This window comes from Spartinivicinus ruber, assembly GCF_011009015.1.
Lineage (GTDB): Bacteria > Pseudomonadota > Gammaproteobacteria > Pseudomonadales > Zooshikellaceae > Spartinivicinus > Spartinivicinus ruber.
In genome coordinates this window covers 3,024,460-3,082,130 of sequence record NZ_CP048878.1, presented here as the reverse complement: position 1 = coordinate 3,082,130, position 57,671 = coordinate 3,024,460, and the positions used below count along the sequence as shown (strand labels likewise).

General features: G+C 41.6%; 40 protein-coding genes (2 of these 40 only partly in view). 13 read left to right on the top strand and 27 right to left on the bottom strand.

What is annotated here, in order from left to right; translation table 11 throughout:
- A protein-coding gene (aceB, locus tag G4Y78_RS14380) for a malate synthase A (protein ID WP_163833678.1) crosses the window boundary here: on the top strand, positions 1-1,230 show its 3' portion. Its footprint begins 375 nt before the window's first position; 1,230 of the gene's 1,605 nt are visible here — the last part of the coding sequence; its start codon lies beyond the left edge, outside the window; it ends in the stop codon at positions 1,228-1,230.
- Between the two features lie 190 nt (positions 1,231-1,420).
- Here the strand turns inward: aceB and G4Y78_RS14375 are convergent, their stop codons facing one another.
- On the bottom strand, positions 1,421-2,359 hold the full coding sequence (locus G4Y78_RS14375) for a LysR family transcriptional regulator (protein ID WP_163833677.1): 939 nt from the start codon (positions 2,357-2,359) through the stop codon (positions 1,421-1,423).
- A gap of 252 nt (positions 2,360-2,611) precedes the next feature.
- Between G4Y78_RS14375 and aceA the strand changes: the two genes are divergently transcribed.
- Positions 2,612-3,919: an isocitrate lyase gene (gene aceA / locus G4Y78_RS14370; RefSeq protein ID WP_163833676.1), complete on the top strand. Its 1,308-nt coding sequence runs from the start codon at positions 2,612-2,614 to the stop codon at positions 3,917-3,919.
- 167 nt (positions 3,920-4,086) lie between these two features.
- Here aceA and G4Y78_RS14365 read toward each other — a convergent pair whose 3' ends face one another.
- The 9 genes from G4Y78_RS14365 to G4Y78_RS14325 all read right to left on the bottom strand — a co-directional run bounded on the left by G4Y78_RS14365 (position 4,087) and on the right by G4Y78_RS14325 (position 13,890).
- Positions 4,087-5,028 carry a DMT family transporter gene (locus tag G4Y78_RS14365; RefSeq protein ID WP_163833675.1) on the bottom strand — a complete coding sequence of 314 codons (942 nt, stop codon included), beginning with the start codon at positions 5,026-5,028 and terminating at the stop codon, positions 4,087-4,089.
- Between the two features lie 304 nt (positions 5,029-5,332).
- Positions 5,333-6,508 carry a response regulator gene (locus G4Y78_RS14360; protein WP_163833674.1) on the bottom strand — a complete coding sequence of 392 codons (1,176 nt, stop codon included), beginning with the start codon at positions 6,506-6,508 and terminating at the stop codon, positions 5,333-5,335.
- Between the two features lie 214 nt (positions 6,509-6,722).
- A complete protein-coding gene (locus tag G4Y78_RS14355; protein ID WP_163833673.1) occupies positions 6,723-8,117 on the bottom strand; it encodes an FAD-dependent oxidoreductase in 1,395 nt (464 codons plus the stop codon).
- On the bottom strand, positions 8,110-9,441 hold the full coding sequence (gene kynU, locus G4Y78_RS14350) for a kynureninase (RefSeq protein WP_163833672.1): 1,332 nt from the start codon (positions 9,439-9,441) through the stop codon (positions 8,110-8,112). Before kynU ends, G4Y78_RS14355 begins: the two co-directional genes overlap by 8 nt.
- A gap of 130 nt (positions 9,442-9,571) precedes the next feature.
- On the bottom strand, positions 9,572-10,396 hold the full coding sequence (locus G4Y78_RS14345) for a cyclase family protein (protein WP_163833671.1): 825 nt from the start codon (positions 10,394-10,396) through the stop codon (positions 9,572-9,574).
- A complete protein-coding gene (locus G4Y78_RS14340; RefSeq protein WP_163833670.1) occupies positions 10,393-11,406 on the bottom strand; it encodes an amidohydrolase family protein in 1,014 nt (337 codons plus the stop codon). Before G4Y78_RS14340 ends, G4Y78_RS14345 begins: the two co-directional genes overlap by 4 nt.
- Positions 11,400-11,918, bottom strand: coding sequence for a 3-hydroxyanthranilate 3,4-dioxygenase (locus tag G4Y78_RS14335; protein ID WP_230425738.1), 519 nt, complete (start codon positions 11,916-11,918; stop codon positions 11,400-11,402). The genes G4Y78_RS14340 and G4Y78_RS14335 overlap by 7 nt, the downstream gene beginning before the upstream one ends.
- A 76-nt stretch (positions 11,919-11,994) precedes the next feature.
- Positions 11,995-12,411 (bottom strand): RidA family protein, encoded by a 417-nt coding sequence (locus G4Y78_RS14330; RefSeq protein WP_163833669.1) that lies wholly within the window; start codon positions 12,409-12,411, stop codon positions 11,995-11,997.
- A gap of 39 nt (positions 12,412-12,450) precedes the next feature.
- Positions 12,451-13,890 carry an aldehyde dehydrogenase gene (locus G4Y78_RS14325; RefSeq protein ID WP_163833668.1) on the bottom strand — a complete coding sequence of 480 codons (1,440 nt, stop codon included), beginning with the start codon at positions 13,888-13,890 and terminating at the stop codon, positions 12,451-12,453.
- 266 nt (positions 13,891-14,156) lie between these two features.
- On the opposite strand from G4Y78_RS14325, the gene G4Y78_RS14320 reads away from it, so the two are divergent.
- Positions 14,157-16,358 (top strand): ATP-binding protein, encoded by a 2,202-nt coding sequence (locus tag G4Y78_RS14320; protein ID WP_163833667.1) that lies wholly within the window; start codon positions 14,157-14,159, stop codon positions 16,356-16,358.
- Positions 16,351-17,679, top strand: a complete 1,329-nt coding sequence (locus G4Y78_RS14315; RefSeq protein WP_163833666.1) for a diguanylate cyclase domain-containing protein — start codon at positions 16,351-16,353, stop codon at positions 17,677-17,679. Before G4Y78_RS14320 ends, G4Y78_RS14315 begins: the two co-directional genes overlap by 8 nt.
- Positions 17,680-17,836: 157 nt before the next feature.
- On the opposite strand, the gene G4Y78_RS14310 is transcribed toward G4Y78_RS14315, so the two are convergent.
- Together G4Y78_RS14310 and G4Y78_RS14305 are read right to left on the bottom strand one after the other, a co-directional pair.
- Positions 17,837-18,358, bottom strand: a complete 522-nt coding sequence (locus G4Y78_RS14310; RefSeq protein ID WP_163833665.1) for a GNAT family N-acetyltransferase — start codon at positions 18,356-18,358, stop codon at positions 17,837-17,839.
- An 82-nt stretch (positions 18,359-18,440) separates the two neighbouring features.
- Positions 18,441-19,073, bottom strand: a complete 633-nt coding sequence (locus G4Y78_RS14305; RefSeq protein WP_163833664.1) for an acyl carrier protein phosphodiesterase — start codon at positions 19,071-19,073, stop codon at positions 18,441-18,443.
- 298 nt (positions 19,074-19,371) lie between these two features.
- On the opposite strand from G4Y78_RS14305, the gene G4Y78_RS31715 reads away from it, so the two are divergent.
- Positions 19,372-19,473: a M60 family metallopeptidase gene (locus G4Y78_RS31715; RefSeq protein ID WP_163836475.1), complete on the top strand. Its 102-nt coding sequence runs from the start codon at positions 19,372-19,374 to the stop codon at positions 19,471-19,473.
- Positions 19,474-19,490: 17 nt separating this feature from the next.
- On the opposite strand, the gene G4Y78_RS14295 is transcribed toward G4Y78_RS31715, so the two are convergent.
- On the bottom strand, positions 19,491-20,636 hold the full coding sequence (locus G4Y78_RS14295; RefSeq protein WP_163830996.1) for an IS4 family transposase: 1,146 nt from the start codon (positions 20,634-20,636) through the stop codon (positions 19,491-19,493).
- A gap of 324 nt (positions 20,637-20,960) precedes the next feature.
- Here G4Y78_RS14295 and G4Y78_RS14290 point away from each other — a divergent pair, with 324 nt between their 5' ends.
- The 3 genes from G4Y78_RS14290 to G4Y78_RS14280 all read left to right on the top strand — a co-directional run bounded on the left by G4Y78_RS14290 (position 20,961) and on the right by G4Y78_RS14280 (position 24,789).
- Positions 20,961-22,457, top strand: coding sequence for a catalase (locus G4Y78_RS14290; protein WP_163833663.1), 1,497 nt, complete (start codon positions 20,961-20,963; stop codon positions 22,455-22,457).
- Between the two features lie 114 nt (positions 22,458-22,571).
- The gene (locus tag G4Y78_RS14285) at positions 22,572-23,120 is read left to right on the top strand and encodes an ankyrin repeat domain-containing protein (protein ID WP_163833662.1); all 549 of its coding nucleotides are present in this window, start codon (positions 22,572-22,574) and stop codon (positions 23,118-23,120) included.
- A gap of 103 nt (positions 23,121-23,223) precedes the next feature.
- Positions 23,224-24,789: a TerD family protein gene (locus G4Y78_RS14280; RefSeq protein WP_163833661.1), complete on the top strand. Its 1,566-nt coding sequence runs from the start codon at positions 23,224-23,226 to the stop codon at positions 24,787-24,789.
- A 129-nt stretch (positions 24,790-24,918) separates the two neighbouring features.
- Here the strand turns inward: G4Y78_RS14280 and G4Y78_RS14275 are convergent, their stop codons facing one another.
- The 3 genes from G4Y78_RS14275 to G4Y78_RS14265 form a co-directional block, all read right to left on the bottom strand.
- Entirely contained in the window at positions 24,919-28,560 is a 3,642-nt protein-coding gene (locus tag G4Y78_RS14275; protein WP_163833660.1) for a pilus assembly protein, read from the bottom strand.
- Positions 28,561-28,982: 422 nt separating this feature from the next.
- Positions 28,983-38,855 (bottom strand): hypothetical protein, encoded by a 9,873-nt coding sequence (locus tag G4Y78_RS14270; RefSeq protein ID WP_163833659.1) that lies wholly within the window; start codon positions 38,853-38,855, stop codon positions 28,983-28,985.
- 703 nt (positions 38,856-39,558) lie between these two features.
- Positions 39,559-39,792 (bottom strand): hypothetical protein, encoded by a 234-nt coding sequence (locus G4Y78_RS14265; protein ID WP_163833658.1) that lies wholly within the window; start codon positions 39,790-39,792, stop codon positions 39,559-39,561.
- Between the two features lie 202 nt (positions 39,793-39,994).
- Between G4Y78_RS14265 and G4Y78_RS14260 the strand changes: the two genes are divergently transcribed.
- Positions 39,995-40,132 (top strand): hypothetical protein, encoded by a 138-nt coding sequence (locus G4Y78_RS14260; RefSeq protein ID WP_163833657.1) that lies wholly within the window; start codon positions 39,995-39,997, stop codon positions 40,130-40,132.
- A gap of 5 nt (positions 40,133-40,137) precedes the next feature.
- Here the strand turns inward: G4Y78_RS14260 and galU are convergent, their stop codons facing one another.
- Positions 40,138-40,968 carry a UTP--glucose-1-phosphate uridylyltransferase GalU gene (galU, locus tag G4Y78_RS14255; RefSeq protein WP_163833656.1) on the bottom strand — a complete coding sequence of 277 codons (831 nt, stop codon included), beginning with the start codon at positions 40,966-40,968 and terminating at the stop codon, positions 40,138-40,140.
- A 56-nt stretch (positions 40,969-41,024) separates the two neighbouring features.
- A complete protein-coding gene (locus tag G4Y78_RS14250) occupies positions 41,025-42,443 on the bottom strand; it encodes a mannose-1-phosphate guanylyltransferase/mannose-6-phosphate isomerase (RefSeq protein WP_163833655.1) in 1,419 nt (472 codons plus the stop codon).
- A gap of 314 nt (positions 42,444-42,757) precedes the next feature.
- On the opposite strand from G4Y78_RS14250, the gene G4Y78_RS14245 reads away from it, so the two are divergent.
- On the top strand, positions 42,758-42,964 hold the full coding sequence (locus G4Y78_RS14245; protein ID WP_163833654.1) for a hypothetical protein: 207 nt from the start codon (positions 42,758-42,760) through the stop codon (positions 42,962-42,964).
- A 220-nt stretch (positions 42,965-43,184) separates the two neighbouring features.
- Positions 43,185-43,811, top strand: coding sequence for an SMI1/KNR4 family protein (locus G4Y78_RS14240; RefSeq protein WP_163833653.1), 627 nt, complete (start codon positions 43,185-43,187; stop codon positions 43,809-43,811).
- Between the two features lie 64 nt (positions 43,812-43,875).
- Here the strand turns inward: G4Y78_RS14240 and G4Y78_RS14235 are convergent, their stop codons facing one another.
- The 7 genes from G4Y78_RS14235 to G4Y78_RS14205 form a co-directional block, all read right to left on the bottom strand.
- Positions 43,876-44,352, bottom strand: a complete 477-nt coding sequence (locus tag G4Y78_RS14235; RefSeq protein ID WP_163833652.1) for a thioredoxin family protein — start codon at positions 44,350-44,352, stop codon at positions 43,876-43,878.
- 76 nt (positions 44,353-44,428) lie between these two features.
- Complete coding sequence (locus tag G4Y78_RS14230) at positions 44,429-44,950, bottom strand: DUF6586 family protein (RefSeq protein ID WP_163833651.1); 522 nt, start codon at positions 44,948-44,950, stop codon at positions 44,429-44,431.
- 2 nt (positions 44,951-44,952) lie between these two features.
- Entirely contained in the window at positions 44,953-47,628 is a 2,676-nt protein-coding gene (topA, locus tag G4Y78_RS14225) for a type I DNA topoisomerase (RefSeq protein ID WP_163833650.1), read from the bottom strand.
- Between the two features lie 165 nt (positions 47,629-47,793).
- Positions 47,794-48,015 (bottom strand): DUF1653 domain-containing protein, encoded by a 222-nt coding sequence (locus G4Y78_RS14220; RefSeq protein ID WP_163833649.1) that lies wholly within the window; start codon positions 48,013-48,015, stop codon positions 47,794-47,796.
- A gap of 160 nt (positions 48,016-48,175) precedes the next feature.
- The gene (fadA, locus tag G4Y78_RS14215; RefSeq protein WP_163833648.1) at positions 48,176-49,351 is read right to left on the bottom strand and encodes an acetyl-CoA C-acyltransferase FadA; all 1,176 of its coding nucleotides are present in this window, start codon (positions 49,349-49,351) and stop codon (positions 48,176-48,178) included.
- A 108-nt stretch (positions 49,352-49,459) separates the two neighbouring features.
- The gene (gene fadB / locus G4Y78_RS14210) at positions 49,460-51,610 is read right to left on the bottom strand and encodes a fatty acid oxidation complex subunit alpha FadB (RefSeq protein ID WP_163833647.1); all 2,151 of its coding nucleotides are present in this window, start codon (positions 51,608-51,610) and stop codon (positions 49,460-49,462) included.
- Positions 51,611-52,077: 467 nt separating this feature from the next.
- Positions 52,078-52,560: a hypothetical protein gene (locus tag G4Y78_RS14205; RefSeq protein ID WP_163833646.1), complete on the bottom strand. Its 483-nt coding sequence runs from the start codon at positions 52,558-52,560 to the stop codon at positions 52,078-52,080.
- 131 nt (positions 52,561-52,691) lie between these two features.
- Here G4Y78_RS14205 and G4Y78_RS14200 point away from each other — a divergent pair, with 131 nt between their 5' ends.
- A complete protein-coding gene (locus G4Y78_RS14200) occupies positions 52,692-53,129 on the top strand; it encodes a universal stress protein (RefSeq protein ID WP_163833645.1) in 438 nt (145 codons plus the stop codon).
- Between the two features lie 6 nt (positions 53,130-53,135).
- On the opposite strand, the gene uup is transcribed toward G4Y78_RS14200, so the two are convergent.
- A complete protein-coding gene (gene uup / locus G4Y78_RS14195; protein ID WP_163833644.1) occupies positions 53,136-55,064 on the bottom strand; it encodes an ATP-binding cassette ATPase Uup in 1,929 nt (642 codons plus the stop codon).
- Between the two features lie 384 nt (positions 55,065-55,448).
- Between uup and G4Y78_RS14190 the strand changes: the two genes are divergently transcribed.
- Complete coding sequence (locus G4Y78_RS14190; RefSeq protein ID WP_163833643.1) at positions 55,449-57,425, top strand: transglycosylase SLT domain-containing protein; 1,977 nt, start codon at positions 55,449-55,451, stop codon at positions 57,423-57,425.
- Positions 57,426-57,481: 56 nt separating this feature from the next.
- Here the strand turns inward: G4Y78_RS14190 and G4Y78_RS14185 are convergent, their stop codons facing one another.
- A protein-coding gene (locus tag G4Y78_RS14185; RefSeq protein WP_163833642.1) for an EamA family transporter crosses the window boundary here: on the bottom strand, positions 57,482-57,671 show its 3' end. 734 nt of this gene lie beyond the right edge of the window; only the last 190 of its 924 coding nucleotides appear in the window; its start codon lies off the right edge, out of view — the gene reads right to left on this strand; it ends in the stop codon at positions 57,482-57,484.

The window sequence follows — 57,671 nt, the reverse complement described above, 5'->3', positions numbered from 1 at the left end:
GATGGTATTGCTCAAGGCCAGGTTAATTTGCGCGATGCCAATGTTGGCACCATTGAATATACCCACCCTACGACAGGTAAAGAGTACCGATTAAAGGATGATCCTGCGGTATTAATTTGCCGGGTCCGCGGCTTACATTTACCAGAAAAGCATATTACCTATGACAATACACCAATTCCTGGCTGTTTATTGGATTTTGGTTTGTATTTTTACCACAATTTCAAAACCCGTTTAGCCAAAGGCTCTGGGGTCTATTATTACCTTCCCAAATTACAAAGCCATCAGGAAGCTGCTTGGTGGTCACAAGTTTTTAAATTTACTGAGCAAAAATTTAAGTTGGATTCAGGCACTATCAAGGCTACAGTATTGATCGAAACGCTGCCTGCGGTATTTGAAATGGATGAAATTTTATATGCAATGAAAGAGCATATTGTTGGATTAAACTGTGGCCGCTGGGATTATATTTTTAGTTATATTAAAACCCTGAAAAATCACCCAGACAGAGTTTTACCTGATCGTCAACAAGTAACAATGAATCAGCCTTTCCTCAGTGCTTATTCCCGTTTGTTAATTAAAACCTGCCACAAGCGTGGCGCGATGGCCATGGGGGGGATGGCGGCTTTTATTCCCAGTAAAGACCCAGCTGTTAATGAACAGGTGATGGAAAAGGTAACATCTGATAAAACCCTGGAAGCAAGCAATGGGCATGATGGTACCTGGGTAGCACATCCTGGCCTAGCAGATACAGCTCTTGCAGTATTTGATCAATACATACCGGCAGATAAACCCAACCAGTTACATGTGCTTCGTGAAGAAGACCCAACCATTACAACAACAGATTTATTAGCCCCTTGCCCTGGGGAAAGGACGGAGCAGGGAATGCGTAATAATATTCGTGTCTCTTTGCAATATATCGAAGCTTGGATTAACGGCAATGGCTGTGTACCCATTTATGGATTAATGGAAGATGCTGCCACAGCGGAAATCTCACGTACCTCTATTTGGCAGTGGATTAAACATCAAAAGGATCTGGATAATGGCCAGGTGATAACCAAAGCCTTATTTAGAGAAATGCTTGACCAAGAAGCAACGGTTGTACAACAAGAAGTGGGTAAAGAACGTTGGAAACAAGGCCGTTTTGAAGAGGCGAAAAAAATATTGGATGATATTACTACTCGAGATGAGTTGGTCGAGTTCTTAACCCTACCAGCTTATGGGTATTTACCTTAACAAGACAATACGCCTATTCCTGCGGGACAGACAAACGATATAGAACCTTGTGAGGCATGGATGCTGATTAGAGCATCCGGGGAAGGTTGTGACCATAATGGATCATGGGAATACAGTTTATGCAACAAGGAACATTCAACTGCCTGCATGTTCTGGACTGTTTATCTGTCCCTATCAGCAAATTAAATATTTATTTCACCTTCCCCGCCACCTCTACAATTAACCGCCGTAACCATTGGTGTGCTGAGTTATGTTGTAATAGTGGGCTCCAGGCCATTTTTAATTCAAAGGGTGGGATTTCAAACGGTGGTTGTTTAATCACTAACTGATTGTTTTTTTGTTGTAATAATGCTGCACGGGTTGGCAGGGTTGCCACTAAATCTTTTTCCTGGGCTAATAAAGTAGCCACTTGATAATGCCGGGTAAACACACTGATATTGCGTTTTTTCCCTAGTTTAGCTAAGGCTTCATCAACCCAACCCAGTCGTTGTACATCTTGTGGCGTAATCCCCACACCAACACCCATCCCCGTTTTACTCACCCAGATATGTTGTGCCTGCAAATAATTCGCTAAGTTAAAATCTGCTAAAATAGGGTTTTCCACGCTGATTAAACAGGAAAATGTATCCTGCCAAATAGTGGTTTGATGGAAAGACTGAGGCATTTCATCAAACCGGTTTATCGCCATATCCACCCTCCCCTGTTCAACATCTAAAAAACTGACATCGCTGGGGGTGAGTACATCCAAAATCACTGTTGGCGCTTCATGGCGAAGCCTTTTTAATACTGCAGGAATCAGCGTAGATTCTGCATAGTCGCTGGCCATAATGCGGAAAACCCGTTGACTATGCCGAGCATCGAACGCTTTTTGCGGTTGTAAAGCTTGCTCAACCTTGGCTAATACATCGCGAATGACGGGTTGTAAGTCCTGGGCTCGTTCTGTTGCGGCCATCCCTTCACTGGTGCGAATCAACAGCGGGTCATCAAACAGCTCCCGTAACCGCCGCAGCCCATTACTCATGGCCGGCTGGGTAATCCCTAAATGGGCAGCCGCTTTTGTCACATTACGTTCTCTAAGTAGCACATCCAGGTAAACTAATAAGTTTAAATCCACTCTCGCTATATTCATTTTAAAAATACCGAAGATAAAAAGTATAAACTTCCTAAATCATCTCACAGTTTCTACTATTTGTCCTGGCCCAAAGATTTCATCGAATACCAAAGATTCTGGGCTATAGTTTACCCAACGCACGACTAAGGGCCCCTACCAATTAATATGTATAAAGGGGCAGGCTAATCCAACGTAATTAACCACAAGCCAATAATGACAATGATATTTGGCGTAGCAACAGCATCCTAACAGTCCACAGGAGTCATGGTAATGGCCAGCTACAACCGTACTGATGAAATCATCCGCATCGAGCAAGATTGGCAAAATAATCCCCGTTGGCAGCATGTTAAACGCGATTACTCAGCAGCTGATGTGGTGCGTTTAAGAGGCTCAATTAAAATAGATTATACCTTCGCCAAACAAGGGGCTGAAAAATTATGGCAATTAATTCATGATCAATCAGGTAAAGGTTTTGTCAACAGTTTAGGTGCATTGACGGGTGGCCAGGCAGTTCAACAAGTGAAAGCTGGGGTAAAAGCGATTTATTTATCCGGTTGGCAGGTAGCCGCCGATAATAATACGGCACTGACCATGTATCCCGACCAGTCATTATACCCGGTAAATTCTGTCCCTTATGTCGTAGAAAGAATTAATAACGCTTTTTCACGGGCTGATCAAATTCAATGGCAAAAAAATATCGGCCCAAATGATCCCAATTATATTGATTATTTTGCGCCGATTGTGGCTGACGCTGAAGCTGGTTTTGGTGGTGTATTAAATGCTTATGAATTAATGATGGCGATGATCAAAGCTGGTGCCTCCGGTGTCCATTTTGAAGATCAACTGGCTGCAGTAAAAAAATGTGGTCATATGGGAGGCAAGGTATTAGTACCTACCCGAGAAGCTATCCAAAAATTAGTGAGTGCCCGATTAGCTGCTGATGTTGCAGATACCGCTACCTTGGTTATTGCTCGTACTGATGCGAATGCGGCCAACCTTATCACCTCCAATATTGACGAATATGATACCCCCTTTATTACCAATGAGCGCACCAAAGAAGGCTTCTACCAAACCAATGCTGGAATTGAGCAGGCAATAGCGAGGGGGATTGCCTATGCCCCTTATGCCGATTTATTGTGGTGTGAAACAGCCACACCTGACTTACAAGAAGCCAAGCAGTTTGCTGAAGCGATTAGAGATAAATATCCCGAGCAATTACTCGCCTACAATTGCTCGCCTAGTTTTAATTGGAAAAAACATTTAGATGACGCCACTATTGCAAAATTCCAACGGGAATTATCAGCCATGGGCTATAAATTCCAATTTATCACCTTAGCAGGTATCCACTCTATGTGGCATGGCATGTTTGATCTCGCCTATGATTATGCCCGTAATGATATGGCAGCTTATGTTAAATTGCAGGAAAAAGAGTTTTCAGATGCAGAGCGAGGTTACAGTTTTGTAGCTCATCAACAAGAAGTCGGCACAGGCTATTTTGATGATATGACTAATGTGATTCAAGGTGGAGAATCTTCAGTGACCGCACTAACGGGATCAACTGAAGAGGAACAATTTTAATCACTATTTTCAATCCTGTGATGTATTGCACCTGTATAACCGGTAAGAAAGTTATGAGAAATAATTAAATAATAATATTTTTATTAAGATGCGTGATGCCTATTGAACTAATTCTCTAGTTAAATAGGCATTTTTTTATCAGAAAATAACTGAATTAATATTTTTAGTTACTCTTTTTTTACACTTAACCACACCATTCCTCCAATAACTAATGCCATGCCAACAAAGTGATAAAGTGTGAAAGCCTCATTTAGCACCACAATGGCTAATACAGTAGTAATAACAGGCCCTAACGTAGCAATTAGTGAAGTTTGTTCCGAACCAAGCCGAGCAATTGCTTCACTCACCATAAATGAGGGGAGCACTGTGCTAACAATGGCAATCATTGCCGCAATAATAATAACTGGCATGCTCACCCTAAGGTCCATCAATTGATGGGTTAATAAAAAGTGGATAATGATAGCCAAACTAGCAGATCCCATTGCAATACAAGTAAATAGCCTGCTTCCTACTTTTACTACCCGCTTTTTGCTAAATAAAATATAACAAGCAAAGGCAACTGCACTGGCAAATATATACATACCTCCTACTAATGTATAATGGTTTGATACTTTAAAGTCATGAGTAAAAATTAACATTACCCCTAAATAAGTAGTAAAGAGTACCCCTGTAGTCTTTTGAGTAATAGGTGTTTTGTATACTATACGGCTAATAACTACCACTAGTGTGGGGAAGATGAACAAAATCAGTCGCTCTAATTGAGCCGATACCATGGTTAAACCAACTAAATCCAGATAGCTTGCCAGATAATAACCCAACAAACCAACAGCGACACAAGGCCAAAACTCTATTTGCAATGTGGCTAAGGAAGTTGATTTGCTAAACAGTAACCAAATGCCAATTACTAGGTAAAAAGGTAGAGAAAATAACATTCTTAATGTCATTAGAACAACACTATCAACACCATACTGATAAGCCAGTTTGACAAAAACAGGTTTAATAGAAAATAGAATGGTAGCTAAAATAGCTAACCCAAACCCAACTGATTGGTTGCTGATAATTAAAGAACTAGCGGATTTTGCTTGATCAGCCTGTTTAACACCACTCACCTACTTCCCCCATATCAAGGTTTTAGGCTGCGGTGTATATCTGGCTGAGAGTCTATTTATGAGAGTAAAAAATAGAAAGGCCGCGATAAACCGCAGCCAATATAAAAAATGATTTAACAATTAAGCAATTTTTGGCTGCATGGAAGAACCAAGTCGCCAGAGCACTTGTTGCAAATGCACAATACTGTTTAAAGTAAATGTTGATTTATTGCTTTGATACATGAAACGCTATATTTCTAAATTAATAAGCTAAAAAATATGTCTACCAATATAATAAGGGTAATATGAAAAATCAATTACTAAATTATGTTATTGCAAACACGATGGCTGCTGCCGCAATACCAATACCTGCCGCCAAGCCAAATAATATATACAATCGACTAGATAAAGATTGTGTACTGGCATTGATTGCTTCAGTGACTTCTTCCCGTTGGGTTTGCTGATCAACAGAGCGGTTATCCAGGACTTGTTGTGCGGCTTGAGTAGCTTGTTCTTTTGCAAGCTTTTCGATTGCACTACTGGCTTCTTTTGCTACTTTGCTTGCTTCTTGAGACGCTTCATGCTTTACGGTGTGTTTAATGTCTTTTAACTGCTCTGCACTTAATTCTGCTGGTGCAGCCATTGCTAGTTTTTCCTTGAGGTGCTCTAGTTGCTCGGTAACAGAAGAGACCAACTGCTGAAATTTTGCATCAACCTGACTTTCCACTTCATTATTGAGCATTTCTTGTAAGCTCGCCTGGGTCTTTGTTTGCACCTCTGCAATCATTTCTGGACGAGCGGCTGTCAGTGACTTGTCAACTAACTGCTGACTGGTTGACTCAGTTTTTTCTAATGTTGTATTTAATAGCTCAGTTGTAGCACGACTAATTTGATCCGGTAGCTGCTGCTCTAATTGAGCCTGTAGTTGAGATTCTACTCGTGATTCGATTTGCTCATTGCGCTCATTGATTAAAGGTGTTATTTGGGTTTGAATCGCTTCTGCTACTGCAGCTTGAACTGCTTTTTGAACTAACTGTTGTATCTGGGCTTCAATGTCAGCTGTTGAGACTGCCACTTCGGCAGCAGCAGGCTGTTCTACTACTTCTGGCGTAGGCTCAGGTATTAAAGCCGCAAGTTGTTCTAAAGAGTCGAGCATCTCTGCAATTTGTTTTAATGTTGCTGGTTTTGGCAAAACGGCTACAGCGCCATGAGACTTTGCTTCCGCGGCATACTCATCACCATCTTTAGATGTGCACATTACAACAGGTATGTTTGCCCATTGTGGATTATTTTTAATCGCTTGGGTTGCTTCTAAACCATCCATGCCTGGCATCATGTGGTCCATAAAGATTACATCAGGCTGACTGTCACCTAATGACTCAAGAGCTTGCTCGCCAGACTCTGCAAATGCAACAGATACATCCATTTTTTCTAACATTTTGCGCAGCGAATATCGAGCAGACTTGGAATCATCGACAACAAGAGCACTTGATATGGCCATGTATTTCCCCCTGGTGTTGAGGCCTCCGCCCTAAGTGCTGACTAAGCACAACAGTATCTGTTGTATACCATTAAATAGCATAAACAGCCCCACTTTAGCGGTACCCTTAATAAACGGTAATTCTAGTTTATCGGCATTGATTGGGCCATTAAGATATATAATAGGCGGAAAAGTGTCATTAAAAATCCTATTTTGTTAACCACTGCTAAATAATTTACTCATTTGTTGTATCTCTTGACTCACTGTCTATCTCTTCAAGCTGGCTACGCACGAGTTTGTCAGCTAATTGCCAATCCAGCTCATCAACGTGGCTGATCCCCCGCACTAACTGCTTAAGAATAGCCTCACTAATGTGTCCTCGCCGCTGAGCTTCCTGGTAAGGGATGCGATGAAACATCACCATGGAGTAACGGGGTATAAAACGCTTGGGGTATTCCTGCTCCAAACGAAAGCCTATGGCTTTTTTAAATAAAAAATCTGGGTTTAGCACCGAGTCACGCATTTCAACATAGTTATCAATTGCCATGTCAGCAATGGCATTGCCATTTAAAAACCGTTGTTTGTTATATTCCGCAAAACGGTCTCCCCAAAGTGTAAACTGACTAACACACTTATCAAGTGCAATACAATCTTCAAAGCCACAATTCATCCCTTGCCCATGAAAAGGTACAATCGCATGGGCTGCGTCACCGATTAGCACCCCTTTATCCGCAAAGTGCCAAGGTGCACAACGTACAGTACCTAAATGCCCTGTTGGGTTAGCCAAAAAGTCTTCACATAAAGTCGGCATTAAGGGCAACGCATCAGAAAACTGCTGAGCAAAAAACTGCTGTATTTTGTCTGGGTTATTTAATGTTGAAAAACTATTGGGACCTTCATTGGGTAAAAATAATGTTGCAGTAAAACTACCATCCTGATTGGGTAAGGCAATCAGCATATACCCTCCCCTAGGCCAAATGTGCAATGCTTGCGCTGTTAACTGAAATTGGTGGTCAGACCCAGCGGGAATGGTCAACTCTTTGTAGCTGTGACCTAACGATTGATATTCATTGTGCCCAGTACAACGATTGATTAATGCCTGTCGTACAATAGAACCCGCCCCATCAGCACCAATTAATCGATCAAACTTGATCGTTTTGATCTCATGCGTTTGGTTATCTTGAAAAATAGCTTGGCTGTTATCCCAGTCTATTTCCTGACATTGATGATTAAACTGAATATTTACCTTACCTGTTGCTTCTGCTGCATTGAGTAATAGTCGATTCAGTTCACCACGAGAAATAGAGTAAATCACCTCATGAGGTTGTTGGCCATAGGCCTGAAACGCTGTTTTACCATTTTGATGGTGAATCATCCGCCCTGCCATCGGAATCATCAGTTTATTCACTTGTGCCATTAAACCAAGCTTTTCCAAAGCAGCTATACCCCGATTGGCAAGAGCTAGGTTAATTGATCGTCCTGCTGATATATCATGTTGGCGTAAATCGACTCGCTTTTCATAAAGTGCAACTGTGAGTCCTCGACGGGCTAAAAAGGTCGCCATCATCGCCCCAACGGGACCACCACCTACTACTGTTAACGCTGAGCTCTTGTTTGCATTATCAGCCATGATTGATAGTCCCTTTCAACACAATTGACTTTAATATTTGTACAAACTGATAAACATCATAGTAACTGTTGTATAAAGGCACTGGTGCCACTCTGATAACATTAGGTTCACGCCAATCAGTCGTAACCGCTTGCAAGTCCAGCTGTTCAAAGAGTTGCTTGCCTGTTAAATGTGGCACACAGCATTTTAAAGATAATTGGCAACCTCGCCTGACTGGATGTTTAGGTGTAATAATACTGATAGCATCAGCCAACTGGCTTAATAAAAAAACCAAGTACCCTGTTAATTTAATTGATTTTTTTCTAAGTGGCTTGATACCACCCGCTAAGGCAAACGTATCCAAAGAAGCGCGAATGGCCGCTAATGATAAAATAGGAGGATTTGAAAGTTGCCAGCCTTCAGCAGTTGGAATGGCTTGAAACTGACTCATCATCGCAAAGCGACTGGCTTTATCATGCCCCCACCAACCCGCGAAGCGTTTTAACTGGGTATTCGTCACATGCCGTTCATGGATAAAACAACCCGCGATGGAACCTGGGCCACTATTTAAGTATTTATAAGAACACCAACATGCAAAATCTACATTCCAGTCATGCAGCTGTAATTCGATATTGCCTGCAGCATGAGCCAGGTCAACCCCGACTATAATCCCTTTACGATGAGCATGTTCAGTAATGGCTTTTAAATCTAATACCTGTCCAGTGTAATATTGCACACCTGGTAACAACATTAGAGCAATACTGTCTCCTTCAGACTCAATCAGGTTAAGAATGTCCACTTCATCAAGTAACTCCTCTCCTGGTTTTGGGGTCAACAGCTGTACACCTTCTGTCGCTGAAATACCATGATAATCAAGCTGACTGGTCACCGCATAATGGTCTGAAGGAAAAGCATGGTCTTCAAGGACGATCTTATATCGCTGAGCCGTAGGTTTAAAAAAGGTCACCATCATTAAGTGTAAATTCACCGTTAGTGAATTCATCATCACCACTTCACATGGCTTAGCTCCCACCAGCGATGCCATTTGCTCAGTCAAATACTCATGATAAGGTAGCCAAGGATAATCCCCTTGGAAATGCCCTTTCACTCCCCGCTGTGACCAGTTAGTTAAAACCTCATTAATATAGTCCTGGGTACGCTTTGGTTGCAGCCCTAGTGAGTTACCACAGAAGTAATATTCTTCTTTTCCCTCTGCTGTAGAGGGTATGTAAAATTCACTACGTAATGCTTTTAAGGGATCTTGCTGATCTAACTGATAAGCAAATGCTTCACCTAACTGAAACTGTTGTGGCTGAATCTCACCCACTTGATCCTCCGTAATCATTTTTATTTTATCCTTCACTTCACCAATTTGAAGCTACCACCAAAGCAAATGGACATGGGGGAACAGGATATTCTGTTATTCCATATCGGACACTGGGCTTATTTTCTTCTTACTCAAGCAAGACGTTGTTTTACCCTATTGACTCTAATGGTATTAATATTGGCCGGCTGGGCGCTGCATCTGATAAAAAAGCCGGCACCTGAAGATTCAATAAATAAAAGCCATCTACTACTTCGTCTGGCACAAAAACTAACTCACTAATACTGTGGTGCAAATGACTGACAGAAGTAGCTTCATGCTTGCCTTCCGGCACTTGCCAAAAAATATGGTGGCAAGTGAGTTTGCCGTCATCATACGTTTTATCAACACTAGGAAAATCAACCAGCAAGTGTTGTATCCGGCGCTTTACCAAGTACTCCATGGCATCAAGTGAAAAAAACACAGGTTGATTACTTTTTTCATAAACCTGTGTCTGTTTTTCCAATGAGTTAGGTAAGGTACGAATAACCAAGCCAACTAACTGCTCATCAGGAATACCAGCCAACCTGTCAACCAAACTAGCTTGGTCAATAATGTAATCTGTGTTAACCAGCGTGGGACGGTAACGATCAGGGCATTGATCAGCTTTTTTAGGTGTTAATGAAATGATCACTGATGGAATAAAGCAATCTGTCACTGTGTTGGTTACAGATATTCTCTGATCAAGAATATGCCCTATACACTCCGTATGCGTGCCATTACAGTGGGGGGTGAAGCTCAGCTGTTCAACGTTACAACTGCCACCACGACGGGTGTCGCCTATAAAACCTTGGCTTTCAACTACCTGGCTGGTTGCTAGTGGCGCATTAAAATGGTTGGGCTGAGGGCTGTTAAATGCTAAAGGAATAGCTATACTCACTGCTTGATCATACAACAGTTGATAGGTTTTGCCAGCCAGCATCAAGGTCAGCTTCATCCCGTAAATCTCTCTGCTGATAAGTTTAGCCACTCTAGTGCAGTACCATGCAGTAATCTCGCCTGAGTAGCAGCAGGCAAATCCATTTGTTTTATTAACTGGCCAGGTTCCAATTCGCCTAATGGAAAGGGATAATCAGAACCTAAAGCAATTTGGTCTGCGCCCATGAGTTTTAACAAATACTCGAACATCATTGGATCATGCACTAATGAATCCACATAAATTTTATCCAGATACTGGCGTGGATTAACAGAATTATCGACAGCACATAAATCAGGACGAACTTTAAACCCATGCTCAATTCGTCCAATAGTGGCAGGAAAAGCACCACCACCATGAGCAAATGCAACCCGTAATTTGGGATAACGCTCGAAGACGCCACCCATAATCATGGAACAAATGGCCAATGAAGTTTCCGCTGGCATCCCTACCAACCAAGGCAGCCAATAATCAGGCATTTTTTCTTTGCCCACCATATCCCAAGGGTGAACAAAAATTGCTGCACCTAATGCTTCAGCGGTTTCCCAAACAGGGTCAAGCTGACGTTCATTAAGATTCCAGTCATTAATATGTGAGCCTATCTGCACACCTTCCAGCCCTAACTGATTTATCACTCGCTCAAGCTCTTTTGCAGCCAGATCCGGTGCTTGCATGGGAAGAGTAGCTAAGCCAACAAAACGCTGGGGATAATCAGCTACAACTGAGGCTAGATGGTCATTGAGTAACATGGATAAATCCAATGTATTCTGAGGTTTTGCCCAATAACTAAACATCACGGGTACAGTAGATAATACTTGAACATGAATGCCGTAACGATCACATTCATCCTGTCGTATAACTGGATCCCAACAATTACTGGTGACTTCCCGAAAACATTTATCTCCCTGCATCATCCGTGCACAACCACATTTGTAGTGGTCTAAATGAATAAACCCCCCATAGCCATAGCGGGCTTTTAAGTCAGGCCAGTTTTTTGGTAAAATATGAGTATGAATATCAATAGTTAGCATGATACTGGCATTACCTCACCACACTGACTACAAGTTCGGTGTTGTATCGAGCCAAAAAACCGGTCAAACACAGGTGGAAAGTCTTCTTCGATATTATTTAAAATAAAAAACTCTTCATACAACAGGTGATTACAATGATCACAATACCATTGCAATCCATCCTTTTCTTCTTGATTTCGCCGTCGCTCAATGACTAGGCCAACCGTATTAGCAAATCGGTGAGGTGAATGGGGGATTTTAGGGGGTAATAAAAAAATTTCACCTTGTTTAATTGGAATATCAACGACTTTTCCTGCCTGAATAGTCTTTAGCAACATATCCCCTTCAAGCTGATAAAAAAATTCTGGCCCCTCATCAACATGGTAATCTTTACGATTATTAGGCCCTCCCACCACCATAATAAAGAAACCTTGTTCTTCAAATACTAACTTGTTACAAACTGGCGGCTGTAGATAATCTCGGTGGTTTTCAATCCATTGTTGTAAATTAATAGGAGGTGTTAGCAGGCTCACAGTTCCTTCCTTTGTTTTTTCTTGATTTATTTTATTTTTTATCGAGTGTTCATTTATTTCAATCATTAATGTTTGATTATGCTATAGTCGCAATACATTTTAACTCAATCGCTATCGGAGTTGGTAAACAGTTGACTTCACATGTAGTACGGCAAGGTTGGTTACTTTTAAAGTATTCCGCATAAAGTTGGTTGAAAATAGCAAAGTCACTTTTCATATTGGTTAAGTATACCGTGACATCGACCAACTGTTCCCAACTTGAACCGGCAGACTCCAAAATAGCACGTACATTTGCAAACACGCTATGGCATTGCGCCTCAATATCATAACTGACTATATTGTGTTGCTCATCCAGAATAACCCCAGGAATGGTTTGACTACCTCTCTTTCGAGGACCAACACCTGATAAAAATAATAACTGCCCCACTCGCCTTGCATGGGGATAAAGTCCTACCGGTTCAGGTGCTTGATCAGCATTAATCATAATTGACATATTTTGTTACCAATGAAACCCTTGTTTTCTAATATTTTTCTAATAGGGAATACAAATATTTTTGGGTTCAGTAAAAAAACGTAGTGCTTCCCAACCACCTTCCCGCCCTATTCCCGAGTTTTTCATCCCACCCAGTGGGGTTCTTAAGTCACGCAACATCCAGCTGTTTGCCCAGACAATACCACAGGTTAGCTGTTTAGCCAGTCGATGAAGTCGCGTTAGATTTTCAGTCCAAATTGTAGCGGCCAAACCATACTCGGTTCCATTTGCTAACGCTAAGGCTTCTGCTTCTGAAGTAAAAGGCTGAATAGTCACAACTGGACCAAAAATTTCCTCTTGATTAACTCTGGCGCTAATGTCCAATCCTTCAATTATTGTGGGCGTAATAAAAAAGCCACCTTCACAACGACCCACTGGCGCCAGTCGTTGCCCCCCACATAAGATTGTGCCACCTTCTTGTTTAGCCAGTTGAATATAATTTAATACTTTTTCCTGATGGGATTTAGAAATTAATGCGCCTAAGTTGACATCAGTCAGTGGGTCTCCAATAGATAGCGTTTTGGCCTTTTCAATTAAGGCCTCTTTAAAACACTGATAAATAGGCTGTTCAACATAGAGCCTGGAGCTACACATGCAAACTTGTCCTTGGTTAGTAAAGCTTGCACGAATAATACCTTCTACTGTTTTCTCAAAGTTACAGTCAGCAAAGATTAATGCAGGGTTTTTCCCTCCTAACTCCAAGGATAGTTTTTTAAACTGTGGTGCGGCTGAAGCTGCAATTTCACTCCCCGTTTTGGTTCCACCAGTAAATGAAATCGCTTTTATTTTAGAATGTTGTGTTATTGCTCTACCTATTTGACTACCCCGTCCATGCAAAATGTTTAAAACCCCTTTAGGCAAATCAATATCAATACACAATTGACTCAATAAATAGGCCGTTTTAGGAGCCAGCTCAGATGGTTTTGCAATCACACAGTTACCCGCTGCTAATGCAGGTGCTATTTTCCAAGTTAATAAGTAAAGTGGTAGATTCCAGGGGGAAATACATCCTACCACGCCAAGTGGATCTCTCAGCGTGTAGTTAATGGCTTGGTTGTCCATATTATGAGATTCAGATGCAAACTGAGACACTGCTTGAGCAAAGAATCGAAAGTTGCTGGCTGCTCGAGGAATATCCAATGTTTTTGCTAAAGCTATTGGTTTACCTGTATCTTCAGATTCTGCTGCAGCTAATAGGTCAAGGTTGCTTTCTATTTTATCAGCCAGACGATTCAAGTAATCACCTCGGCCAGCAACACCTATCGCTTCCCAACTGGGCTGAATTTTTTCTGCTGCTCTAATAGCTTCTTCCAGTTCATGGGAGCTACTATCAGGTAACAAACTGTAGACTTCACCTGTTGCAGGGTTAGCATTTTCTAAATAGCTGTCCGTTTTTTTACTTACTAGTTGACCATTAATATAGTTAGCAAACGTTTCCATTCTCCACCAATCCTAGCCTGAGATATTTTATCTGGTAACAAAAAACCGTTATTAAGCTCGCTATTTAATCTCTTAATTATTGGTTTACAACAGTTTTAGCATAAAAATCTTTTGAATGGCAGTATCTGGTTATTTAGCTTTAAATGTTAGGATGGTCTAAATTTGTTATTAGCCTTTAGCCTAGTGGTCGTTAGCCTGCCAGGTAATAATTGCCACATTAGACTATTATGTAAGCTAATGTAGTCAATAACTTCGGCTATTTGGGCATGTCTAGCTCTGCAAATGAGTCACCTTATTATTATGCTTGGTCGCAGTTAAAAAACTGGCGCTTTGTCTTTACACTTATTTTTTCTTTTAGTTGTTTAGCATTATTAATCAGCTGGTATATTTTTCACTTACAGTCTCAACTGGTTAAATCCTCTGCCATTAGTAGCGCATCACTATATTCACAGGCTTTAAAAGAGTTCCGTTCTCTTTATACTTCAGAAGTAGTTACCATTGCCCAACAAAGAGGCCTTATCGTCACTCACAATTATAAAGTTGTGCAGCATGCCATTCCATTACCTGCTACTTTAAGCATTTTACTGGGAGAACGAATTGGCATGCATGAGAATGGTGCCAAAGTAAGGCTTTACAGCCCCTACCCTTTTCCCTGGCGAATTAAAAAAGCTTTTGTTTCTGATGATTACAGTCAACAAGCTTGGCAATATTTGCGCCAATTTCCAAACCAGCCTTTCTATCGTTTTGAGCAACTAAACAAGCAAGAAGTCATTCGATACGCCACAGCTGATATTATGCAAGCAGGGTGCATCAATTGCCATAATACTCACCCTAGCTCCCCCAAAACTGACTGGCAAACAGGGGATGTTAGAGGTGTTCTGGAGATTATTTTACCAATGGAGAAAGCCATTTCCACCGCAAATAAAAATCTTCAGGGTATCACTTTATTGCTCACTACGATTGGTATTTTGGCTGCGCTAGCTATCACCATTGTGATTAATAAACTTAGAAGTAATTCATTACATTTAAAACAGCTAGTGGATGACAGAACACAGGAACTAGCCAATGCCCGAGACCAAGCATTAGAAGCCAGTAAGGCTAAAAGCCTATTTTTAGCCAATATGTCTCATGAAATCAGGACTCCAATGAATGCGGTGCTTGGCTATGCCCAAATTCTAGATCAAGAACCACAACTAGCCAAAGAGCATCATGATGCGGTTACCTGTATTTTAAAGGCTGGCAACCATTTAATGGAAATTATTAATGATATTTTGGATTTATCTAAAATAGAAGCTAATGCGATTAAACTAAACACGCATTCCTTTCTATTCGATGACTTACTGAAAAACCTTGCCATGATGTTTAAGATGAGATGTCAAAATAAAGGTATTCACTGGCAATTAGATTACCTAGGAGAGGACGACTTAGCCGTAATGGGTGATGAGGGGAAAATACGTCAAGTATTAATTAATTTAATTGGTAACGCTGTAAAATTTACTGACCAAGGAGCAGTCACCCTAAAAGTAGTATGCCAGGAAAATGATGAGATTTACTTTGAAGTCAGTGATACGGGACCAGGAATAACCAATAACCAAGAAGATATTTTTAGCTCCTTTCAACAAGGCACTGCTGGGTACAATAAAGGGGGAACAGGTCTGGGACTGACGATTGCGAAAAAACAAGTGGGAATTATGGGGGGAAGCCTTGAATATACCTCTATACCTAATCAATTAACGCGTTTCTTTTTTTCCTTAACACTTCCTAAAGCCACTAATTACCAAGTGGTTCAAACCTCTACCCGACAAATAAAACATTTAAAAGCTGGGTACTCTGTTAATGCAATGATAGTGGATGATGTAGCTGATAACCGTATGGTGCTGGTTAAACTATTAATGAACATTGGCGTCCAAACCCTAGAAGCCACCAATGGCTTGGAAACCCTGTCAGCATTGCAACACCACCATCCTGACATTATTTTTTTAGATATTAATATGCCTGTGATGAATGGCATTGAAACCCTTAACCAAATTCAAACAACAGAGTCCTTACAAGATATCAAGGTCGTTGCGGTGTCTGCAGCTAGTCTTCATCATGATCCTGCTTTTTACCTTGGGAAGGGTTTTCATCAGTATATTGCCAAGCCTTACAAGGTATCGGAAATATACAACTGCTTAAGTGAATTATTAAACGTAAAATTTGAATACTCAGCTAATAACCAGCCACCCACTGACACTTTAGAGCAACCTGTGAATATTGATTCATTAAACGTGACACTACCTGCTTCAGTTTATCAACGTTTATTGAAAGCCGCTGAGTTATATCGTATTTCAGAAGTTAAATTGTGTTTAGAAGAAATAGCCAAACTAGATGAAAGCTATCAACCATTGGTTTCCGAAATCAATCATTATGTTAGCCAATATGATATGACAGGGCTTATTCAATTAATACAGAGTGTTCATCATGATTGATCAAGCTGGAATCGACCTGACTCAAGCAGAAATCCTGATAGTGGATGACACACCTGCTAATCTTGATTTACTCTACAATATTTTAACCAACGAAGGTTATCAAGTTGCAGCTGCCCCTAGCGGTACTGTTGCTTTAAATATTGCACCACAAGTGCAACCCGACTTGATTTTACTGGATGTTATGATGCCTGATATCGATGGTTTTACCACTTGCCAAAAGCTTAAGGCAAACCAAGCAACTAAAGATATCCCAGTTATTTTTATCACAGCTAAAAATGAAACAACCGATGTTGTACAAGGTTTTAATGTTGGGGCGATTGACTATATTAGTAAGCCCATAAAAAAAGAAGAAGTCTGTGCACGTATTAAAACTCATATTACTAACCAGCTACTCGCAAAACAACGAGTTGAAATGCTAATGATGCTTCACGATTATGAAAGTCGTAATCGTTGCATTATTAATGAAGTTTCTGACCCCATTATCACTATTTTTCAAAATGGTGTTATTGAATCAGTAAACCCCGCCGCTTTACATTTATTTCGTTATACAATAAATGAACTTATTGGTCATTTACTGACTGAAATATTATTTCCTGAAAGTACCGGCTTGATTAATCAGTTTCTTGCCAACCAAGAAAGCCAGTCAAGTTTGCAATTGGAAGTGGTTGGTATACGTCATGATAAGTCTACTATTCCTCTTGACCTTTCAATAAAGCGCTTGAGTGTCACCCAATCACTTTATGTTTGTCTAATGCATGATTTATCAATGCAAAAAAATATTATTCAGGAATTGCAACGGGTATCCAACTTAGACCGTTTAACCAATATTGCCAACCGTCGCCGATTTGATGTAGTTTACCAGCGAGAGTGGTTACAAGCTAGGCAAGATCAGTCTCCTATTTCATTGATCATGATTGATATTGACTATTTCAAGCGCTATAACGATAGCCAAGGCCATCAAATGGGCGATACTTGTTTACAAGAAGTTGCACGGGCCATTGAGCAATCGGTTACTCATCCATGTGACCTGGCTGCTCGTTACGGTGGTGAAGAGTTCATTGTTATTCTCGCCAATACCGACGCTACTGGAGCAAAGTCTGTTGCTAACCATATCTATCATAATATCCAACGATTGGCGATTAGTCATCCTGATTCCCCTTGCAGCAAACAGGTGACTTTGAGCATGGGGGTTACCTCTACAACACCAACAAAACAGTTGATTCCTGACCAATTAATTAAAGCAGCTGATCAAGCACTTTATGCAGCCAAACAAGCGGGTCGAAATAACATCCAATTTCAGCCATTAACTACCAAGGACTAATAGCTAAAAACCAATTATTTTTTTGATTCTCTGCCATTCAACTCACCAAAATTCAACTGTTCTTCTTAGTTATTAAAATTAAACACTTTTGGAATATACATACTGAGTCCAAGCTAATACTATACTTACTTATTGAACAAATAATACGCATCAAATGTTAGGATGGTCTAATTTTTAGGTAATCTTCTCGTTTTATCGAAAAGCCTGCCACCGCCTCACCATACACATCAAAATGGGGGGCAGATGTCATACCAAGTTTTGTTAATATTGCAATAGAAGCTTTATTTTCAGGTACTGCAGCACCATAAATTTCAGTCAGCTGCAATGTGTCAAACCCATATGCCACACAGGTAGATGCAGCCTCAACTGCCAGTCCTTGCCCCCAAGTGTGCCTGGTTAACCCATAGCGAATGTCAATAAAATCGGAGTCCAACACATGTTCCAACCCGCAGTAACCAATTGTCTTTCCTGTTTCAACCAAGCTTAAGATAAAAGTACCAAAGCCATGTTGCTGCCAATGGCTCAGCCGATTACTAAGGTAGGCCTTCACCTTGTTTTTTGGGTAAGGTTCACCTAACGGTAAATAACGGGTCTGTTCTTCATCAGAAAGATGTGTAAATAAAAAGTCAAAATCGGCAGCAGTAATTGGACGAAAGGTTATTCTAGCAGTTTTTAACATTATTAATGACTTCTTCAGCAATACGACACTTTTTACTTTATGGTTTGAACTTTCGTTATACGATACCTTTTAGCTTATCTGCTCAGTTTACCTTAGAGGTTATTGGGATTTCTAGAGACTCAATGGCTAACTCATTTATTTCCTTTATTAATAGGGGGAAAAAGTGCAGAAATCCTTGTTCTAGCTCATCATAATTTTTTATCAATTGGCCTTTAGTCTCAGCCAATGGGTTCTCAAAGCGTATTCGCTTCGACATACGCGCCAGCGCAAACCCTACTCCATCCAGAGATTGATAAGATTGCAACCAGTTTTGCTCTATCATCCGCCCTACTATTCCTTGCATTTGCACTGGCATCCACTGCCGATGTGCCCAAAGCTCAACATAAGCATGTTCAATAAAATTAGTGAGTGGTATTTGCGAAAAAACAGACCAATGCTTAATTAAAAAATAATCAAATGCGACGTCGGTAATAATACCCGCAAAACGCCTAAACCGTTGTTCAAACAACCTTTTTAAGTCCCGAATAATAGGATGGTTATCAGTGATCTGGTCTACTGCACGATGGTTTTTAATCCCCCGTTGAATAGGGACTGGCAACTGTGTTAACACGACTCCTTTACAAAAGTCTCCCATCAGGTTGCCTAGCAGTGAGAACCCCTGGTCAGGCTGGGCAAGATATAAATGAGCAAGATAGTTCATTGAGTTCACACTCATGGCTTGTTTACTGCCCATCATAACCTGAAAAGTTAGTATTTATTAGGCCTTAATAGTAATAGGTAACACAGTGCAATGCTTAACCGTTAAGCATTGCACTGTCAACAATGGCAGTGTCGTTGGCTTAGCCAGTTGCAAAAACATGGAGACACAGCTCTGGCAACAACCAATGGGGCTATTCCACACCGTGCTCCAAGCTTACCCAATCGCTACCATGTATACTTAACCATTAGTGCTGGTTGGATGCAGGCTACCCCATCATGGCTTACAAACTACAAACGTTAAGTCATGTTAAAAGCTGGGGCCTTACCACGAAGTTGGACATAACTATCAACAACACGACTGGATGTTTGACACAATTGAAGTGACAAATAATTATGGCAATATGGTTTATAAATAATCACTGCTGTCCCACATTTACAGCATCCTCATTTGCTTATGATCATCTGTATTATTCGGTGGTGAGGGTGTAAATAATGCTTTAAGCTCTCTACGCTCAAACAAAGTGAGTTGCATGAGTCGAGCTATTTGAGTGATCGATAGTGTTATTCCATGAGAAAATTTTAGATAAGCGACGAGCAAATAAGCACACATGGCTACCCATATCTGGGTTAACACGGCATTTTTAGAGGTACCGACAAACGATTTTATCTTTAGGTTTTGCTTTATCCACTTAAAAAATAGCTCTATTTTCCAGCGTTCTTTGTAAATAGCTGCAATGGTGCTGGCTGCGAGCTTACTATTATTAGTTAAAAAGTAATATTGGTTGCCAGTCTCTGGGCATTTAAAACCGATACGACGTAAATGACCTTTATAAACAGCCCCTTGTTGGCTAGTCAACTGAATGTGCTGATCAGAAGTGACTGTACTGCTATTGTCGGTAGGCTGGCGCTTTAGTACACGGTATTTGGCTTGCTTTTTTAGTCGGGTTACAAAGAAGATTCCTTGCTCATTTAAAGTATTAAACCAGCGATAATCAGTGTAGCCACGGTCTACAGCAAGAATACTCCCCTTGGGGAGATCAAGGCTGCGTGCTATCTGTATTTCATGACATTTCCCTTCAGTAATACTCATAAATGCAGGCAAGTAGCCATTATGATCAAACCCAACATGTAACTTGATAGCACCTTTACTTTTTCGAAAATCTGCCCAAGGAAACATGGATAAACACAAGTCGATCACTGATGCATCAAGAGAATACAATGGATTTTTAAAACGAAACTTATGCCCTGGCCGATGATGATGACATTTATTTAATAGCTTATAAAACAAGGCTTCATAAAGCGTAGCGGGTTGCTGTTCATTGACACGGGCCAAACTACTTCTGGTGATATTTCCAATACCATGGTGATAGCGTTTATGCTGCTGAATCGATAGGTGATCAATGATGTCACGCAAACTATTGCGACCTGAGAGTTGACCAAATAATAGCGCAACAAACTGCCCCCACCGAGTCATTTTACGTAGCCGTTGACCCGTATGATGCTGATTGGCTAGTGATTCAAACTCATGTCTAGAAAGCAACTGAAGTATTTGGTGCAAGATTGTGTTACGATGAGCCAAGGCTTAAATCCTCTGGTTTTGCAGTGTTTGGTTGCACTCTCATTGTAACAACTTATGGGGACTTAAGCCTTTTTTGTTTCAATCTTATGGGACAGCAGTGATAAATAATTCATAAATTAAACGACAAAAGCCCTGAGTCATCAGGGCTTTATTATTGCAAAATAAATAGATAATAATCTTTGTCGGATAATAATAAATTTAATTAAATAGAAATAGTCTATAACTGTCATATAACCTTTCCATTTTATTCTTAAATTTTCTGCTCCTATGATCGAAAACGTCAAACCAAAAGATGTGATTAGTCATTTCAGGAGCTACTACTAAATGAAACTATTTTCAACAACATTAATCACCACAGCAGTTGGTATTGCACTAGCCTCCATGGTAAATGCTCAAATACTGACTGACGATAATGGGGCACCGATTACCGACACAAAAAACTCACTAACCGTTGGCAATAATGGGTCTGTGTTGCTACAAGATGTCCACTTAATTGAAAAACTACAACGCTTTAGTCGTGAGCGTATTCCTGAGCGGGTTATGCACCCCCGTGGTACTGGTGCTCAGGGCTATTTTGTAGCATCAAAAGATTTTTCAAAATATACGACTGCTTCACTCTTTAAGAAAGGGTTAAAAACACCTGTATTAGTTCGCTTTTCAAGTGTTATTCATTCTAAAGGCTCACCAGAAACAGCTCGAGATCCTCGGGGTTTTGCCGTTAAGTTTTATACTAAAACCGGCAATTGGGATTTAGTGGGAAACCACCTGCCTACCTTTTTTATTCGCGACGCGATTAAGTTTCCCGACTTTACTCACGCCAATAAACCTTCCCCAGTTACAAACTTACAAGACCCTGCCCGATTTTTTGACTTTTTTTCTAAAACCCCTGAAGCCACCCAAACCCTTACCTGGTTGTTTTCCGACCACGGCACACCTGCTTCCTATCGCACCATGGATGGATTTGGGGTTCATGCCTTTAAACTGATTAATAAGAATGGCGATATTAAATGGGCTAAATTTCACTGGAAGTCTCATCAGGGGATTAAAAACCTAACGAGTGAATCAGCAGAAAAAATTCAGGGTAAAGATTTTAGTCATATGACTCGAGACCTTTACCAGAACATTAAAAAAGGGAATTACCCAAAGTGGGATTTAATGGTTAAACTGGTTGATCCAAAAGATCTGAATAAATTTGACTTTAATATATTTGACGATACCAAACAATGGTTTGATGTACCTGAAGTTAAAGTGGGCACTATGGTATTAGATAAAATACCACCTAACTTCTTTCAGTTTACCGAAATGGCTGCTTATGCCCCATCGAGGATGATTCCAGGGATAGCTCCCTCACCCGACAAAATGCTGCAAGGTCGGCTATTTTCCTATGCCGACGCGCAAATGTATCGGTTAGGTGCAAACTATCAATTACTACCTGCAAACCGCCCTTTAGTTAAGACCAATAACTATAATATTGATGGTGTAATGAATGTCTCTGATCAACGAGGAGATGTGAATTATTACCCCAGCCATCATGTTAAAGACCAGGTGACTCCGAAAAAAGACAACTCTGCTTTATTAAAAGGCTACATGGTCAGAGAAGAAATCAGCCAACCGAAAAACTTTTATCAAGCTGGTATTCTTTATCGCAAGTTTAGTAAACAGGAAAGAACCAACTTGATTAACAACCTGTCAGGCGCTTTGGTTCAAGTGAATAATAAGGGTATTCAAGCCCAAATGGTCAGCTACTTCTATAAGGCAGATCATGAATATGGCAAGCGCCTAGGTGACAAGTTAGGTCTGAAGCCTAATCAGTATCAGTAATTTTTATATTTATGGACAGGATATTCAGCAGACTATCCTGTCACTCCATATCGCACACTAATAATATTGATACTTCAATGCCCTTTCACATCTATTATTAAGGAGAACCTCAACATGCGTATGCGTCAGTTGACTTATTACTTAGTGATTTTGTTAGCCTCCCTATTAGCCTCATGCAGCCAACCCAATCCAAGCCAAAAAAACAACACGACCGCACAGGTTAAACTAAAAGAAGGTGTTAGGATAAAAGATACGCCTGAGCTATCAGCAGTACAGGAAGTGGAGCTAGCCTTCTTTCACGCCGCTCGCACTGGCGATACCCAACTAATGAAACTTTTTATTGAGTCTGGCGTTAATCTAAACTATCAAAATAATCAAGGGTATACTGGTTTAATGGTAGCGGCATTTAGAGGACAAGCCGACATTGTTGGTCAATTACTGACTGCCGGCGCATCTGCTTGTTTAGTGGATGAGCGGGGAAACACAGCGCTGATGGCAGCAATTGTTTCAGGCGAGTTGTCAATATCCCGTAAATTGTTTGCGATTGATTGCGATGACGAGCAATTAGCTAACCGCAGCTTGGAATTCGCCACACAATTTGGCCAACAAGAAATTGCCAGCCTGTTAAAGCAACGACAAACTAAATCACAGCCTACAAAATAGCCCGGCTAGAGTTAGCTCATGCAAAAAACTAATAGGTTTGCGACTCCCTCATAAGCCAAGTAAACTCTGAGTGTGTTGGTTTACTAGGTATGTGAAAAGCGCTATGGAGTTAATCAGGGGTCAGAATATTTCGTTAGATTCCAAAAAGCCATTAAGAATTGATATTGGCTGGCGTAGTTTAACCGCAGACATAGGCTTAGAAGCCTATGGATTAGCAGTTAATGCAAATAAACAGGTGGTCAACCAGGACCATTTTCTTTGGGAGGCTAACCCCACCATTCCAGACTTGGTTACTCGTCACCCTCATGGGAAATTATTTGAACTCACTCTGCCCGTGTTAACCACTCCCTACGAGCGATTCTATATTGTTTTAGCATTTCCAGTTGATAGCCGCCATAATTTTTCTCAGGTAAAAAATATTCAAGTCAGGGTAAACAGTGGCCAGGCTGCTCGCATAAATATGCCAAGTTGTGCCCCGGAAACCCAATCACTCACCTTAATAGAAGTATACCGCCATAAAGGCCAATGGAAACTACGCTTTATTGGCTTCGAGTCACCAGGGGATTTAAGCTTAGTGGCAGAGCAATTTCAGTTTACACTGCCCCAGCCCCTCCAAAAAGACGATGGAATTTCCCTGGATGAAGGGGCTGAATTATCACCTGGTGAAAATTTATCCCTTTCTGAACATTTCTCCCACTGTAAAAACCTGTTATGGCAAGCACGAAGCGTACCCGCGCTAAACGACATTGAGTTAAATGTGGTGGCAGTTAATGCCGAAGGCCAAGTAAAAAATATTAAAGATTTTCTTTATTCTGAGAATCCCAGGCTGCGGGGAGAAGGGATAGTCCTGAGTAAAACCAAAGGGGATATTTATCTCGAACAAATCCCTGCAGATATCGCCAAACTCGAACTACTGGTCACACGTAGTCCAGAAACCAAACGTTTTTCCAGTGTGGATTACGTTGAAACCCGCTTAATCAGTGCTGTAACAGGCCAACCTGTGTGCAAATTTATCTTTGAAACTGCCGCCAAAAACTATAATAGCGCCATTTTGTTTGAAATTTACCGTCATCGAGGTGAATGGCGAGTAAGAGGCATGGGACAAGGATACGCTGAAGGCATTAAGAAAATTGGTGAAAAGTATGGTTTTGCTGCTCCGAAACAAAGGCATACAACAACTGTTTCCCAACAGGCTATTCCAAGCAGTCAGTCCATATCTCAACCCAGTCATATTAATCCGACCACTGCCTCCCCAAGCAGCACTCCCACTCCTAGCCCAAAACATCCCTATTTAGGCTATGGCGTTGCTTCAATGGGAGGGTTAGTTTCCTTACTCGGCTACACCAGTATTCCAATGCTCCTAGTAGGTGGCGGTATGATTGCTGGTGGTGCGTTATTTAGTTGGAAAACCCACACACAAACGAAGGCGGCCCAACAAGAACATAATGAACGGGTCATTCTGAATATGATCAAAGCACGCAATTACCGAGTTACGGCCTTTGAGCTAGCTTCCAGCCATACTATGACAATCGATGAAGTGACGGAAATACTACAGTATTTGTGTGCTAAAGGGGCTGGCCAGATTGAAATAGATGAACATGGTAAAGAAATTTATGTATTTGATAAAATGCGCAGTGATGATAGTCAAAGTAAGACTAATGACTGGTGACTACGACTGATAAATAATCTGTTGCCTCTCTGATAGTGACAAAGGGTACCAATTAGTACCCTTTTATCTAATTTTCTTCTTCACCAATTCTCGCTATCCAAACGTCTTTCTGACATCCCCTATTAATCGTTAATTACCCTGCAACTGTCGCCAGGACATTCTACCTGTTTGCATCCCTTTCAGATTAGTATTAAAGCCAGACACATTACCATTATGCTCTTGAATGACTATACGATTACCAATAAAAGCAGGATCAGTAGGAATACCAGCTAACCTAATGCCTGCCACAGGAGTACCATTTGATAGCTTATCTTTTTCATCAAACTCACCATCACCATTTAAATCGAATAGAGGACTGGTTTTCGCTTCCCCTCCAGTTAGAGGATCAAGCCCAATCAAAAAACCGCCAGGTAATGTCGAACAAGCTAACGCAGGGTTTGGGATTACCGTAGTAGTTAACAAGTTATCACCAAATAAAAATAATTTTCTAACAGCTCTCTCACCCGGAAATTCAATTTGATTTCCTTGAGCTTCAACAGCATCAAAATCTAAACGCCATCCCATTACATTATCATCTTTTGAGTAATTCACAGGCTTATTGCTAAGCGTCCTTATTGTGTAACTATTAAATTTACTTTTCACATTGGTGAAGTATTGTTCGACCAACTCACTTTTACTCACTGGATAGCCCTGACTTGATAAGTCATCCCAGATCCCATACATGCTTTGAATATCTTGAGAGGCAATATCATCTTTAGTAATCCACGTACCAGTACCAACCACAACGACAATCCCTCCAGAAGTTTTATTCCTAACCACAATAGGTTGGTTAACAATAGGTTGCGGATTACCCTGATCATCAGTCGCCGTAAAAATAATTGTTTTCTTCCAGGAACCAGTACTACTGCCACTTATGTCAAAACGCCAGAGATTACCTTGCAAATCCCCCGCATACACATAGTCAACAGTACCATTGCCATCGAAATCTACCGCCCTGGGTAAACCAATGCCATTTGGCGTATTTTTATCTACACTCGCTGCTTTGCCTTTACCGGTATCAATTTTATAATAATCAGTACCTAAGTTCCAAGAACCATCTACACCATGCCCTGTTAACTTATTCAGAAACAAGACAGCATTCCCCTTGGCACTGGTACTATTGTAGCCATTTCCTGAAATGGCTAACCACACCTGCTCTCCCCCCTCCTGAAGGTTAGTCATGGTGATAATCGGACGACTATAGGTATAACCCAACTCATCATCATCACTGGCAGTGAACTCCCAAAGTACGTTATTCGCTGCACCTACTTCGGTATCAAAATCGGTAGGTTGAGTGACGTCCAATGCAAAGTAGCCTCTGCCCCCTGCGCCTAAGGAACCAATTAAAATAGTATGCCAAGCACCGTTATAATAGGCATCATTAATACTGGCTTTTTCATCCACATACATTTGATGTACATAATCGGGATCCGTTAATTTATGTAACTCAGCAAATAACACATTAGGCACATAAGCAAATACCTCTTCCCCAGTATCTGCATTAAACCCATGTAACATCCCGTCATTCGCTCCTACATACAACATAGGCCGCCTGCTAGTATTATTTTTAACGAAGCTTGAGTAAAGATTGGTTGTCGGATAGGGAGAGTTATCTCGACCAGCAAAACCAGGTGGTCCTACATAGGTAGGAGTGGAATGAATAATATCACCTAACCGCCCTTCTGCAGATAGACGCTCACGAAACTTACCTATATCATAGTTAGTACCCTCATGAGTTTGATCGCCTCTTAAGTAAAATAATCGTTCATCTCCTATTGTACTATCGTTATCACCATAGTTAGCGGGTAATGCAAAGGGTACTGGGTTATCTAAACTGGTTTTCTGTGTTTGGTTTAGGTTATTATCGTAATTAAAAGGAATTCCTTGTTTAGTGCCATCTGCATTTATTCGGTAAGTAATAATATTTCGATTATTGACATTATTACCTGCCAATTTTTCATCCAGCTTTTTCGCAGCTGACCATTTAACAACCGACGTATCGACTGCTCCTGTTGTTGAATCTATGGGGTGAGCTAATACATCACCATTACTTAATTTAGGATTAAATAAAGCCCTAAATGCTAACGAAGTGGTTTTGATACTTTGGGTATTAAACGCAACAGCACTTGCAGCACCAGAATCTGTTTTGATTCGCCGAAAAATTTCCTGTAAGCCTTGCACTAATCGCTCAGGATCCTCAGCACTTAAATATTCACCACGCCCGTTATAGGCTGCATGTAATAAATCATCGACTTTAGCTAACTCTTTATTGTTAATAAGCACCTGAGGGTCAGGCCAATTAAAGGCAACTTTGGGATCTGTAGGAAAACCAGTAATTGACCCTTTCAAACCAAACCCAACGGTAAAGGTAGCCATATGCTGGTGTAATGTATCTTCATCGCTTAATATGGTTAGAGAGCGTTGCTTATCATATTTAGTAATGGGGACGCTGTTCTGTAGTTGTTTAGATAAGTCTAGCTTATAATACTTCATTGCCACATCAGCTAAGGTTTCTGAATAACTATCAGCAAAAGCACCACCATCATAGGCATTACTCCCATCATCAGCATCCTGATTACCTACATCAGGTGATCCACCATTATAAAAACCATCAGTCATTAATAACGTATAATTCTGCTGACAGGTTCCTATGGGTGCAGGTTGAATTGGACAATCTGAACCACTGGCATCAAATCGGTTGCCTGATTCACAGGCATAATACTTACCTACATCCCGTAAGTTTTGTCTTAAAGGAGTTCCATATTGAGGAATTGGCGTACCATATATTTTATCTAATAACTCTTTTTTTGCGCCAGATAGTACAGAAGTATTTAATGACTTTACCCGGAAATTATTATCTTTCGTATTAATGGACGTAAAGCCAACTCTTGCATTGGACATACCTTCAATAACAAAGCCCAACCCCCCCTTGGCAACTAAATTCCTAGATCGATAGTACGCAAACCAGTTAGCAAAATTTTGCTGTATCTCAGGGGCTGCATTTTTAATTAAATATTCTATCTGTTCTCCATTTTCAAATACTCCATCCCCATCATCTTTCCACTGGTAATATTTAAAGCCTTGTGTTTGACTGCGAGTGGTGCTTGTTTGCTGCCACTCCCAAGAGCTTCCATTCCAGACATTCTCACCATATAAAATTTCATCATCTTGTAAAAGGTTAATATATTCTTTCGGATCATAAGGGTTATCAGGTGCTTTAGTTATGTCAATATTCGCAAACTGCTTGCCATTTTTATTTAAGCCTGGCCAAGGTTTATATGTTTTAGTAGGATCAAAATATAGTTTATTAAAGTTGCTATTTCTGAACCGCCAATTATCCGTTTCAGCAACAAAACATGTATATGGGTAATATGAATTTGTTGTAAACTGTACTCCGTAAATATAGCTAGTACCAGAGCAAGCATATTGGCCTGAATAACCTCTATATCTAATACTTTGCGGGGTAACAGTACCAGCAGCATTGTCATTCACCCCACTTGGTTGATTTGCTTTCATATAGTCAGAAGACATCAGTGCCTCCCAGGCCATACTACCGGAGTCATCAAATAAAATTACAATATTAGGCTCTGCACCAGGAGCTATTTCTAATGCATCTTGAGCCAGGTTTAATGGACCAGAATAACTAACCCAAGGAAAGGCTGTAATAGCCGCGGCCAGTAATAGGGTTGGCTGCTTTAGATATTGACAATAGTAAGGTTTCTTATGGCACATTATCCCCTCCATCAGAAACACGCATCCTTAGCTTCTCCAGCTAAATTATCCACTCAGCTGGTTCAAAGCCTGCGCTTTTTAAACAAACAAATCCGTGCAATAAATAACAGTATGGTCGTAACGAAGGGTTATTGAAAATAAAAATTTCTATTAACAATCAACTAAGCGGGTATTATTCAAATTTCTTATCAAGCAAAATTAATAGGAAAGATAGAAATCCATATAACACTTATTTTTTATTCCAGTTTTACTAACGTTGTTTCAGGTTACTAAATCTGAATGCTATATAAGTTACTCATCGCCTGATCAACGGCTGCGCGACAATCAGCGTCAGTTGGATTAGAAAAGCTGGAAGGAAGTCTATTTATGGCCAGAAAAAACCAGGTAATATACCTGGTTCTAATTGATCAGCTTAAAGTTTGCTATTGGGTAATAAGCCAATTATTAGTTATTTGCTCTTTAGCATGACTATTAAGTGTTACCAAACCTTGAGACCATTGGTTTTCAGTAAAGCCTGACAAAGCTTGCACTAATTGTTCAATGCCTGACTTATCAATCACACCATTATTAGCCACCACATTAAAGGCTTGGTTATCATTCCATTGTTGAACAATAACTTTATCAGTTGTTGAACCTTTCAAGCTGACTTGAAGTTGATTATTTTTATCCAAACTAAAGTGGATATCATAGAGATTGATATTTTTTAGTGTAAGCACATCACCGGTGGTATTACCTGATATTGTGTCTATGCCATCACCTTGGTTAAAAATAATCGTATCTTTTCCTGTTCCACTCAGGATTTTGTCATTGCCTTTACCCCCTACTAAGGTATTTTCGCCTGCAACAGCAAAAAACTGGTCTGTTTGATTACCACCAATTAAAATATTGCGTTGGCTATTACCTATCATGGCATTCTCGGCAGTCTCACTACCAACCACATGTTGTACACCTTTTAAAGTAATATTGACTTGTTTATCTGCACCTGTGGTATTTAGAGTTTGCCCATTTAAATTCACAGCAGTTCGAGCAGATAGGTGACTTAAATCCAAGGTATTACTACCCTCACCTAAGTCAATGGTTTTGATTTCACCAAAACGTTTTACTGTAACTACATCTGAATAATCGCTACCATTGAAAGTCGTATGGTCCGACTGCTCATTGTCTAGCGTCACATAGACTGGGCCTTGGTGAGCACGATAATCAGTTTTAAGCAGTTTATCATCAGCTGTTAAATGAATATTCGCTAATTGACTTCTTAGTGGTGCCAATTTAGCCATACCCGCCAAATCAATCGCGGATACTTCGTCACCATCGGCTAAAATTAACGACAAGTGTTGATATACCTCAGACAAATAAAAATTCTTAATGACAACTTCTGTTGTATCGGTTAATTCTAACTGCCCTTCGTCAGTTTTTACCAATAAGTGTAAATCCTGGCCCAACCGGGCTAATTGTAAGTTATTTAGAGAGTTAACCTGATCCAGCACTAAAATATCATCACCACTATTCGCCTGATTATCAATAATTTTCAATCCGCGACTAGTAGCAGTGACTTGATAGCTGTCGCTACCTTCACCCCCACTGGCAATATCATCACCAGCAGCAACCCATTTAATTACATCATTGCCTTGCTCACCATTTAATAAGTCATTGCCTGAATTATCAATTAAGGTGTCATCCCCTGCGCCCCCTCGAATAATGGTGCCCGCCAGCCCTGCTGTTAAATAATCACTATCTATATTCCCAATCAGCAGGGATGAATGATGATCATCACCACTCAATCGAGTTGCCACTGGTGATGTCGTATGATCAACAGTGGTAGTTGGCGCTGCAATAATACGGCTGATATTACCTAGTTCATCAACGACTAATTCTTGTTGCAACCCTTCATTAGAAACAATACTGAGATGGCGGAAAGCATCACTAACAAAGTAGTTTTCAATGACTATTTGGCGATTGATAGACTCAATATTTCCTTCTTCAGTGGCTCTTGGTAATCGTGCTTCCAAAAGTAGATCCAACCCGTCACGGCGACTGGTAATATCAGCAAACGCAGCCCCTATTACCAAGTTATCGATTTTATTATCTGTTGCCAGGTTATTAATCGTCACTTTACCCTCAAAGGCACCCACCACATAAGTGTCATGGTCATTATTCCCCTGCATGATGTCAGCACCACCGTAACCACGCAACACATTAGCTTGTTGATTGCCAATAAGGGTATCTCCATAAGCAGTTCCTTCCGCGGATAACTGGTAGCGAGTGTCGAGTTTTTTACCTTCACCCCACTGCCAATCAGAAAGTTTATAGTCTTTCTGTTTTAGCGTTCTTAAAGTATCTACCAAGAAAACGCCATTATTATTTTTACCGTGATAATGGCTTTCAGTGGCTAGAGTTTTAGAGCCACTATATTCATCCAGTGAATACTCTATACCATCACGCATCACTAACACAAAGTCCCTAAGCGTTTCTCCGCCCCTAGCAAGGGCATCATACACATGGAGTGTATCATCAATAATTTTTTCTAAGATAACTTTACGCCCATCACTCAATGAAACCACCAAACTGTAGTCCTTACGACGATAACCAGCACTGTAGGTTTCATTACGATAACGGGTTTCAATAGCCGTTATTTCTGCCGCATCATAGTCTAAGAATACCGTATTAATTACCGGTTTTTTGCGATCTTGGGCCTGTGGCTTAATAACAGTTTCCCCAACACCACGCCCAATAAAGTACTTAGAACCTGCTGGAGCATTTTGGTGGTCATCATCACCGTGTAAAACAATTAATTGGCTTTTATCCAGTTTTTCAAACTCATCCTGCTGATACACACCCCCTTGGTTATTACCATCAATCCGGTTGTCATTAAGATCAATCGTCACGCCGGTTTGTTGGTTGAAATAAGTTTTATCTCCTGCTTTCAAATAGCGGGTATGCAGCTGAATTGACTCAACCTGATCAGCAGCTAATACTTTACGCTGTGCTGGCAAGTCAGGCGTCAACATAAATCCATCATGAGACTGGAAGCTGATTTGATTATTGTTCAACACCCACTGACCGTTGTATTCACTATAAACATCATGGATGGTTACTGTACCGGCATCTTTTAATTTGATAACCATATTTTTATTGATTAATTGCCAATCAGCAATTTCATCCAATGCAAACTCTAACCGTACGACAGAAGCATCCTGACCATTTTCAGTAATATGGACATCCCGCACATCCCGTTTAACCAGGTAGATATCCTGACCCGACCCACCATCCACTTTGGCATAGTCAGATAAGGTGATTACATCATTACCACCTTTGGCAAATATTTGATCGCCTTTGTTAGCAAAAATACGGTTACTATCGTTTGTGCCGATAATATAGTCAGAACCCGAGCTAGTAGCGTCTCCATCTGAACCAGAACCCAGGGTATGTTGAATATTTTTCAATTCACCAATTTGCGGGCCTTTAGCTGCCTCCCCAGTTTTTCCAGTATTCCTTACCCATACTTTGCCCTGTTCCAAATCAATAATAAAACCTGAATAGAGTTGATCGGAATAAGCATAGTTTCGGTAGGTTTGCGCATTGATAGTTAAGGTATTATCACCACCCTGCCCATCAATTTCGAAGAATATTTTATCATTGGGATTATTTAAATTATTGAAAAAGTTTTCCATATCGGAGAAATCAACTGAAAACATAAAGTTATCATTCAGATTTCCACCCTTTAGTTTTTTTGCGCCTTTACCAAAAATAAACTCATTCTTTTTATTAGTCACCCCAAAGACTGTATCAGTGCCGCCACCAATATTAAATAAGACAGCTTTTTCCGGGTCTACATTCCCAAACACTGCATTACTTAGGCCCTGTAATCCATCTTGGGCAAAAATAACATCATCCCCCCCCTTAACTTTAGGATCTCTAACAATTTCATAACCACCTTCATAGTTGTATACTTTGACCTCTTCAATAGCCACCTCTACATCACCATAAACGATGGTGTCAACAGCATTACCTAATTCACCTTGCAGTAATTCCACTGAACGTTGACGGGTTTGCTCGATTACATCATGCTTGGTTTTATTCGCTTTATAGGCATCAGTGACCCACTCATCCATATCCTGGCCCCAAAAAGCCAACCAGCCTTGACGTAAACGATGGCGCCAGTCATCTAACTCAGGGACATACTCCCAAGCATCCTCCACCTGTCGTACTGCTGAATAAATTTGTGCACCAACAATTAATCCCACACTTATTCCCAAGCCGATGGGACCAAGGGCAGCACTACCCGTAAATAGGGCAGCAACTCCTAAGCTTAATGCAGTGACCGCACCGGCTACCGCAAAACCACCCTGTACATACAAGTCCTGTCGTTGTTTATCAGTTAATCCTTCCCCTTGTGCATCAGAAAAGGCTTTTGCTGCTGTATAAATATCAAAAGGTAAAGTAATTAATGCTGCCAACGCGCCACCACTACGACCTAACGCTTGGCCTAAACGGCTGGCAGATGATGTCGCTAACCGGCTGCTACTGCTAACAGAACGGGCAATCAACCGTTGACTTAATTTAGGTAAGCTGCGATTGAGCGCTATTTCAGCAGGAATAGATGCAACATTGGCTATCACACTACCCGTTTGAATAACGCCTTCCTGAATATCACCACTCTCAAAAGCAGCATCAGCTGCCTTTATACCTGAGTAAATCCCCCAAGCTTGTAGTCCCACCCCCGGTACCTGGGAAGCAAATCCTTTTACACTAATACGGGTATTTCCGTTTAGTTTGTTTTGCAAGCCTTGAACTTGACTATCGGTTAATACAGAAGGTGTGCTATCAATTCTATCAACTACTGTTTTTAATCTGCTTGATACTTCCCCATCAATTAATGCCACCACAGGTAGGTCTTGTTGTTGTGACAATGTTTTGAGAATTTTAGCCCCTTCAGCAAAGTCTGCTTGTGGTGCCGTACTTAAAAACTGCTGTAAAACCTCACCATTAAATTTAATACTGGCTACACCACCATCAGCTAGTCGATCAACAGCAATTGGTTGCCCATCAACTTGTGCGCCCAACAACCAGAGCTGAGTGCGGCTGATTGGCTGGCCATTGACTTTCAGTAAACCAAGCTGAAGATCTTGCGCAGACAGTCGTTCTAACTCAACCGGCAGTGATTGCTGCAACTGTTGGGTTGCCTGGATAACCCTGGCATCTTGATAAAAACCATCCGCAATAGACTGAGCTTGAAACTTATTCGGGTCAATGCCCAAGCTAAGTTGCGTAGAATGAGTAAAATAATCCGTTAAAAACCCAACTAAACTGGCTTTATTCTGAAAACCACTGATCCAACCCACTGCAGGATCATAAAAAGATAATTTACCTTTAGTATTAGATAATAAATAACGGTGGCGACCTGAGCGGAAAATCATTGACTGATCACCGCCTGTAGTGACTTTATCGGCAATAGTGGCTAACCCAAACTCACCCAGGTTTTCTCGATAGTGTTGCTTGCTTTTAACAAGCAGGGCAATTTCTATCTGTGCCTCACTGTATTGTTGATACGCAGCCGTTTCACTAACACTGTTTTTGTTTTGTTTAATTAATTCACTGATAAATCGGCTTTGGCTTTTGCTGGCTAACAATGCTTTGACATCTCCCTCTTGATGTAAAGCGGTGGCAACGGATAACACATCAGCCAGCAAAGTGTTTTGCTTTTTATTAACTGCTGGGGATAGCTCAACACTTAAGCCATGCTGCTTTCCCACGGAAAGCATCCTTTTCGACTGGTCAAAGGTATATTGAATTAACCGAGCATTATCAATATCCCGTACTTTGTGGCTGTTGGAAGCACTTTCATTAGCTTCAATGGTTTGATCTGCACTTTCCAATACTTGACTAAACTTGTCGTATTGCTGTGCGGTTGGCGAGCTACCCGTGTTTCGTAAGTCACCTAACGACGCAATAATATCAGATTGAATCAAATCACTTAATGCTGCTGGGTTTGCTCTTACCCATTCCGCCACTTGATTACGCAAGGCTTGAATACGCTCAGCCGCTGCGGGTTTAGCCACCAACTGAATTTGACCTATTAACGGTCGGTCTGGACTGATTTGATAGTCCCCCGGATTTTGCAGAAAATTAATGGCATGGAATAAACAGTCGCCATCAGCAGGCATAGAATAAACACGGCCATTGCGACCACGCACCAGGTAATGATCACTATCCGTGTTATTGCTAGGTCTTGAATGAATCAACTTACCCCGCAGATTACGGCCACCATGCAACGTATCTACAACATTTTTAGTATGTTCAAGATCAAAAGTGACACCCAGTGCTTTGGCAATCGCCAATGGTGCTACATCAGCCCCAGCATAATTCCAATGTCCTGGCTGACTGATTTGATTGGCAAATGCCTCGACATGGGCTGGAACTTTACCTGGGTTAACACCAGGGGTAACGCCACTGACAGAATCAACAAACAAAGCACCTGAACGTTTATCCAAGGAAGGTTGATGACGATGATTGTCGTATTTAAACGAAACTGTCCCTAAGGCAATGCTTTCACTAATGGTTCCCGATGATACCGCTCCTGCTAAAACAACGGCACCACCTGAAGTGCCATGACTAGCAGATTTACCCAAACTGACTGACTTAACTCGGATTAAATTTGCATGCGCACCTGGGTTAGTTAAAGAATCGTTATGAATTCGTTTTAACCACTGCTGGCCATTACCCTCTAAGTTAAACTGACGTACACCTTCTGTTGTCAGCTCATAACTAAGCGTAAGACTGCTACCTTTTTTGGCTGCTTCCAAAACGGTTTCAACTGACGTTTTTAGCTCACTATCCTGAGGATTACTATCAACCAAAGCTTTGAGTCGGGTTTTTGCTTCTTGTAATTTACCACCAGCTAAGGCACTGGGGTTTAACGTTTCTGAAACAGTAATGCTTTTCACCCGCTGTGCAGCATTGCCTAATGCAGTATCTGGCTCAAACGACAAGTTAATCGCCAAACTATCAGATAAAACAGTTAGGGTACGAATTTTCTTATAGTAAGGTTCCAGTGGTCGTACTTTACCAGCATCTTCCTGGCCAAATACCACACCAGAATAAAATGGCATAATTCCATAACCCACTGTAGCACTACGACTGCTACTATTATGCGCTCCTTCAATCCCACTGGCACCCGTGGTAGCCCCTGATGCCCAATTCCCATTAACTGCCCCTTCGGCTCTCACGGGTTTTACAGAAAAAAGAAATTGTGTTCTTCCAGGTGTGTCTTCAAGTACGGCTAGGGCTGGTGCATTAACACCCGCGTTAACATAAGCACTGGCTGACACCCCCACAACACTTTTTCTTGCAACGGTTCCCGCACTATTGGACATAGTACGGACATCAGTTAACGATAAATTGCCACTGGTTAATTTCATAATAAAATCATCTTGATTCCCGACGGTGGTACCAAAGGTAGCTGAACGCACCTGATTACCCACAATGCCTGCACCTAATACTGTAGACACAGAAACGCCGCCCGCAATCCCTGTGCCTGCAATAAATTCAGTGCCAACACCCGCTCCCGCATCACGGCTATAAGAAATAGATATCCCTAAACTGCCGTCTGCTTTTTTATTAATGGTTAAGCTAGGTGCAATTTTCCAGTGGCCTTTTGGCCCGGCGTAAAGCGTTATCGAAGCTGGGTTCAAATCTTTGCTTCCAGCCCGCTTACCCGTTAAACTGACTTCCACTCCACGGCTGCGTGACAAAGTTAAGCTTTCACCAATGGGTAAAGCCGCAATTTTATTTTTAATCGCTGCAACCAATGCTTCTTGGCCTGCCGATTTATCCACTCCTGTCACTTCTCGCCAAGCTTTGGATAATTCACTATCAGGATTTTGTAAATCGCCACTTAGGCCTTTAACCACTTTTTCCAGGTTATACATTTCCGGCAAACTACGGAAACCTTGTCCATAGGCTTTATTAATTGCACTATCAGCAACGGCTGTCGTATTGACCGTTTCACCCTGATGTAAACGACGTAAGGTATCTGCATTTTGCAATAATTTTGCTTGTAAAACGCCACCTGGTGCCGAGCGGTCAACAAATACCCCTAAGTCAAGCAGCTCATACATAAACTGACGGGTGGGTTGATCTAAAACTGGCGACTCAGATAGCTGAAAAATGAGGTTATTGGCATCAAAGCCTTCTGCTTTTCTGACTCGCTTTACTTCGCCTTTTAGCTTATTTAAAAAAGAACCATTTTCAGGTCGCATCAATTCGTCATAATTAATTAATTGTTTAATTTCAGCGACAATTTTTGCATTTTCATCAATAACAGATTTAAACCCAGCTGCCGAATTATCTAAGGTAACTTTATTACCCTGGTAATTGGCGTTATTAGCAATAATTTGTTTAATTTCCTGATAAACCTTTGCCGAGCCACCTTCCTTAAACATTGGCCCGTCAGTTTGAAAAGCATGTTGAATTTTTCGCCACAACCCTTTTGCCCCTTTTTGCACTGGGGTTTTAATATGGGCCGCCATGTATTCACGAATACTGCCGAGTATTTTACGGTTAAGTTTTTCTTTAAATAAAATAGTGGCAAATTTATCGGTTTTTCCTGATACCGTATGGCCGCCGGGCAATAAACCTAAAAAGGTTTCTGTCCACTTGCCACCGGTTACGCGCACTACCTGAGCTTTACCTGGCAAATTCGGTCTTTGCGAAGTGGCTAAGGCATTAGCCAACTCACCATTTTGTACTGTTGAACCAATAAAGTAGCCTTTACCATTGCTATCAATCAGCCGGATTAAGCCATCTTTGGCAGCGGTCGATAACTGCCTAAACTGAGGGATTTCAACACCTGAAGTTTCTCCAGCGACGGCAGAAGAAAGTACAACTTTACCAGCTTGGTCAAACTTTAACAGCCCACCTTGATCAGTAATCGCCCATAAATGACCTGAACTGTCGTAGGCGATTTGCGATAATCGACCTTCCGGATAATCGCTCGTCAACGGCTCAGCTAAACCGGCTCCGATTAAAGTCCCATCAGCCAATAAAATAGCAGCTTTGCCATCACGGGCAACCGCAACATCTAATGCCTTCGTGTTACTGGTACTGTTATAAACTGCTTGTGGTTGCACCCATTGGCCTTCAGCAACTGATGTACTATACACGTTGCCTTCACGGACAAAATAAAGAGTACCATCCATCCCTGCCCGTAAATGTTGAATCCCATCAATGGAATTGCCATCGGGAAATAGCACTGCCAGTCGCTGAGCAGGTTGATCCTGGCCATTGCCAGGGGCTTCAATATAACCCGTAAGCCTGCCGTCTTTATCCAACCCCACCCCAAGGGTGATTTGTTGGCCATTATCGGCAGTGGCTTTAAAGGTAAAGGCATCATGAAGTCGTCCATCGACCGTCTTATTACTAACCGCCGCATCCAGTCGTTTGCCCGTCACCACATCCTCTTGGATCGGTTGATTATTTTCCTGGTAAAAACCAAATACCTGACCCGATTCTGACATGGCAACACTAGTATACTGGTTAATACCTTCCGCCTGGGGAGAGACAGTTTGCCACTGCTGAGAAGTAGAGTTATGACGAGCCAGCTCACCTGACTGAAACTTCCACCAAGTGCCTTTATTGTCAACAAACAGTCGGTCGCCTGTTTGTAGTGACTGCTCCAAGGTAGGTGCAGCAACTCGGTCAATTTTGCTGTCAGCGCCAGGAACCCCTTGGCCTACCAAACCACTTTTTAAGACAAAATAAATGTTGTTATTTCGGGCAAAGGCATTAGTAATATCACCATATACGTTGGCTTTGTCCCAAGGCTTGGCAAAGCCATCTGTTGACAGTTGATATAACTTACCTTCAATTAAAACCAGTGCACCTTCATTAACCCCGGGTATTAATGCATCTACTTTGCCTTTTACTGGCCACTTACCATCAGCAAATACCTGTTGTACAGGTTTGAATTTAGCTTTTAATTTAATCAAACCAAAAGGTGTGTGCTTTTTGGCATTAGAACGCCAATATTCTAATTGGCCATTATCGTTGACTCGAAAATGAGTACGGTGTCCTTCCTGATTATAGGCGTCTAAAATGCCCGCCTTACCATAAATAGCTAGCCTGTTTAAACTTGAGGAAATTGAATTAATATTATCTAATTGAGGTGTGTTTGATATACTTCCATGTGACTTATCAGTAGATAAATCTTTGCTTTTTTCCTGACGATCAACATTCATCTGACCATCAATATTTTTAGACGAATCAACAGACGAATGACTCGAAGATGGTATTCGCATATATTTCCCCTAACGGTCACATTATTTTTTAACAACCACCTCCTTGTGTACAGTTAAATAAAACATTTATATTCTGCTTCTTTATAAAATTTGTATGGCTACCTTGCGCTGTAAGACAGTTTTCTAAAAACTATTATTTTATATATTTTAATTTTCTAATATCTACTGTTCTATTATCTATCTTATCTCTACCTTTCACATTGGCAGTAGCATGCTTTATCTATCTAAACTACAAGTGCTCTATATTTATACTTTTTGGATTAGTAAATACTTTTTCTATAAACCCTTAAAGGCTATCAGTGTTTCTAACACCACTCTTTTTTTAATTGAGTGTTAAGCCAATTATGCCGGTTATTCAACACAACAAACACTCTGTTATTTGCAAATTGTTGTGAATTATATCACAACTCATCCACCTAATTAAGTGATATTCCATTTAATTACAGTTTGCTTATTTAGATATAATGTAAGCATCACAAAAGGACACCCAAATTTAAAATAATACTAAATTAATAATTTCTAATAAGTATTCTTATATCTTTGAATTATTCTCAACAGGTAAACTAGCATTATTTATATAATTTAGAGGAAGATAAGACGGTGTTACTCAGAAAAAATGACTCAATTTAGAGTCATTAATAGGAAAAATAAAAAAGGCGAAATTAAAGAGTAAAAATTATTATGGCAATAGTAACAACCAGGTCTAATGTACAACCCGGTTGCTTTCATCTTCTTCTGTTGTTGTCTCTGCCATAATACCCACCATATGGATACCGGCACTCAACATTGCTTTGGCCACTTCAATATAATTATCCTGTAAATAGGCTTTCGCCTCTTCAGAAAATGATATTGTCACTAATGGCTTTTCATCAGCATCAGAACGCTGTAGTGCAATATTACCATCTGGCAGTTCAACTATCTCTAAATAAGAAGGCATCTACAGACTCTCACCATTATCGTTAGGGACAAGCGCTTGATTCTAACACCTCACACGCACTTGACAAAGCCATTATCAGAATAATCTATTCATGAAGCTCATCTTGTTGACAAACTATACAACACCTAATTGCTAAACTAGTCTTCATCAATTATCCTGCTATACGCTCAAAGAAAGTAACTTATCACTCACAGAAAACTTGATGACAAGTAAGAAAACCGTCACTATCAATACCAAAGAAACAACACAACAAACCGTTACTGCTTACTTTCAGGCTAGTAAAAAGCACAGCAAACAGCCAGCACTAAAAGTAAACAGAAACTGTTGTTGTATGGAATAGAGTTGTTAACTGGTTTTCCGATAAAACTGATCATAGCAATAGTTGGTAGCGGCGATATAACCATCAACACTACCGCAATCAAAACGTTTACCCTTAAACCGGTAGGCTAACACACAGCCATCTTTGGCTTGTTGTAATAACGCATCAGTAATTTGTACTTCACCATTTTTACCAGGAGGGGTATTACGAATAATGTCAAAAATATCAGGTGTTAATATATAACGACCAATAATGGCTAAGTTGGAAGGCGCATTTTCAGGTGTAGGCTTTTCCACCATATCTGTAATTCTATATAAATCTTCTCGAATCATATCCCCCGCAATAATGCCATATTTTCCGGTTTCGTCAGCTGGCACTTCCTGAATGGCAACAATACTACAGCGAAATTGCTTGAATAATCGTACCATTTGAGACAATACACCATCACCTGAGTTAATACATAAGTCATCCGCCAGTACGACTGCAAAGGGCTCATCACCAATTAACGTCTGCCCAGTGAGAATAGCATGTCCTAACCCTTTCATTTCCCGTTGTCGGGTATAGGAAAAGCTACATTCATCAATTAAACGACGAATATCGTTTAACATCGGCTCTTTATCAGTGCCTTTGATTTGATGTTCAAGCTCATAATTAGTATCGAAATGATCTGCAAGTGCTCGCTTTCCTCGGCCAGTTACAATACTTATCTCATTTAAGCCAGCTTCCAAAGCCTCCTCTACCCCATACTCAATCAGTGGCTTATTTACCACTGGCATCATTTCTTTTGGCATTGACTTGGTTGCAGGTAAAAAGCGGGTTCCATAACCCGCCGCAGGAAAAAGACACTTTTTGATCATTCGATTATTGCTTACTAGTCGGCTATTATTGGTTCAGTAAAGCGAAACCTAGAAACCTATTTACGGGTTCGCCCATATACATCATCAAACCTAACTATATCATCTTCTCCCAAATAGCTACCAGATTGCACCTCAATTAATTCCAGAGGAATTTTTCCAGGGTTTTCTAGACGGTGTTGTTCACCCAGAGGTATATAAGTTGACTCATTTTCAGCTATCAAGTATTCCTTGTCACCACAAGTCACCTGTGCAGTACCCTTTACTACTACCCAGTGCTCTGCCCTGTGATGATGCATCTGTAACGATAAGCTCGCACCGGGTTTGACAGTAATCCGCTTAACCTGAAAACGTTCCGCCTCATCAATACCTTCATAACTTCCCCAAGGGCGATACACTTTTTTATGAAGTAAATATTCAGAGCGATGCTGGCTTTTTAGCTCCTCAACGATTTTCTTCACATCCTGCACTTTATCTTTGTGGGCAACCAACACAGCATCATCGGTTTCAACCACCACCAGATCTTTTACACCAACCGCAGCCAATAGCCGTTTTTCACTGCGTAAATAACAGTTTTGAGTATCTCTTAATACGACATCCCCTAACTGGCTATTACCATGCGCATCAGATGCATGCAACTCAGCCAGTGCTCGCCAGGAGCCCACATCACTCCAGCCGATATCTGCAGGAATCACTACCCCCTTACTGGTTTTTTCCATCACCGCATAATCAATAGAGTCTTCAGGACAAGCTGTAAAGCTGGCCTTATCCAAGCGTAAAAAGTCCAAATCAGCCTCAGCTCCCTCAAATGCCTGCTTCGCTGCATTATAAATATCCACGGCATAAGCCTTAAGCTCTTCCAAGTAAGTTGCCGCTTTAAACATAAACATACCACTATTCCAAAAATAGCTGCCCTCTGCCACATAACCAGCTGCCGTTGCCTGATCAGGCTTCTCTACAAAGCAGTCAATACTATGGCCAGAAAACCCAAGCGACTCACTTGCTTTGATATAACCATAACCCGTTTCAGGGTGGTCGGGAACAATTCCAAAAGTAACCAGCCTATCCTGTTGCGCATGTTGTTGACCATAGAGAATTGCTTTATAGAAAGCTTCTATTTTTTGAATCGCATGATCGGCAGGTAAGACTAATAAAACAGCCTCACTGCTTAATTGCATTGCTTTCAGTGCCGCCACAGCAATAGCTGGGGCTGTATTTCTCCCGACGGGTTCCAGCACAATACTTTCTGCCGGTTGTGCAATTTGCCTGAGTTGTTCAGCCACCATAAAGCGATGCTCTTCATTACACACCACTATCGGCGCCCCTACTTCTTTAAATCCAACCAAGCGCTCTACTGTTTCTTGTAACAAGCTGGTATTTGGGTTAACCAGATTGAGCAACTGTTTAGGGTAAAGCTCACGGGATAATGGCCAGAGTCGAGAGCCTGTTCCCCCAGAGAGAATCACCGGAATAATCATGAAATATCCTTAAATCAATGTAATGATAATTATGTACAGGTCCTTTGATTATAAACATTGATAATCTATAGCAATAATGAACTGATAACGTTATGACAAAATAGCTTTAATTAATTCATCACCTAAAAATGGTATTACTAGTTAAGACTTTCTATAGTGTAGAATATCCCTACCAGCAAATAGCAAGTACATCCCGCCTCACCTATTACAATTGAATTTAACTTGCATCGACTCATTGCTCACCTATATTTAAACCTAACCTGATAAAAATCACTCACTCCTGCTTAGCCCTTCAGCCAGTTCAGAGTTCAGTTATGTATCACTATAAAATCACCTGTGATAGTGAAGAAAGCTACGATATTGTCTTAACCACTGACCCGATTGATGAACTTGATGTTTTCCCAAACTTTAAGTCTGCCCAACGCGCATTGGCATTTCGTCTTAATGATCGAATGAGAAGCCTAAAGTCACAACTGATTATGGTAAGCCGGATGAAACACGCACGCGAAGTGATTCAATAAAATAAGCCAATAATCCAGACTACCACCCAAATTTCTGCAACTTTCAATAATTAATTGATTTTTAAAAAATTTTAAAAACAAGCTCTGATTTTTCCAACTTGTTATTTATAAGTTTGCAATAAAATTGTGAACCATAAAAAACTAATGAATAGCCCTACAACTAGCTAATTGCTAACTAAAACGTAATAATTAGGATTAACAAAGGCAATAGTAGCAGATTATGGCGGACCTAATTTTACGTTATTGGCAACAAATCCTTAGGTGGTTTAAAGTAAACCAGCCCGCCTTTTTAGATGCACTAAATACCGGTGCCTCACAACAACAAGTTGAACAGCTTGAAGCTGAGCTAGATGCCAATCTACCCAATGATCTTCGAGCATTTTTATTAGCAATCAGTGGTGAAAAAACAGATAATTTCTTCCATCATCTTTGTACTTGCGGCATCTTACCTTTCCATGGCGATTTATTTTCCATCCCAGAAATACTCAAACAACGCCAGCATCATTTAGAACATGATGTTGCACTTAACTACAGCAAAGACTTCCAAAAAATGGCAGCGGTTTATCAGAGTCATTGCCCTGAAGTAAAGCCTGTGAGTTATGACCCATTATGGATTCCCATTGGCGGTGATCCTGGCTTCAATATCATCTTTATTGATCTTAATCCTACCAGCCAAGGAGTTAGAGGCCAGGTCTTTGAGCATTGTTACGAAATTGCTCAACGAGAGCTATTAGCTTCTTCTCTCACCCATTACCTCAAACAATATGCCGATGGGTTGAGTAAAGGACGTTTTTATGTCGAAGAAGACAACCACATGCTGGTTGTTTATGATGACCATACAATGTAAAAGGATATTAAATGCAATATCCTTTTACCCTTGATTTAATCCTATGCTAAACAATGACAGTCAATTATGGGATTGCCTGAGTTTTCAATTTACTCAATGAATTGAAAAAACTGTAAAAATTCTCATCCCCCATATTACGTGCTGATGCCAGCTGCCCACCCTTTGTTGCAAATAACACTTTATTATCAGTCGAGACTACCACAATAGAAGGAATCCCCTTTTTAACAGGATTGCCATATTGCTGCACAATATCCATATTATTATCCCAACGACCAATATCAATTTTTAACGTAATAAAATGAGTTTTAATAAGCTCTGCCAACTGGCCTTTATTAACAGCTTTATCTAAAGCCACACAATCAGGACACCAATTAGCCCCAAACGCAATGAGTAACAATTTGTCTTGTTGTTTAGCAACCGACAGTGCCTGAGCTATTTGTTGCTTAGCATTGGCTGCCGGATTATAAGGTAGCTCTTTCGCCATCAGTGAGTTTACCGTGCTGAAACATAACAATACGAAAAAAGTTAATACGCGGATCATAGGTTTGGCCTCCATTCCAGTCAAAGTGATACTACTACAAACCATACGACAGTAGTAGAAACATATAAGTGAAACGTTAGTACTCAACTAATTGGCCACGCCAATGTTGAATAAAATCGGTTAATGCTTGATAAGATTCAGATAAGTTTTGAAAAGGGGAGGTTTGACTGGTTGAGATAAATGTCTGTGCTTCAGAGAGTTGGCTTGGTTGGCTCAAGTCAACCGGCTGAAAAGCCACAATACGACAATAGTAGCTATTCAGCCAAGTTAACCAGCTACCCTGTTGCTGTAATAACTGTTGCAGCCTAAGCAACCCTGGGGCAGCTTGCAACTGCTCATTAGTTAGCTCAGCAAACGACCAATACTGCACAGGCAGAGACAACTGATACTCTGCCGCTAGCTCATGGCTAAAGGCATCCACAGTCGTGACCAAATGCCAGGCCACAGACTGTAGCAAGCCTTCCTGATCACCCGGCAATGGGTCTTGTAGCTGCTGATATTGCCGCAATAAAGCAGCGGCAAAATACAGCTTCTGTTTCACCAATACTTGCAAGGTGTCTTTTTCTGGGGTTAGCTTTTTATCCGCAGCTTTTATCACGCTTAACTGGCAGCCTGTGCTTTGGTTTTTGTCTTGGACTTACTTTTAGCCTTAGCCGCTTGCTCCTCCCAACGCCCATCTTTAAAGAAAGCCCGCCAGCCCGTGGCCTTACCATCCACTTCTGTCATCACGTACTGTTCTTTGGTTTTACGACTAAACCGTACAATGGTTGGGTTACCATCAGGGTCTTGCTGAGGTGCTTCCAACAGATAATGGTATTTAGGGTCAATTTCATCACGATGAGGAATTAACTCACTCACAAGGGGGGCCCGGGTTTCCCGATTTTTAGGAAACTGGCTTGCTGCTAGAAAGAGCCCAGACGCACCATCCCGTAAGATATAGGTATCATCTACTTTTAAACAACGCAGTTCAGGCATTGGCACTGGATCCATTTTGGGTGGTGCAGGCTCGCCACTTTTCAGTAATTTGCGGGTGTTACTACAACTGTCATTAGTACAGTCAAAATATTTACCGAACCGACCAGTTTTGAGTTGCATTTCTGCACTACACTTGTCGCACTCTAGAACTGGCCCTTCATAGCCTTTCAATTTAAATTGGCCAAACTCTATCTCATAACCAGCACAATCCGGGTTATTGCCACAAATGTGCAGCTTGCGCTTTTCATCAATTAGGTAAGAGTCCATTGCGGTACCGCACTTTTGACAACGGTGCTTGGCCCGTAATGCTTTCACTTCCCCTTCTTCATCATCAGCGTGAATAGCTTCATCACCCGGTACCAGATTGATAGTGGTTTTACAGCGTTCTTTGGGGGGCAGTGCATAGCCAGAGCAGCCTAAAAACACACCGGTACTCGCTGTGCGAATTTGCATTTTGCGCTCACAGGTTGGGCAGTCGATATCAGTCATGGTCGGCTCATTAGCCCGCATACCACCGGTACTGGCATCAGATTCAGCCAGAGCAAGCTTTTTAGTGAAGTCAGCATAAAAGTTATCTAACAACTGGTGCCACTCCAGCTTGCCCTCAGCAATATGATCCAAGTCTCCTTCCATATTGGCAGTAAAACTGTAGTCCATTAAATTATGGAAACTTTCCACTAGCCGTTCAGTGACAATATCGCCCATTTTTTCTGCATAAAACCGACGCCCTTCCAGCTTGACATAGCCCCGGTCTTGAATGGTCGAAATAATCGATGCATAGGTAGAAGGCCTGCCAATCCCCCGCTTTTCCAGCTCTTTAACCAGTGCAGCCTCAGAGAATCTAGCAGGTGGTTTGGTGTAGTGCTGTTTCGGATCCAGCTTTAATAGATCCAGTATTTCCTTAGCATTAATCACCGGTAAAGTGGCTTCCTCACCCTTTTTACTGACTGGGGGAAGTACCTTAGTAAAACCATCGAACTTTAATACCCGGCCACGGGTTCTTAGCTCAAACTCAGCAGCAGCTACTACTACACTGGTGCTAAGGTACTCTGCAGGCGGCATCTGACAGGCAACAAATTGACGCCAGATCAGCTCATATAATCGCTCGGCATCACGCTCCATCCCTTTAACTGAGCCAGGTTTAGCGTTAACATCAGACGGCCTGATTGCCTCATGGGCTTCTTGCGCTCCTTCTTTACTGCTATAGGAGTTGGCCTGCTCAGGTAAATACCTCTTACCATAGTTATCAGCAATATAATCCCGACAAGCTGTCACAGCATCAGCACTCAAATTGGTACTATCCGTACGCATATAAGTGATATAACCTGCTTCATAAAGCCGCTGAGCCATCATCATGGTTTTCTTAACACTAAAGCCCAACCGGGTACTGGCTGCCTGTTGTAAAGTAGAGGTTATAAACGGTGCATTGGGTTTAGTACTGGAGGGTTTAGTATCAACACTAGCAACCTGATAAGTGGCTTGCTGTAATGTCGCCAGTGCTTGATCAGCTTGAGTTTTATTAGTGGGGCGGAAGCTTTTCCCTGCCTGCTTGGTAACTTGAAAACGGACTGACTCTTTCCGAGGGGTATTCAAATCCGCATGCACTTCCCAAAACTCTTCAGGAACAAACTGGCGAATCTCGTTTTCACGCTCAACAATCAGTCGTACAGCCACCGATTGCACTCGTCCTGCTGACAAACCTCTAGCTATTTTGCTCCACAGCAAGGGTGAAACCATATAACCCACAACCCTATCCAAAAAACGACGGGCTTGCTGGGCTTGAACCCTGCTCATGTTAAGCTGACCAGGGTTGTCAAATGCTTCTTTAATAGCATTTTTGGTGATTTCGTTAAAGACTACCCGTCGATAGCGCTCGTTATCCCCACCAATCGCTTCCCGCAGGTGCCAGGCGATGGCTTCCCCCTCTCGGTCAAGATCCGTTGCTAGGTAAATGTTGTCAGCCGTTTTAGCAAGTCGTTTCAACTCTTCAACAACTTTTTCCTTACCAGGTAGTATCTCGTAACTGGCTTGCCAGTTATTTTCTGGGTCAACCCCCATGCGCGTAACCAGTTGCTCGCGGGCTTTGCGCTTTTTATATGCAGCCTTCTCATCAGGTGACAACTTACGCGTTTCAGCTGCGGCCTTGGCCCGTGCTTTTGCATCAACTGGCTTCTTGCTCCCACTGGTAGGGAGGTCCCGAATATGCCCAACAGATGACTTAACAACAAAGTCACTACCCAAATACTTGTTAATCGTTTTGGCTTTTGCTGGTGACTCAACAATAACTAGTGATTTACCCATGGTGACCTGTTATATCCAAAACGTACAAAACTTATCCATAAAAGATAATTCAATTACAAAAATTTGCGCCTTTATAAGACGTATTCTGTCTTTCTGCAAGTAAATTAGACTGAAAGACAATTGCAGTGTGTTACTAGTAACAATAATTTCAACATAGCAGCATTCTTATTCACCGCCTAAATATTCAAACCGGGGAATTTGCTCACCATCAACCACAACTGAAGAAAAAAACAGCGTCAATGGCCTCACCCATAAGCCTTGTTTACCATACAACGCCTTATATAAAACCAACTTTTCTTCTGTTTCACTATGAGTGACCACACCAATCACTTGATAACATTGGCCTTTAAAATGGCGGTAACGACCGGCTTTTACCTCTGTTTTCACAGTACCTAACTCAACTCCATTAAAAAAGCCGGAGTATCACTCCGGCTTTGCAGAACAAGGCATTGCTGTTAACCATAATCAAAACTGCTAACAGCTACTTTGTGCATTAACAGCAATATATTAGTCAACACTTATCGTTTGTTAACAATCATCATCGCTGTTACACACGCTCAAAAATCGTCGTAATACCTTGCCCCAGCCCGATACACATTGTTGCTATACCCAATGTGCCACCTTTCTGTTTCATTACATTTAACAATGTACCAGAGATTCGGGCACCGGAACAACCAAATGGGTGGCCCAATGCAATAGCACCTCCATTGAGATTAACTTTATCATGCATTTTGTCCAGTATTTTTAAATCTTTTAACACAGGCAGTGCTTGAGCAGCAAAAGCCTCATTCAGTTCCAGTTGATCAATATCATCAATGGTGAGGCCAGCTTTTTTCAAAGCTTTTTTGGTAGCAGGTACTGGACCATAGCCCATAATGGCAGGATCAACTCCAGCAATGGCCATGGCACGAATTTTCGCCATTGGCTTGAGCCCAAGAGCTTGAGCCCGCTCCGCCGACATGACAATCATACAAGAGGCACCATCAGTGATCTGGGAAGAAGTACCTGCTGTCACTGTACCATTTTTGGGATCAAAAACAGGCCTTAATTCAGCCAGCTTTTCAGCCGTCGTATCAGGACGAATGGTTTCATCTTCACTAAAGATTTTCACATTACCATTTTCATCATGCCCTTCCATCGGCATAATTTCGTCTTTAAAACGGCCTTCAACTGTTGCCTGATGGGCCAGCTGATGAGAGCGAGCACCAAACTCGTCCTGTTGTTTACGACCAATGCCGTGTAGTTTACCTAGCATTTCAGCGGTTAGCCCCATCATGCCAGAGGCTTTTGCCGCATACAGACTCAACTGTGGGTTAGGATCAACTCCATGCATCATCCCCACATGGCCCATATGTTCAACTCCACCCACAACGAATACATCACCATTATTAGTCATAATAGCTTGAGCCGCCGTATGCAGTGCTGACATAGATGAACCACATAACCGGCTGACTGTTTGAGCACTGGATGTATGTGGAATTGGCGTCATCAGCGATGCCATCCGGGCAATATTCCAGCCCTGCTCCAAAGTTTGGTTAACACAACCCCAGATCACATCCTCGACTTCAGCTGGGTCAACACCTGGGTTACGGGCTAATAATCCAGTAATTAAATTGGCAGATAAGGTCTCAGCTCGCACATGGCGATACATACCATTTTTAGAGCGACCCATAGGGGTCCGGGCATAATCAATAATTACTACATCTCTAGGATTTAAACTCATAATAATGGGTTCTCATCAATATCGAGTGCATCGCTATCTGTAAAAGTCAATCTATCTAGCGGTGCACTCATGGGTGACAGTTAAAAAGTAATAGTTAATTAAAACGTGTTACTCGGTTAAGAATCGTGCACCAGATTTAGCCATTTCAATTAGCTTGACAGTGGGCTTATACAATGGCCCCAGCTCAGCAAATTTTTCGGTCAGTGCTACAAATTCTGCCACCCCCATATCATCAATATATTTCAAGGCCCCACCCCGGAATGGGGGAAAACCAATACCATAAACCAGCCCCATATCTGCTTCTGCTGGGCTTTCCACAATACCATCTTCTAAACAACGAACGGTTTCCAAGCACATAGGGATCATCATCCGGGCAATAATATCTTCGTCACTAAATGATTGACTGGCTTGGCAAACCGGTTTAATCATGTCGTATACTGTTTCATCCAAGACTTTTTTCGGCTTACCCTTTTTGTCTTGCTTATATTGATAAAATCCAGCATTAGTCTTCTGTCCATAGCGCTTAGCTTCATAAAGCACATCCAGCGCTGTTTTAAAGTCTCGTTTCATCCGATCAGGGAAACCTTCAGCCATTACGCCTTCTGCATGCAGCCCTGTGTCTAGACCAACCACATCCATTAAGTAGGCAGGACCCATCGGCCAGCCGAAGCGCTCCATTACTTTATCCACTTGGGCAAAATCAGCACCATCTCTCAGCAACAGAGAGAACGCGCCAAAGTAAGGGAATAAAATCCGGTTAACTAAAAATCCTGGGCAATCATTAACAACAATAGGCGTTTTGCCAATTGCTTTGGAATAGGCCACCACCGTAGCAACGGTTTCTTCGCTGGTCTGCTTGCCTTTAATCACCTCTACCAAAGGCATCATATGTACAGGATTAAAAAAGTGCATCCCACAGAATTTCTCAGGCCTTTTTACCGCCTCTGCCAGTTTATTAATGGATATTGTAGAAGTATTAGTCGTAAGTACAGCTTCTGGCTTAATCTGTCCTTCCACCTCAGCCAGCACTTTCTTTTTAACATCAATATTTTCAACCACCGCCTCAACCACAACATCAACCGTATTAAAATCACCATACGACAGTGTTGGAACTATTCGATTGAGTACTTCTGCCATGGTGGCAGGTTCCATTCGCTTTCGATCAACCCGTTTTACCAACAGCTTGGCAGCTTCGTTTAATCCAAGATCAATCCCTTCCTGATTGATATCCTTCATTAAAATCGGCACTTTTTTATAGGCTGATTGATAAGCAATACCACCGCCCATAATACCTGCACCTAAAACCGCAGCCTTGTTAGCTGGCAAGGCGAGTTCTTCATAATGTTTGGCCTTTTTCTTCAACAGCTGGTCTTTGAGAAACAACCCAATTAAATTCTCCGCCACTGGCGTTTTCGCCATTTTCACAAAGCCTTTTGCTTCTATTTTTAATGCCTCCTCCCGACCTTTAGTGGCTGCTTTTTGGATGGTTTTTATCGCTTCTACTGGCGCTGGATAATGAGGACCAGCTTGGCTAGCGACATACCCTTTAGCTGTTTCAAACACCATCATGCTTTCAATATTATTCAGCTTCAGTTTTTCCAGCTTTGGCTGACGTCGTGCCTGATAGTCAAGCTCACCGACTGCCGCACGCTTAGCCAAGGTAATAGCGGTGTCTTTTAATTGTTCCTGCGACACTACGACATCAACGGCTTTAGCTTTTAATGCCGCTTCTGCCTTATGTTCCTTACCTGCACAAATCCACTCGATGGCATTATCGGCACCAATCAATCGCGGCAATCTCACAGTGCCACCAAAGCCAGGATAAATGCCCAATTTTACTTCTGGCAAACCAACCTTGGCAGAATCCGCCATTACTCGAAAGTCTGCAGCCAAACACATTTCAAAGCCGCCACCCAAAGCAATACCATTAATGGCCACAACAGTGGGCATAGGTAAATCTTCAAAGTCACTAAATATCTGGTTAATTTTCAAGTTAGCAGCAATTAACTCTTCTTCAGGCATTTTAAAATTAGCCAGAAATTCTCCTATATCGGCACCGACAATAAAAACATCCTTGCCGCTGGTAACAATCAGGCCTTTGATTTGATCATTCCCCCGAATATTGTCAACAGCCTCACGTAGTTCTTCTAAAGTGGCCCGATTGAACTTGTTTACAGACTCGCCTTGCAAATTAAACTGCAGTTCAGCGATACCGTCTTCAAGCGGTTTAACCGTTATGGCCTGACCTTCGTAAATCATCAAATGATCTCCACGTTTTTATTTGTTTCGCTAATGACTCTGATTATTGGTTACAATACATTACAGTGAACTAAATCAATTACCCTTGCTTGCAGGCTATGTAAGAAAGTTATTAAGCCATACAAACCTCACCTGTCTTGCAACACACTTATTGTAGACCTGTTATTTCTTCCCTAAGAAACAGACAACAAATGTTGTTTTTTGATCAGATAAGCTTTTATCTACTATTTAAGGGGCTATTCCAGACTATTCACTTTCTATATAATGACTTTTCGGAATAATCCAGCCACTTTATAATCATTAGCGATACAATTTATTCATACGTTTGTTTGATTCCAGGTACAAACATGGGGAATTTTTTTGCTTTTGTCAATAACACATGTGGAGTCTGATACTTGAATAAGTGTAAAGTATTGGTTTTTGGGGTTAAGGTATGTTCCTTGCTGTTACTTACTCCCTACAAAGCCTTACCTGACGACCATCAACTGATCAGCCAGTAGCACTAACTGTCGTTTAATATCAGCGACATCTGATTCCTCTCCCCGTTCTTGCCAAATTGCAGTAATACAGGGACCGCCTACCATCACCGCTCTTACATCTTGGGGAAAAGTATTTAACAAGGTTAATAAGACCTCTTCCTCAACAATATGCTGGCTACCGCGACTGTCCTGCTGCCAGCAGACTGGCTCCTTCACACTGCGAAAAAAACGTATCGAAGGGAGTGGTTTGCTGTCATGAAAGGTTAACCGATAACCAATACAGTAGTCTTGGCTGGCCACTTTATCTGTCAAAACCAGGGGAATTTCTGATTTAACAAATTGCACAGACATCCCCTGGCTAATTGCCGCCTGACGGAATCGCATTCGCTTTCGCTCATGAGGAGAAGGTAAAACCCAGAAAATTGAGCCTAGTGTAGCAATTAGAACTATAACAATAATGAGAGTGGTCATTATTATCCTTAGTTAGGGTTAAGGTTTAGAGGGCCTATTACTATTTACCCAACAGGGAAACAGATAGGCCTGAGTACAGGTTGACCCAGAGCTCGCCGGGAGCAGCGACAATTGGAGACAGGGTAACCATTATGAATCAATATCAGCATATTTTGGTAGCCGTTGACCTCACCGAAGATGCCAATACTGTCTTGACCAGAGCGAAAGACATCGCCGCCTTTAACCAAGCCCGTTTAACCATGGTACATGTCATTGAGCCATTGAGTGTTGCCTATGGCAGCGATATTCCACTGGACTTGACTACCTTACAACAAGAAATCACCGAACAAGCCCAGCATCGTATTTCTGAACTTGCTGACAGAATTGATCTTAAAGATCAAGACCAGCTAGTGGTTTACGGCCGCCCGGAAAAAGAGATCCACCGCCTTGCTGAAGAAAAAGATGTTGATCTCATCGTTGTAGGTAGTCATGGTCGTCATGGATTAGCGCTCATTCTCGGCTCCACCTCAACTAGCATTTTGCATGGAGCAAAATGCGATGTACTGGCAGTTCGAGTAGGCAGCAAGTAGTGAACGTTAGTCCTCTTGCATAGCCTCCAATTCAGCCCAGCGGTCCAGTTTTTCCTCCAACAGCTGTTCAAGTTCAGCCAATCGATTGAGCACAGGCTGAACTTGCTCATGTGGCTGTTGATAAAAATCAGATTGACTGGTCTGGCGGGTTAACGCTGCTTGTTCAGCCTCTAAGGCATCAATCTCGCCAGGCAAATGATCAAGTTCACGCTGTAATTTATAACTGAGTTTTTTCTTGCCTGAGGCTAACTTAACCGGCTCAGGCTTAAGCGAAGATGAGCTGTTGGCTTGATTGCTTTTTTGAGGTGACTGATTGGTACCTGTCGCTGCTTCAACCAGCGCACTAAAGTTACCCCCTTGCCGCAACCAATCTTGATACCCCCCCACATATTCAATAACTTGACCTTTTCCTTCAAAGACCAGGGTACTAGTCACGACATTATCAATAAAGGTCCGATCATGGCTGACCAGCAGCAAAGTGCCAGTAAAATTAATCAGTAGCTCTTCCAGTAACTCAAGGGTTTCCACATCCAAGTCGTTTGTTGGCTCGTCAAGTACCAGCACGTTAGCAGGTTTGCTGAATAATCTGGCTAACAGCAGTCGATTTCGTTCACCACCTGATAACGCTTTAACGGGTGTTCGACAGCGCTCCGGAGAAAATAAAAAGTCCGCTAAATAACCCATCACATGTTTTTGCTGGCCATTGATTTCGATGGTTTCCCTGCCATCAGCAATGTTGTCGATAACTGACTTTTCCAAATCCAATTGATCACGCAGCTGATCGAAATAGGCTACCTCCAATTTGGTACCTACCTTAATTGCCCCTTGCTGAGGAGTGTCCTGCTCTAATAACAGTTTTAACAGGGTACTTTTACCCACACCATTAGGGCCAATCAGACCAACTTTATCTCCTCGAAGCAGCCGAATGGAAAAGTCTTTGATCAATGGCTGTTCGGTATAGCTGTGAGAAATGCCTTTTGCCTCCAACACCAGCTTGCCAGAAGCCTCCCCACTATCCACTTGGATTTTCGCTTTACCTTGAACATTCCGGCGCTGTGCCCGTTCTTCTCGCAGTGCTTTTAACGCTCGAACCCGACCTTCATTGCGCGTCCGCCGGGCCTTAATTCCCTGTCGAATCCAGGCTTCTTCCTGGGCCAGCTTTTTATCAAACTCGGCTTGTTGTCTGGCTTCAACTTCCAACAAATGAGCCTTATGCTCAAGAAAGCTTTGGTAGTCGCCCTGCCAGTAGGTTAACTGGCCACGGTCCAGCTCAACTATACGGGTAGCCAGACTTTGTAAAAAAGAACGGTCGTGAGTGATAAATAATACTGCGCCACGAAACTGCTTAAGTTGCTGCTCTAGCCATTCAATGGTGAGAATATCCAAATGGTTAGTGGGCTCATCCAATAATAAAATGTCTGGCTCACTCACCAGCGCTTGCCCCAGTATCACTCGGCGTCGCCACCCCCCTGACAGTTCAGCCATGACTTTATCAGCAGGTAACTCAAGTCGCTTGATTACCTGCTCTACTCGCTGGTGTAACTGCCAGCCTTGTTTGGCCTCAATCGCTTCTTGTACCTGCTCTAGACGCTTTAAGTCTAGTGCCTCACCTGTTTGCACGGATAGTTGATGATATTCTTTCAGCAACTCGCCCACTTCCGCTAAACCAGCAGCTACTACCTCAAATACAGTGAGTTGATCAGCATCCGGTAAGGCTTGGGCAACAAAACCAATTTTCACCCCAGGCTGATACCATACCTCCCCACTATCGGGGGGTGTTTCTCCTGCAACCACTTTTAATAAGCTGGATTTCCCAGCACCATTGCGGCCAATCACACACACCCGCTCACCTGGATCCAGTTGCAAGTTCGCATTCTCTAATAAGGGCATAGCCCCATAGGCAAGGGAAATTTCTGATAATCGAATTAATGGCATAACCAACCAAAACTAACTGATAAAATTAACGGGTTATCATAAAGCGTTAAGTCCCCAGTGAAAACCTAACGTCACTATTAGGAAATAACCTCTTCCCTGAATATATCATTTGACTAAAGTGACCCAGGAGACTTTGACTAAATAAAAGCCAACAGTCACACAACAAACTATCATTATTTGTGAAACGCGTAATTGTAATTTAACTGCCAGTGTAGTGTTCTATATTTAGTAAGTATTAAGTGGGAAACAACATATGCTTCATTGATAATTAACAATAATGTTTGGAACTGTTCAGTAACAACAATTATCAATAACTATTATCACTTACATAGAAACAACAACGCATTGACCCAGAAGTTCAGACAATAATGAGTAATTGGTTAAATGAAAATGCAAACAATCGCCCCTAAAGCACTGACCCTATGCATTGGTTTGCTAGGTGCTAGCTGGTGGCCCAGCGCTTCAGCCAACGTGCCTAATCACTATGAGCAGGAGCGACTGCTGTATAAAAAAGCACTCAAAGCACTTAACAAACATAACTGGAAGCAGTTCAACCAGTATCAAAATAAACTGACCCATTATCCCCTTTATCCTTACCTGGAATATTACGAATTACAACGAAAGCTATCGGTTTCGCCTTCGAAAGAAATCAACGCATTCATCAACGCTTACGGTGATTTACCCGTTACAAAGCAACTGCAACAAAAGTGGTTACGTTATTTGGCAAAAAACGGTCAATGGCAAACCTTTAAGGCTAACTACACCCCTAAAAATACCACAGCTGACTTACAGTGTTGGTACCATCGCGCCCAACTAGCAACTGGCCAAACCCACCAGGCATATCAAGGTGCTAAGCAGCTTTGGTTATCAGGTAAGTCACAGCCAAAAGCCTGTGACCCTTTATTTGACCGATGGCGCAAAGCTGGACAGCTAACCCAAGGGTTAGTTTGGCAACGGATGGAATTGGCTTATGAAGCACGTAATCCTGGCCTTGGTAAATACCTCAATCGTTTTTTAAATAAAACCTACAAACCCCTGGGGAAATTGCTATATAGCACCTATCGCAATCCACAAAAGCTTTTTAAATCAAGCCGCTATAAACACAATACTCCGTTTATGCGTGATATAATTAAAGTAGGCTTGATGCAAATGGCCCGGCGTAACCCACAAGAAGCACTGAATCTTTGGAAACAATACAGTCGCACCCATCGCTTTTCAGCTTCACAAAGCCGTTCAGTTAATCAATACATCTCCCTTTACTTGCTCAAGAACTTTGCTGCAGAAGAGTATCAGTGGGTTGATCAAGTAGCTTCCAAGCAACCAGATCAAGAGTTAGTAGAATGGCGTTTGCGCATTGCACTTAAAAGCCAGGATTGGCCTTCTGTAAAACGTGCCTACAAACTGCTATCTACTGAACAGCAACAAGAACCTCGTTGGCGCTACTGGTATATTCGTGCTCAAGAGGTCTTGGCTAAATCCAGTCGTGCTAAGCAGCATGTGATCAACCAATATGCAGAACTCGCTAAAGAGCGTGATTTTTATGCCTTTTTAGCCGCTGACCGGGTAAAAGTTCCCTATCAGCTCAATCATCAGCCATTTCCAATCAGCTCCCAAGCCAAAAAGAAAGTAAAGTCACTCAACGGTATTAAGCGCGCCGCTGAATTTTACCAACTAAACCACTATACATCAGCCAGACGAGAGTGGTATCACCTATCCAAATACCTTTCTAACGAAGAGTTAATGGCAGCAGCAGAAATCGCTTACAGCTGGAAACTGTATGACCAGTCGATTTTTAATGCTGCTCGAGCAAAGTATTGGGATGATTTACAACTACGTTTTCCATTAGCATTTAAAAGTCCTATTCTCTCCCTCAGCAAAAAAAATCAGCTACCCAGTAGTTGGGTTTATGCCATTGCTCGTCAGGAAAGTGCATTTATGTACAATGCACGGTCTCATGCTGGAGCCATGGGCTTAATGCAGTTAATGCCTGCGACTGCCAGACATGTTGCTCGTAAAAATGGTTTTCGCTACCGTGGCACTAAAGAGCTATTCAACCCTAAGAAAAATATTCAGCTAGGAACAGCCTATTTAGTGGAGCTAATGAAAACCTTTAATGGTAACCGTATCTTAGCCACCGCAGCCTATAATGCTGGTCCACATAGGGTAAAACAATGGCTAAAACGCAGTAACAACTTGCCCTACGATATTTGGATTGAATCAATTCCCTTTAATGAAACACGTAAATATGTACAAAATGTGCTGGCATACCAGGTGATATACAGCAATAAATTGGGTAAAAGTAAGACCACTGTCGTCACACCCAAGGAAAAAAATTACTTATATGCTTGGAATAAATCATAGCAACGATATTGACTGAAACGTAAAAAGGAGGCGATTGCCTCCTTTTTTTCTTAATTTTATGATTCAAGCTTGCCAGAATGCTCAGCAAACTTCCATTTACGAAATACAGCTAGCCATTGAGCACCACGCATATTGAGGATTAAACCAACTACCACTAAGAGAATCCCCGCCCATTGCACCATGGAAATAGTTTCATTCAATAATAATGCAGCAGAAGTCAAACCCACTGCTGGTACCCCTAACGTT

Bases quoted from the DNA above. Each gene is read 5' to 3' on its own strand.
- G4Y78_RS14375 (WP_163833677.1), bottom strand. From the start codon at position 2,359: ATGAATATAGCGAGAGTGGATTTAAACTTATTAGTTTACCTGGATGTG.
- aceA (WP_163833676.1), top strand. From the start codon at position 2,612: ATGGCCAGCTACAACCGTACTGATGAAATCATCCGCATCGAGCAAGAT.
- G4Y78_RS14360 (WP_163833674.1), bottom strand. From the start codon at position 6,508: ATGGCCATATCAAGTGCTCTTGTTGTCGATGATTCCAAGTCTGCTCGA.
- G4Y78_RS14355 (WP_163833673.1), bottom strand. From the start codon at position 8,117: ATGGCTGATAATGCAAACAAGAGCTCAGCGTTAACAGTAGTAGGTGGT.
- kynU (WP_163833672.1), bottom strand. From the start codon at position 9,441: ATGATTACGGAGGATCAAGTGGGTGAGATTCAGCCACAACAGTTTCAG.
- G4Y78_RS14345 (WP_163833671.1), bottom strand. From the start codon at position 10,396: ATGAAGCTGACCTTGATGCTGGCTGGCAAAACCTATCAACTGTTGTAT.
- G4Y78_RS14340 (WP_163833670.1), bottom strand. From the start codon at position 11,406: ATGCTAACTATTGATATTCATACTCATATTTTACCAAAAAACTGGCCT.
- G4Y78_RS14330 (WP_163833669.1), bottom strand. From the start codon at position 12,411: ATGTCAATTATGATTAATGCTGATCAAGCACCTGAACCGGTAGGACTT.
- G4Y78_RS14325 (WP_163833668.1), bottom strand. From the start codon at position 13,890: ATGGAAACGTTTGCTAACTATATTAATGGTCAACTAGTAAGTAAAAAA.
- G4Y78_RS14320 (WP_163833667.1), top strand. From the start codon at position 14,157: ATGTCTAGCTCTGCAAATGAGTCACCTTATTATTATGCTTGGTCGCAG.
- G4Y78_RS14315 (WP_163833666.1), top strand. From the start codon at position 16,351: ATGATTGATCAAGCTGGAATCGACCTGACTCAAGCAGAAATCCTGATA.
- G4Y78_RS14310 (WP_163833665.1), bottom strand. From the start codon at position 18,358: ATGTTAAAAACTGCTAGAATAACCTTTCGTCCAATTACTGCTGCCGAT.
- G4Y78_RS14305 (WP_163833664.1), bottom strand. From the start codon at position 19,073: ATGAGTGTGAACTCAATGAACTATCTTGCTCATTTATATCTTGCCCAG.
- G4Y78_RS14290 (WP_163833663.1), top strand. From the start codon at position 20,961: ATGAAACTATTTTCAACAACATTAATCACCACAGCAGTTGGTATTGCA.
- G4Y78_RS14285 (WP_163833662.1), top strand. From the start codon at position 22,572: ATGCGTATGCGTCAGTTGACTTATTACTTAGTGATTTTGTTAGCCTCC.
- G4Y78_RS14280 (WP_163833661.1), top strand. From the start codon at position 23,224: ATGGAGTTAATCAGGGGTCAGAATATTTCGTTAGATTCCAAAAAGCCA.
- G4Y78_RS14275 (WP_163833660.1), bottom strand. From the start codon at position 28,560: ATGTGCCATAAGAAACCTTACTATTGTCAATATCTAAAGCAGCCAACC.
- G4Y78_RS14270 (WP_163833659.1), bottom strand. From the start codon at position 38,855: ATGCGAATACCATCTTCGAGTCATTCGTCTGTTGATTCGTCTAAAAAT.
- G4Y78_RS14265 (WP_163833658.1), bottom strand. From the start codon at position 39,792: ATGCCTTCTTATTTAGAGATAGTTGAACTGCCAGATGGTAATATTGCA.
- G4Y78_RS14260 (WP_163833657.1), top strand. From the start codon at position 39,995: ATGACAAGTAAGAAAACCGTCACTATCAATACCAAAGAAACAACACAA.
- galU (WP_163833656.1), bottom strand. From the start codon at position 40,968: ATGATCAAAAAGTGTCTTTTTCCTGCGGCGGGTTATGGAACCCGCTTT.
- G4Y78_RS14250 (WP_163833655.1), bottom strand. From the start codon at position 42,443: ATGATTATTCCGGTGATTCTCTCTGGGGGAACAGGCTCTCGACTCTGG.
- G4Y78_RS14245 (WP_163833654.1), top strand. From the start codon at position 42,758: ATGTATCACTATAAAATCACCTGTGATAGTGAAGAAAGCTACGATATT.
- G4Y78_RS14240 (WP_163833653.1), top strand. From the start codon at position 43,185: ATGGCGGACCTAATTTTACGTTATTGGCAACAAATCCTTAGGTGGTTT.
- G4Y78_RS14235 (WP_163833652.1), bottom strand. From the start codon at position 44,352: ATGATCCGCGTATTAACTTTTTTCGTATTGTTATGTTTCAGCACGGTA.
- topA (WP_163833650.1), bottom strand. From the start codon at position 47,628: ATGGGTAAATCACTAGTTATTGTTGAGTCACCAGCAAAAGCCAAAACG.
- fadA (WP_163833648.1), bottom strand. From the start codon at position 49,351: ATGAGTTTAAATCCTAGAGATGTAGTAATTATTGATTATGCCCGGACC.
- fadB (WP_163833647.1), bottom strand. From the start codon at position 51,610: ATGATTTACGAAGGTCAGGCCATAACGGTTAAACCGCTTGAAGACGGT.
- G4Y78_RS14205 (WP_163833646.1), bottom strand. From the start codon at position 52,560: ATGACCACTCTCATTATTGTTATAGTTCTAATTGCTACACTAGGCTCA.
- G4Y78_RS14200 (WP_163833645.1), top strand. From the start codon at position 52,692: ATGAATCAATATCAGCATATTTTGGTAGCCGTTGACCTCACCGAAGAT.
- uup (WP_163833644.1), bottom strand. From the start codon at position 55,064: ATGCCATTAATTCGATTATCAGAAATTTCCCTTGCCTATGGGGCTATG.
- G4Y78_RS14190 (WP_163833643.1), top strand. From the start codon at position 55,449: ATGAAAATGCAAACAATCGCCCCTAAAGCACTGACCCTATGCATTGGT.